Below are 57,671 nucleotides of genomic sequence, written 5' to 3'. Positions count from 1 at the left end.
TCCACGAGAAAGTAGGTCCGTTTCAAGCAGTTCGAATTATGACGGGAGCGCAAATTCCGAATGGGTGTGATGCGGTTGTTATGTTAGAGCTGACTCGTCAATATGAGGAAGCTGGCAACAATTATATGGAAGTGAAGCGATCATTCAAAATGGGTGACAATATTTCTTTTCAAGGTGAAGATGCTCGTAAAGGAACGGTTCTTGCAAAAAAAGGATCATACATTCATCCAGGGATTTCAGCTCTTCTTGCTACGTTCGGATATAGTGAGGTACCAGTTGCGAGAAAGCCCGTAATTGGATTGTTAGCGACTGGTAGTGAATTACTGGATGTAAATGATTCATTACAGCCAGGGAAAATCCGAAATAGTAATACGTATATGATATTGTCTCAAATTCGAAGAGCGGGCGGAAGAGTAAAATATTTTGGGAAGTTTAGCGATGATTTTCATACATGTTTCACAGCTGTAAAAGAAGCGTTAAGCCAAGTGGATATGCTCATTACAACAGGCGGTGTATCAGTAGGGGATTACGATTATTTACCAGCTATTTACGAAAAGTTAGGTGCATCGGTTCTTTTCAATAAAGTTGCAATGCGGCCAGGAAGTGTTACGACTGTAGCGCAATTAAATGGCAAGTTATTATTTGGTTTATCAGGAAATCCATCTGCTTGTTACGTAGGATTTGAATTATTTGTAAGACCGTGTATTCGGACGTATATGTTTAGTGAGAAAGCACATGTAAAAAGAGAAAAAGCGTTATTAGGAGAAGATTTTTTAAAACCAAATCCATTTACAAGATTTGTGCGAGCAAAACTGACATATAACGAAGGGCAATTAATTGCTTATCCGTCAGGGTTTGATAAATCTAGCTCGGTTTCTTCTCTAGCAGATACAAATATATTTATTGTACTTCCAGGTGGTACGAGAGGCTATAAAAAAGATATGTTCGTAGATGTTCTCTTGCTGGAAGATAACGAAGGTAGTGAATGGCCTTGGGCATTTTATAAAGTGAGAGGTGTTTCTAGTGGGACAAGCGCTATTTGAGATTGTAGATATACCGATTGTAGTTGAAGAAGTAACGAATAAAATCGCAAGAAGAGAAGCAGGTGCAATTACAACATTTATTGGTACGGTGAGAGAATTAACAAAAGGGAAACGAACGTTACATTTAGAGTATGAAGCATATAAACCGATGGCAGTAAAACAACTTACGAAAATTGGAGAAGAAATTAACGGAAAATGGCCGGACGCAAAAGTAGCAATTACGCACCGTGTAGGGCGGCTAGAAATCATGGATATTGCGGTCGTTATTGCAGTTTCATCACCGCATCGTAAAGTAGCGTATGAAGCGAATGAATACGCGATTGAACGTATAAAACAAATCGTTCCAATTTGGAAAAAAGAATTTTGGGAAGATGGGACGATGTGGATTGGAGATCAACTCGAAAATACGGCATATCCAGAAGGAAAACCGAAGAAGGAAGAATGAGAAGATGATTACAATTTTATTGTTCGCAAATTTACGTGAGGAAGTCGGATCGGATCGACTAGTAATTTTAGAAAAGCAAGAAATGACAGTTCAACAATTAAAAGAATGGCTCAAAGCAAGCTATTGCTTACAATCGCTTGATAGAGTGATGGTGGCTGTTAATGAAGAGTTTGTAACGGATGAAGAGATGATAAAAGCTGGAGATATAGTCGCATTAATCCCGCCCGTTAGTGGGGGATAATAAGCTTTTTCGCCAAGAAGATGTTGTATATAAATTCGAATACGAGAAGGGATGAGTTCTATGATTACTCAAGAACAAATAATGAACGCATTAAAACATGTAGAGGATCCGGAGTTACACAAAAATATTGTAGAATTGAATATGGTTAGAAATATACAAATGCATGGAACAGAGGTTAAACTTGAAGTAGTGCTAACGATTCAAGGTTGTCCATTAAAGGCAAAAATTAAACAAGATGTGGAAGAGTCTCTTCAGGCAATTGGTGCATCTAAAGTAGATTTGACATTTGGTTCTATGACACAAGAAGAACGAGCTGCGCTAACAGAGAAATTAAAGAAAAATAGTAGAACAGAAACTGGAATGCCGAGCATGCTTCGCCTTGATTCAGGGGTACGATTTATTACTGTAACGAGCGGTAAAGGTGGAGTTGGAAAATCAACGGTGACAATTAACCTTGCAACTGCTTTAGCTCGTATGGGCAAAAAAGTGGGGATATTAGATGCAGATATATATGGTTTTAGCATTCCAGCTATGATGGAAACGAATCAAAAACCGACGATGATTGATCAAACAGCAATTCCAGTTGTTAGTCACGGTGTTAAAATTATGTCGATGGGATTTTTTACGGAAGGAAATAACCCAGTTATGTGGCGCGGGCCGATGTTAAATAAATGGATTCAAAATTTCCTTGCGAATACGCACTGGGGAGAATTAGATTATTTACTTCTTGATTTACCACCTGGTACAGGAGATGTTGCTATTGATGTTGCAGCAATGATCCCGCAGGCGCAAGAAATTATCGTTACAACACCACACAACGTAGCTTCATTCGTAGCATCTAGAGTAGGTGTTATGGCAAAACATACGAAACACGAGATTTTAGGGATTGTAGAAAATATGGCTTATTATGAAGAACAAGATGGATCGAAAAATTATCTCTTCGGAAGAGGTGGCGGCGAAATGCTTGCAGAACAATTGCAAACAGAAGTGATTGCACAAATACCTTTTGCAAAACGAGAAGAAAATAACGGTTCATCTGTATATGATGAAGACTCTCTTGTAGGAGAAGTGTTTACATCGTTAGCGGAGGATATTATTTATAAAGGATAGAGGGGGAAGTTTAGTATGGCGTGTAATATCGATCATTCTATGGAAGATGTAATGAATAAGCTTGAAAGTCAGAAGAGTTTTTTACCGGAAGTGATTTTTAAAGAGTTAAAGGGATTTTTGCGAGGGAATCATTCACAGGAAATATTAAATGATGTCTTTCATCTTCTAAAGAAGTATGACTTAGTTAGTGAAGAAGAACGAGAGATCAGAAATACTCAATTATTGCTGATTATAAAATAAATACGCTTTGGCCTTTGTTTTTTTTGCAGAAGGGGTGAATGTAATGAATATGAAAAAGATGATTGAAATGGTAGAAGCAACTAAAGAGACCAACGAAGAATTATCGATTTCTACTTTACATCAAAAGCTTGTGAAGTTGTATAGTCAAAAAGATAGTGCAGAGTATACGGAGCTATTAAAATATATTTTATCATTATCCGTGCAGCTGAAGCTGAATCTTGTATTGAAATATTTTGGTGTGAGTCCGGTTGTTGCTGCAGATGAACGTATGCAATTTCAAGAGATATTTAAATGTTTAACTAAGAAAGATGATAATGGGGAATGGTTTCTAAATTTCGTTTCTTTATATGTAGGAATAATTGTAGTTCTTCATTTTGATGAAAAAGAGATTGAGAGAAGTTTTTTCGATGATATGGTAGTAGATGAAGGGAATGCAATATAAGATTCTGCTTATAACATCTTTCTATTTAATTGCTTTAACTGCGATTTTAGTTCGTTATTTAAATATAAAGGTAACTAATTAATAAAAAGTGTTCTTCAGTTGTTTCCATCGTTTTTTCATGTTACCATTAAGCGAATTTTTCATAGGGAGAGAAAGCGATGAAATGGATTTATTTTATTATTATTAACGTTATAGCTTTTAGCCTTATGGGGCTTGATAAACGAAAAGCGAAGAAGAAACAGTGGAGAACGCCAGAAAGTACGTTGTTTTTATCAGCGGCAGCTGGAGGCGCAGTTGGTGCTTGGATCGGTATGTACATGCTTCACCATAAAACACATAAAAAGAAATTTGTTTTCGGTATACCATTACTTGTCGTTATAACAGTATGTTTACTTTTTGTTGTATGAAAAATGTCGAAAGAATTGCAGATTGATTATTGGTAAAGTGAGCATGCGGGACCGTATAATGGAGAAAAATGAGAAGAGGAGAAAAGGGAAGATGGGGAGTCAATCAGCACAGCAAAAAAAAGGGATTATATATGCAGCTGGTGCTTATACGATGTGGGGAATCCTACCAATCTATTGGAAATGGGTTGAGGAAGTTCCAGCAGATGAAATATTAGCACACCGCATCGTTTGGGCGTTTGTTTTTATGTTACTTGTATTAGGTGTTACGAAGAGGTTTCGTCAGTTTATTGGGGAGTTCGTGAACCTTTTTAAACGACCTAAATTATTAATGTCATTAACAATAGCTTCAGTCTTGATTAGCGGAAACTGGTTTGTCTACATATGGGCCGTTAATCATAATCATGTCATTGAAGCAAGTCTTGGATATTATATTAATCCGCTTATTAGTATTTTACTTGGTACAGTCGTTTTAAAGGAAAAGTTAAACTTTTGGCAATATGTTGCAGTTGGTTTAGCTGGAATAGGGGTTATCATTTTAACAGTCCGTTTCGGATCTATTCCGTGGGTTTCTTTATCACTTGCCTTTTCATTTGGATTATACGGATTAACGAAAAAATTGTTAAACTATGATGCGACAATTGGTCTTACGATGGAAACAATGTTAGTGACGCCGTTTGCAATTATTTATCTCGTTATGACAGGAGCGCATGGATTCGGTTCATTTGGATCTATTTCCATGTCATCGACGTTACTATTAATAGGAGCAGGCATTGTTACAGCTTTACCACTTTTTTATTTTGCAAAAGGAGCACAACTTATTCCGCTTTATATGGTAGGATTTTTACAATATATTGCACCAACGATTAGTTTGATTTTAGGTGTATTCGTATTTGGTGAACATTTCACATCTACTCATATGATGGCATTTTTCTGTATATGGGTTGCATTATTTGTGTTTTCAATAGCGAAAACAAAGTTTTTAGTGCAGAAGCAACCGAAATTTATAAAAAATAAATCAGCAAAAGTATCATAATGCGTAGTATTTTCTACGCATTTTTCTTTATACTGATACTATATAGATTTCCATTATAGTCAGTAGGGAGCTGAGAACGTGGAAACAATTTTACATAATGATCCGCTTATGGCCGCTGTAATTTCATGGTTTCTAGCACAATTTACGAAAGTAGTCTTTAAATTATTCAAAACGGGTGAATTTGATTTTGCAAAGTTTTTCGCTTCAGGTGGGATGCCGAGTTCTCATGCTTCAACTGTTACAGCACTTGCGACAGGTGTTGGCGTTGTGGAAGGTGTGGAAAGTACCTTATTTGCTATTGCTGCTATCTTTGCAATAATTGTTATGTATGATGCTTCAGGAGTAAGACTTGCAGTTAGTAAACAAGCGAAAATATTGAATGAGTTCTTTCACGGTAGACAAACAGAATATAAGAAGTTAAATGAACTTGTCGGGCATACACCGTATGAAGTAGTAGTCGGTGCTTTAGTAGGGATTATTGTCGGAGTGGGATATTGCTTATGAGCAGAACATTTTATATGTTCTGTTTTTCTTTGTTTTCATACATATTTAGCTACCTTTTTGAATATCGTTATACGGATTTCGAAAGGGTGGGTGAGTAACTTGTTATTATATGAAAAAGTGCATGAAGAAATAGCGAGAAGAACAACTGCACTTCAAACGATGCAACGGCAAGATGGAACGTGGCAGTTTTGTTTTGAAGGAGCACCATTAACAGATTGCCATATGATTTTTTTATTAAAATTATTAGGTAGAGATAAAGAGATAGAACCGTTTGTAAAAAGATTAGCATCACTTCAAACAAATGAAGGAACATGGAAATTGTATGAAGATGAAGTGGGTGGCAATTTATCTGCTACAATTCAATCTTATGCTGCCTTGCTTGCATCGAAAAAATATACAAAAGAAGATGCGAATATGAAACGAGCGGAAATGTTTATAAATGAGCGTGGCGGGGTAGCGCGTGCTCATTTTATGACGAAGTTTTTATTAGCGATTCATGGAGAATATGAATATCCTTCACTCTTTCATTTACCAACACCAATCATGTTTCTGCAAAATGATTCTCCCCTCAGTATATTTGAATTGAGTAGCTCAGCACGTATTCATTTAATTCCGATGATGGTTTGTTTAAATAAAAGATTTCAAGTAGGGAAAAAGTTATTGCCAAATTTAAATCACATTGAGGGCGGGGGCGGAGAATGGTTTCGGGAGGATCGGTCTCCGATGTTTCAAACGTTATTAAGTGATGTAAAGCAAATTATATCGTATCCCCTTTCTTTACACCATAAAGGATATGAGGAAGTCGAACGTTTTATGAAAGAGCGTATTGATGAAAATGGAACGTTATATAGTTACGCAACTGCCTCATTTTATATGATTTATGCTTTACTCGCGTTAGGACATTCTCTTCAATCATCGATGATTCAAAAAGCTATAGCAGGGATAACATCTTATATATGGAAGATGGAAAAAGGGAATCATTTGCAAAACTCTCCTTCAACTGTATGGGATACGGCTTTACTCAGCTATACGTTACAAGAGGCCCACGCTTCGAAAGATAATAAGATGATTCAACATGCAGCAGCGTATGTATTAAAAAAACAGCATACAAAAAAAGCTGATTGGAGCGTACATGCACCGGCGCTGACTCCAGGCGGTTGGGGTTTTTCGGATGTGAATACGACAATTCCAGATGTCGATGATACAACAGCTGTGCTAAGAGCGTTGGCAAGAAGTAGAGGGAACGAAAATGTAGATAATGCTTGGAAGAAAGGGGTCAATTGGGTTAAAGGATTACAAAATAATGATGGTGGCTGGGGAGCATTTGAAAAAGGTGTGACGAGCAATTTATTAGCAAATTTACCAATTGAAAATGCAAGCGATATGATTACAGATCCTTCCACACCAGATATTACAGGAAGAGTGTTAGAACTTTTCGGGACATACGCGCAAAATGAATTGCCTGAGAAACAAAAACAAAGTGCGATAAATTGGTTAATGAATGTGCAAGAGGAAAATGGATCATGGTATGGGAAATGGGGGATTTGTTATATATATGGTACGTGGGCTGTTATGACTGGTTTACGGTCACTCGGAATTCCAACTAGCAATCCATCAATGAAAAGAGCAGCTTTATGGCTTGAACATATACAGCATGAAGATGGTGGGTGGGGGGAATCGTGCCAAAGTAGCGTGGAAAAAAGGTTCATTACTTTACCATTTAGTACACCATCCCAAACAGCATGGGCGTTAGATGCTCTCATTTCTTACCATGATGAAGAAACACCAGCTATTCGAAAAGGTATTTCATATTTGCTTGCGAATCCTGATGATAATGAACACTATCCTACCGGAACAGGTTTACCAGGTGGGTTTTATATTCATTATCATAGCTATGCATATATATATCCGCTACTTACTTTAGCACATTATATAAAAAAATATAGAAAATAAACCGAGAGGATATCTCTCGGTTTATTTTGTTGGGTAGTAGGTCCCTGTTGAAAAGAATAAGGTTGTGCGTTCCTTATTTTTCTGTTGACCGGCGTTTTTGACGTGCATCAGCGGCATTTGCACGTGCGTTTGCTTCTAAGTCATTGTGGTCAGCGAGTTCACGAGAGAACTCAACATCAATGCCATCAGCAGCTTTGTTTTGCTTGGAATTTTTTTTGTTCATTCGACACAATCTCCTTGTGTTTTATGCGACGTTGCAAAGTTAGTTTGACACAAATAGACTTTTTTATACAAAGAGGAATTGGGAAGCAAAGAGCCGAAATATACAGTATAAGTAATAGAAATGGGGGATAGGGATGGAGTTTTTAAATGGAAAAACAGCTGTAGTAACAGGAGCTGCACAGGGAATTGGAAAAGAGATTGCAAGGGTTTATGCAAAACTAGGGGCTAAAGTATTAATTAGCGATGTAAATGAAGAGAAGCTACAAAAAACGACACGTGAGTTATCAGATGAAGGATATGAAGTGAAGCAGTATCGTTGTGATGTGAGTAATCAAAATGATGCGAAGTCCTTAATTGAATACGCTGTCCAAACATTTGGTACATTGCACATTTTAGTAAATAATGCAGGAATTACGCGAGATGCTATGTTACATAAAATGGAGAAACCAGAATGGGAACAAGTACTGCAAGTAAATTTAACAGGTGTTTTTTATTGTATGCAACCAGCGCTTCTTTACATGAGACAACAAGGGTATGGACGCATTATTAATATATCTTCAATTAGTAGAGAAGGAAACATAGGTCAAGCGAATTATGCGGCTACGAAGGCAGGCGTTGTAGGTTTAACGAAAACGGCAGCAAAAGAAGTTGGAAGTTTCGGCATTACGTGCAATGCGATTTGTCCAGGGTTTATGGATACAGATATGACAAAAACGATACCAGATAAAGTGAAAGAAAAGATGGTTGGCGCGATTCCAGTTGGTAGAATTGGAACGCCAGAAGATATTGCGAACGCAGCTGCCTTTTTAGCGTCAGAATACGCATCCTATATTACAGGAGAAGTATTGAATGTGAGCGGAGGACTACAAGTTTAAAGGAATACATAATGAAAAGAACCTGACCGGATAGGCCAGGTTCTTTTTTCGTTAATTTAAGTTGAGCCAAACGCTCTTCACTTCTGTATAGTTATTTAATGCGTAAGATCCCATTTCACGGCCAAGACCAGATTGTTTAAATCCTCCGAATGGAGATGCTGCATCAAAGACGTTATAACAGTTTACCCATACAGTACCAGCACGTACTTTACTTGCAACATAGTGTGCTGTTTTAACATTTTCTGTCCACACACCAGCCGCTAAGCCGAACTGTGATTTATTTGCACGTTCAATTACTTCATCAATATCGTTAAAAGGTATTGCAGAAATAACTGGACCGAAAATTTCTTCTTTTGCGATCGTCATTTCGTCATTTACGTCAGCGAATACTGTAGGAGAAACGAAGTAGCCTTGATCGAATGGATTGCTTCCTCCGCAAAGTACTTCAGCGCCTTCTTCAATCCCTTTTTCAATGTAGCCCATTACACGTTTTTGTTGTTCTTCGGAAACGAGAGGACCGATTGTTGTTTCAGGGTTAAGACCGACACCTTGATTTAGTTTTTTAGAATAGAGGACGAGATCAGCCATGACATTATCATACATTTTCTTCGGAACAAATAAGCGTGATCCAGCAGAGCATACTTGTCCTTGGTTAAACATAACACCAGAAAGTGCACCAGGAATCGCGCGAGATAAATCAGCATCTGGCAAGATGATATTTGGTGATTTACCGCCTAACTCAAGTGTAACGCGTTTTAATGATTCAGATGCTTGTCGCATAATTTGTTTACCGACTGGAGTAGAACCAGTAAATGCAATTTTATCAACGAGTGGATGATTAACGAGAGCTTGTCCAGCTGATTCACCGAATCCAGGAACGATATTAATAACACCTTTCGGGAATCCAGCTTCTTCAATTAATTCAGCTAAGTATAGAGCAGATAGTGGAGTTTGCTCTGCAGGTTTTAAAACGATTGTACATCCTGTAGCAAGCGCTGCTCCCATTTTCCACATTGCCATAAGAAGTGGGAAGTTCCAAGGAATAATTTGACCGACGACACCAACAGCCTCATGGCGTGTATAGTTAAAGTAATTACCAGAAACAGGAATTGTTTGACCGACGATTTTCGTAGCCCAGCCAGCATAATAGCGCATATGTTCAATTGCAAGTGGTATGTCTGCTGCCATTGTTTCACGGATTGGCTTTCCGTTATCTAATGTTTCGAGCTGTGCAAGCTCTTCTTTATGTTCTTCCATTAAATCAGCTAACTTGTACATAAGACGGCTTCGCTCAGCAGTGCTCATGCGAGACCAAGGACCTTCGTCGAAAGCCATGCGAGCTGCAACGACAGCTTTATGAATATCTTCTCGACCAGCCTCGGAAACGACGGCAAGTGTTTCGCCGGTTGCTGGGTTAGGTGTTTTAAATGTTTTTCCGGAAGCGCTTTCGATGAAAGATCCATTCACATATAACTTTTTTGTACCTTGAAGAAACTTTTCTACCTTTTCATGAAGATTTACAGCTAGTTGACTCATTGTATAACCCCCTTGAAAATATAATGTAAACGCAGTACGAGACAGCGTTTATTCCGAAATCAAGGATGTGGGAACTAGATGGAAAGCCTCTAATTTTAATCATAATTAACAAATACTGAAAATTCAAATTTCATTTGTGTTACAATTGTAAAAAATATGTAATGTAAGAGAAACTTCTATATGATTATAAAAAATCCTGCTTGTTTTTGCTTTCTAGTAGGAAAAACTAGAAGAACAATGGTACAATAATACATCGTGAGAGGAGGGAGAAAATGAAGAATTATCATGATGATCCACGCTTTCGAATTGCCCATAGAGAAGCGTTAATTGGTCTTGGACTTGCTATTATCAATTTTATAATATGGTACGGATTTGCTTATGGGCTTGGTAGTAAAAATCCAAGTGAATATACATATGTATTCGGTTTTCCAGCATGGTTTTTTTATAGCTGTATCGTTGGATTTATCGTTATGGTTATTTTACTTAGTTTAGTTGTTCGTTTTGTATTTCAAGATATTTCACTCGATGAGGAAGAAAAAAGTGAGGAATAATAGATGAATTGGTATGTAATCATTCCAATGATAATTTCGTTTATCGTTGTATTTTTAATTGGTGTATATGCTTCAAGACGCGTACAAGCGACTGCTCATAATAAATTTTTACAAGAATATTTTCTTGGTGGGCGTGAACTTGGCGGTTTATTATTAGCGATGACAATGATTGCTACGTATGGTAGTGCTAGTAGCTTTATTGGTGGTCCAGGTATTGCGTACAATATGGGCCTCGGATGGGTATTATTATCTGCGATTCAAGTTGTAACAGGGTATATCGTTTTAACGGTTATCGGTAAAAAGTTTGCAATTATCGCTAGGAAGATGGAAGCCATTACTCTTATCGATTATTTAAAGGGAAGATACAATAATAAAGCAGTTGTTATACTTTCTGCGTTATGTATTATTATCTTCTTATTTTCAGCAACAGTAGCTCAATGGGTCGGCGGTGGCCGATTAATTGAATCACTAACGGGTCTATCTTATACAACAGCACTATTTTTATTTACTTTTTCTGTACTTGTGTACGTATTAATTGGTGGATTTCGTGCAGTTGCTTTATCAGATACGTTATTAGGTATCATTATGTTAGTTGGAACGACAATCATTTTAATTGCTACTGTCATTGCCGGTGGTGGAATTGAAAAAATTATGCAGGAACTTGTTCAAATCAATCCGAATTTAATTACACCATTCGGAGCGGATGGTAGTTTAACGAAATCATATGTGACATCATTTTGGATTTTAATTGGGATTGGCGTTGTTGGTTTACCGCAAATTAGTGTGCGTGCCATGTCTTATAAAAATTCAAAAGCTATGCATCAAGCGTTAATAATTGGAACGGTTGTTGTAGGTACAATTATGATTGGTATGCATTTAACAGGTGTATTTGCGCGAGTCGTACTTCCGGGTATAACGGTACCGGATAAAGTCATGCCGCTACTCGCGATGGAAGTGTTGCCACCTTGGCTAGCTGGAGTTTTCTTAGCTGCGCCAATGGCAGCAATTATGTCTACTGTAAACTCATTATTGTTACTTGTAAGTTCATCAATTATTAAAGACATATACGTAAATTACATAAATAAAGATGCAGCAGACAGTACGATTAGAAAAGGAAGTTTGTGGATTACTGGTATCGTAGGGCTACTCGTTTATGCAGCAGCAATTAAACCACCAGATTTTTTAATATGGTTAAATTTATTTTCTTTCGGTGGGTTAGAAGCAGCATTCATTTGGCCAATCGTATTAGGGTTATATTGGAGAAAAGGAAATGCAACAGGAGCGCTTGCCTCTATTTTAGTTGGGGTAGGGTCATATATGTGTATTCATCTTTTCTATCCAAATCCGTTCGGTATACATACAGTTGTCTTCCCAATTTGTTTTGCGTTTATAGCTTATATCATTGGAAGTATGGGTGCTGTGAAGAAAAACAGTATAGGTTAGAGGAAGAACGTAGTCCTTATAGGACTGCGTTTTTTCGTATAAATTTGTTCTTTTTTATTCTGTATACCTATTGTTATTCATAAATTAATAACAATTGAGGGGATGGAGTTGAGGTCGATGAAAAAAGTATTATTTTTGGGAGACCCAGGAATTGATGACTCTTTAGCCATCATGTACGGAATTATGCATCCTGATATTGATATTGTTGGTGTTGTAACCGGATATGGAAATGTAACACAAGAAAAGGCGACAAGTAATGCAGCATATTTGCTACAAATGGCAGGGCGGGAAGATATACCTGTTATTAATGGTGCGAAAATTCCTTTATCCGGAGATGTTACAACGTATTATCCAGAAATTCATGGGGCAGACGGTTTAGGACCAATTAAACCTCCAAAAGCTTTTTCGCCAAATATAAAACCTTTTTGTGCTTTTTTTGATATTCTTGAAAAGTATAAAGGAGAATTAATCATTGTTGATGCTGGTAGGTCAACGACACTAGCGACAGCATTTATTTTAGAAAAGCCGATGATGAAGTATGTGAAAGAATATTATATAATGGGTGGTGCTTTTTTAATGCCTGGCAATGTGACACCAGTCGCAGAGGCGAATTTCCATGGTGATCCGATTGCGTCCCAATTAGTTATGCAAAATGCCAAGAATGTGACATTAGTGCCACTTAACGTTACATCTGAAGCAATTATTACGCCAGAAATGGTGAAATATATTACGAAACACTCTAAAACGAGTTTTAATAAATTAATTGAACCGATATTTACGTATTATTATAAAGCGTATAAAAAGTTAAATCCGAAAATAACAGGTAGCCCAGTACATGACGTTGTTACAATGATGGTTGCGGCGAATCCGTCTATTTTGGATTATGTGTACCGTCGTGTTGATGTGGATACAGTAGGGATTGCAAAGGGAGAAAGTATTGCTGATTTCCGTCCACAACCTGATGCAAAATCCTTAAAGAATTGGGTGCGAATTGGTTGGTCATTACATTATAAAAAATTTCTCGAAGACTTCGTGAAAATTATGACGTAGACATAATAGGAGAATACAAGTTAAAATAATGGAGATGATTACTAAAATAATCATCTCCATTATTTTGTTTGAAAGAGATAGATAGAGAAGAGTTATACAATAGGAGAGGAATTTTACTTGAAAAAAACTATAGTATGCGCAGTGATTGTGGGTATTTTCGTTTTGCTAATATCGGGTAATTTTTTAGTGAAAAAAGTGTGGAGTTCAAATAATGATGATGCACAGTATATCGCATCCTTTATTGAAGAACATAAAGATGAAAAAAATAGTGCGCTTCTCGTGAAGAGAAATGATAAAGTTGTTTATTCTGTAAATCCAAATGTTGTATTGCCAGTTGCTAGTACGATGAAGTTAATTGTGGCGCTTGAATATACGAAACAAGTTACGGAAGGGAAAATTGATCCGTCTAGTTTCGTTTCCATTAATGATATAAATCGTTATTATGTGCCGAATACAGATGGCGGTGCACAAGATAGGTGGCAAAGGTATTTGCAAAAGACAGACAAGATAACAGAAGGGGCAGTTTCTTTAGAAGAAGTGGCAAAAGGAATGGTTAAGTTTAGTTCGAATGCGAATGCTGAATATTTGATGGAAGTGTTAGGATTAGATAATATTAATCGTAATTTACAAAGTTTATCGCTTCCAGCACATCAGCCGCTATTTCCGATTGTTTCATCTTTATACATCCCTGGGTATTTGCATAAAGAACTACATGTTCCGAAATATAAAATAGAGAAAAAGTTAAAAGAAATGTCTCAAGAGCAATATCGTGAATATGCGATGATTATTCATGAACGCTTAAAAAAGAAGGGGCCATTATTACAGAAGGAAATACCTCTTTATTTAGAGGAACGTTACGATAAAATTTGGTCAGATCGATTACCAGCAGCTTCTGCAAACGATTATATGGTACTGCTTCAAAAGGCAAATCATAAAGGTGGACTGACAGAAGCCGAAGAAAAAGTGTGGGCGAATATCGTTGAAACAGATATGAGTGCTAAGAAATATCGTAAAACATTTAGACATGCAGGGCAAAAAAATGGCTATACGCCATGGACTGTTACAAAAGCAGTTTATGCGATGGATAAACGCGGGAACTGTACAGAAATAGTGTTCTTAGCAAATGATTTAAATGAAGACGACAGTGCAGAAATACGGAAACATTTAGCAAACTTACATTTTCAAGTGTTGCAAAGTGATAAGTATGATGCGACTTTTATTAAATAAACTCGGTGCAGAGAGCACCGAGTTTATTTTTATGAACAAGCACTTTTTTCCGATCTCTGGGTATGATGGGGAGTAATACTTAGGTGAAAGGGGAAAAGGTGATGAAACAAAGTAAAGAAGAGTTTATAAAGAGTGAAGGCGCTGATTTCCCTGGGAAAACATATGTGGATTGTGTATTACAACATGTATTTAATTTTCAAAGAAATTACTTATTGAAAGATATGTTTCAAGTGCATAAAGCGCATATTACGATGCTGACGGAAGAAAATTTAATGAAAAAGGAAGAAGCTAAAGTTATACTACACGCATTAAAAAAGGTAGAGGGAATTCCAGAAGAGCAATTGCTCTATACAGAGCAGCATGAGGATCTCTTTTTTTTAGTGGAACATTTAATTTCTCAAGAAGCGAAAAGCGATTTTGTAAGTAATATGCATATTGGTAGAAGTAGAAATGATATGGGTGTAACGATGTATCGCATGAGTTTGAGACGATATGTATTACGATTAATGGAGCATCATTTGTTATTGCAAGAAAGTATATTACAACTTGCCGATGATCATAAGGAAACGATTATGCCAGCTTATACACATACACAACCAGCGCAGCCAACAACATTTGGTCATTATACGTTAGCGATTTATGATACGATGCAGAGAGATTTAGAACGAATGAAACGAACGTACAAACTTTTAAATCAGTCTCCAATGGGAGCAGCCGCTCTTTCTACAACAAGTTTCCCAATTAAACGAGAGCGAGTTGCCAATTTACTTGGGTTTACAAATGTAATTGAGAACTCATATGATGCTGTTGCTGGAGCGGATTATTTATTAGAAGTTAGCTCGTTACTTATGGTAATTATGACGAATACGAGCAGATGGATTCATGACTTTTTACTATTAGCGACGAAAGAATATGATGGTATTACTGTTGCAAAGCCATATGTACAAATAAGTAGCATTATGCCGCAAAAGCGAAATCCAGTTTCCATTGAACATGCCCGTGCGATTACGAGTAGCGCTTTAGGAGAAGCATTTACAGTATTTCAAATGATTCATAATACACCATTTGGTGATATTGTCGATACAGAAGATGATTTGCAGCCGTATTTATATAAAGGAATTGAAAAGACCATTCGTGTTTTTTGTATTATGAATGCAGTGATTCGAACGATGAAAGTAAAAGAAGAAACGTTGAAAAGTCGTTCTTATAAACATGCAATTACGATAACTGATTTCGCAGATGTTTTAACAAAAAACTATGACATTCCATTTCGGCATGCGCATCATGCAGCGAGTGTTATTGCGAATATGTCATTGGAGCAGAAAAAGGAGCTACATGAATTACATTTCAAAGATGTAAATATATACTTACAAGAAAAATTTAAAATAAAATTATTAGAAAAAGAGTGGGAAGAAATTGTATCACCAGAAGCTTTTATACAAAAAAGAAATGTATACGGTGGACCGAGTAAAAAAGAAATGGAGCGCATGATTAAAAATCGAAAAGAATCATTTCAGAAAGAAGAAGAGGTATTTGAAAAGGAAAAACAGAGAATTTTACAAGCGAAAAATGATTTGAATACGTTAGCTTCGAATATTATTGAATCGTAAAAGAGGGATTTAATGAATTAATCGCCAATACTTAATGAAACTATAAATAGAGAGAAGAGATTGTCGATGATTCAATTACATGTATATGAAGAGATTCTTAATTTTAAAGAAGAGGTTACACCATTTTTAGAAAAGAATGAGCAGGAAAATAATTTAATGTTAGGTATATTACAAGTAGCTCAAGAACCGACGTTTATGGGCGTAGCGAAACGAGGAGAAGAAATTGTAATTGTATTTCTTCAAACAGAAGAGAAGATACAAATGATTGTTGCAACTTCTGAAATTCCGGAAGTAGATATAGTGAAACTTGCAAAAGAGTTTTCGAAAGTATATCCAGACATTCCTGGATTGATCGGTAATAAGAAAACTGTACAGAGATTAGCGGAAGAGATTGCGGTGTTAGAAAATAAGAAAACGAATGTTGTAATGGAACAAGGTGTGTATGCATTACAACAAGTTAAGAAGAAGTGGACCGAGGATGGGGCTTTTCGAGAAATAGGTAGTGATGAGCTACCATTAATAGAACAGTGGATTTATCAATTTTGCGAAGATGTAAGGCTTCCTACTACGAAAGAAGAAGCGAAACAAACCGCTCATACATTAATTACGAACCGTCGGCTATTTGGTTTAGATGTAGATGGGAAGCTTGTTTCTGTAGCTGCAAAAACGAGACCGACTACAAACAATATAACAGTTAATTTCGTATATACACCGAAAGAAGCGCGGAAAAAAGGGTACGCATCTAGTTGTGTCGCTGCACTTAGTCAACGTATGTTAGATGAAGGATATAAGACGACTACGTTATATACTGATCTAGCGAACCCTACGTCTAATAAAATTTATCAAGAAATTGGTTATGAACAAATTGCGGAGTCTGTGCTCATATTTTTAGAGAAGTAGAATAAAAAGGCGTGCTATTTTAGCATGCCTTTTTATTATTCATCAATTCTAATAAACTCGCCTTGCGGGAAGTTCTCAGTTTCTAGTAAGCTACGAATAGCTTTTGCCACATATTCAGGTGATAATAGCTTTCCTTCTTCTTTTAGTGTGATGAATCGTTCTAAATTAGTGAAGTCTTCTTTATTTGTTTCACGAATTTGTGCTTGCATATTTGTATCCACAACACCAGGTGCAAAAGCGACGATTTTTACTGGATATTCTTTTTCCTCTTCTTCAGTCGCTACGCATTGTGTAAACATATTTACACCAGCTTTCGTTGTACAATAAGCGCCCCATCCAAAGTAAGGATTTTTTCCTGCACCAGATGAAATGTTAATAACACGTTTATCTACTTTCCAGCCTTTCGTATGTTTCATGAATGTAGATGTAAGAATCATAGGGGCAAGTAAATTAATGTGAACGTTCGTAATGAATTGTTCGCTTTCTGCTTTTTCAATCGGCTTCATAGGTGCAACTGTACCCGCATTATTAATTAAATGAATAGAAGATACATTGTCTTCTTTAATGGATGAAATGATTTCGTTAAAGTTAGTTTCTAAATGATGTACATCTTGAAGATCTAAGGAATGGAAAATGCAATTGCTGTTATATTGCTCTGCAAGTTTAGTAAGCTCTTTATTTTCTCTTCTAGAAATAGAGATGATGGTTGTGTTTTCCTCTAATAATTGCGCGGCGATTGCCTCACCTAAACCTTGTGAAGTTCCTGTTACGATAACATAGCGCATAGTGTAGTAAGCTCCTCTCGTATGTGCGGAATTTTGTTGGACAAAGTACATTGCATAGTTTGTCTACATTTTATAGTATAGAGCACTTTTTACTATAATTGAAATGAGATGATTGTGTGCCTTTTATAAATCGTTTTACAACAACAGTACCTGGTGCCGTCACGTTCACTGGGAATACGTTAGGGCTTAGCCCTACATCGCCTGCGCCAGGTAATATTTTTGGTACACTTGCTGTATTTACGACAGTAAATACAGCGTTGCAAGTACCAGGATTCCCAGCAGGGACAACAGATGAATGGCAGTTGAATTCTTCAAGTGCAATTTTAAATCTTCCAGCGGGAAGTAGTGTGTTATATGCAGAATTAGTTTGGGCTGGTACTTTCCGGACTGATACGGAAGATGTTTTACCGTTTTTAAATGATAATATTACATTTACAACACCGGCTGGAACTTTTTCTGTTACGCCAGATCCTGCTACTGCGCAGCAAGGTTCAGTAGGGAATCAGTTTTATTATGCGCGCTCTGCCAATGTAACGAATCTTGTTAGTGCAGGCGGGGCAGGAACTTATACTACAGGTGCAGTGCCAGCTGCAAGAACTTCATTTGATCCAACTATTAGTCGTTCGGCTGGTTGGACACTTGAGGTTGTGTATCAAAATGCAAGTTTGCCACTTCGGAATTTATCAGTTTATGCAGGTCAAGAAATTATCGATGCTTCATCACCACCAGTGGATGCTACTATTTCAGGATTTGCTACTCCAGCCACAGGAGCTGTAACAGGACGGGTGCTCGTAACTGCTCAAGAAGGTGATTCTAACATTGTTGGAGATCAACTTCGTTTTGGACCAAATGCAAATACTACAGTTGCATTATCCGGCCCGAGAAACCCCGCAAATAATTTTTTTCAGTCACAAATTTGTAACGATATTGGAGAGTTAGATACAACTGGAACGTTTGGAGATTTGAATCAGCCTTTAGGGATAGCTTTAGCCGTCCGAAGACAAGGGTGGGATATTACAAATGTAAATGCCTCTGCATCATTAGTAAATAATCAAACGTCAGCAACGGTTAGATTCGTTACTAATGGAGATGGATATGCTGCAGCTGGTTTTGGGGTTCAAATTGATGCAACGGGGCCAATTATTAATCCTGTTAAATCGGTCAATAGAACAGTTGCAGGAGTTGGAGATATTCTTACCTACACAATTACAGTTCCTAATACAGGTACGGGAAGTGCAGAAAATGTTATATTACAAGATAGTATTCCGAACGGAACGACGTTTGTTACAGGTAGTGTAACGGTAGGTGGAGTAACACAGCCGAATGCGAACCCTGCTAATGGAATTAATTTAGGCACAATCCCAACTAACGCGCAAAGAGTTGTTACATTTCAAGTACGAATAACATCGTTTCCGAACCCAAATCCTATTCCGAATCGCGCAATGGTGTCATATCAATTCCGTCCTTTCGTCGGTAGTCCACCAATTACAAGTATGTCTTCTTCAAATTCAGTACAAACGACAGTGAATCAAGCAACTATAAGTATGCAAAAATCTGTAGATTTACAGACAGCAACCCTTAATGATGTATTAACATACACAGTTAATGTGACGAATAATGGAAATGTCACTGCAAATAATGTTGTTTTTGTTGATAGTATTCCTGGTGGCACAACATTTGTTCCAAATAGTGTTACGGTAAATGGGGTAGCACGTCCAGGAGCAAATCCAGCAAGTAGTATTAATCTAGGAAGTATTAATGCTTCGCAAACGACGGTAGTGCGTTTTCAAGTTCGAGTAACATCTAATCCGCTTGTAAATCCAATTCCAAATCGTGCGAGTGTAACATTTAACTTTACTCCAGTACCTGGTCAACAACCAATTTCAGGACAGGCGACAAGTAACACTGTATTTACTACAATTAATGTAGCTGATATAAGAACGAGAAAAGCAGTGGATAGAGCTTTTGCGACAGTGAATGACGTTCTTACGTACACTATTACAATTGAGAATGCCGGAAATGTACTTGCGACAAATGTTATTTTTCAAGATCCAATTCCAATTGGAACAACTTTTATCGCAAATAGTGTGACTGTAGATGGGGTTTCACAACCAGGAGTAAATCCTTCGACTGGGTTTGCGGTAGCAAATATTTCTCCAGGTGGAAGTAGGACAGTGCGTTTTCAAGTCCGAGTGACATCTACGCCATCAGGAGGTACGATTGCGAATCGTGGAAATGTATCTGCTAATTTCGTTGTTATTCCGAATCAACCACCAGTGACGATTAATAGACAAACGAATACAGTTGTGACACAAGTTAATACAGGCGGTTTAAATGTAATAAAAGAAGTGAATACAACGCAAGCGGCAGTAGGGGATACTTTAACATACACAATTGCCGTCCAAAATACAGGAAACGTTCCGTTAACAAATGTATTTTTCCAAGACACTATTTCTTCAGCGGTTTCTTTCGTTGCAAATTCTGTAACCGTTAATGGAGTATCGCAAAGTGGATTGAATCCGAATACAGGATTCTCTCTTCCGAATATTCCTGCGGCTCAAACAGTTGTAGTCACATTTGACGTATTAATTGTACAGGATCCAGAAAATGAAGATATTTTAAATCAAGCAAATGTAACAGCGAGTTTTCAAGTGAATCCGAGTGAACCACCAGTAACAATCAATGTTCCGAGTAACATTGTGAATACAACAGTACAATCAGGGAACTTTGAAGTTGTGAAATCAGTGAATACGAATGTTGCAACGGTAGGGGATGTTTTAGTATATACAATTGAAATCATAAATGCAGGTAGTGTACCAGCTACAAATGTATTTTTTCAAGATTCAATTCCACAAGGGACATTATTTATTGAAAACAGTGTAGTTGTTAATGGTGTTTTACAAGAAGGGGCAGATCCAGAACTTGGATTCTTATTAAATAATTTGCCTACTGGCGCGAGTGTAATTGTTACGTTTGAAGTATTAATTGATGAAATTCCTCAAGGAAATAATGTTGTAAATAATGCGAATGTAACTGGAGATTTTCTTGTAAATCCAACAGAGCCACCAATTACTGTAACGGTGCCAAGTAATACTGTTAATACAGTGGTGAATTCTTCAGGGCTAAATGTAATAAAAAGTGTAAGTGCTACTGAAGCAGGTGTAGGAGATACGTTAACGTATACAATTCGTATACAAAATAGTGGAACAGTAGCAGCGACAAATGTATCATTCGTTGATCCAATTCCATCTGGAACAACGTTTGTAGCAAATAGTGTAACGATAAATGGAACGCCTCAACCAGGTTTAAACCCAACAACTGGATTTCCACTTGCTAATATTCCAGTAGGAGGGATGGTAACAGTTACTTTTCAAGTGACAATCACGAGTGAACCGCCAAATAGAGTTCTGCCGAATAATGCGAATGTAACTGCGGATTTCCAAGTAAGTCCTCTCCAGCCACCAATTACAATTGTAACAATTAGTAATATTGTTGTGACGCGAGTAAATGTAGGATCACTTAATGTAATGAAGAGTGTAAATACACCACAAGCAGGAGTAGGAGATACGTTAACGTATACGATTCTTATTCAAAATACAGGAACTGTTCCTGCAACGAATATTATTTTTCAAGATCCAATTCCGTCTGGTACTGCGTTTGTAGCAAATAGTGTGACGATAAATGGAGTTGTTCAGCAAGGCGCGAATCCTATGGTAGGTTTCCCAGTACCAAATATTCCGGTCGGGCAAACATCTACGATTACGTTTCAAGTTACAGTGACGAGTGTTCCGAGCGGTGGAAATATAAGAAACCAATCGAACGTTACTGCAAGTTTTCTTATAAATCCAGCAAACCCTCCAATAACGACTGTTACGAATAGTAATTTCGTTGTGACGCAAGTAAACACTGCTCGATTAAATATACAAAAATCTTCATCTGTACAACAAGCTGCACTTGGAGAGACTTACACGTATTCTGTAGTCATTCGAAATAACGGCACAGTAACAGCAACGAATGCTTCCTTTATTGATCCAATTGCTCCAGAAACAACATTTGTAGCAAATAGTGTAGCGATAAATGGAACGCCTCAACCTGGATTTGATCCAAATATAGGTTTTACGCTTCCTAATATCGCTGCTGGAACAGCATTGACTGTAACATTCCAAGTAACAGTAGTTGCGCCATCCACGCGCGGAGCTGTACTAAACACGGCATCTGCTACAGCCACTTTTTTATTAAATCCTTTACAGCCTCCTGTAACAACGACAAATTCAAGTAATACGACAGTAGTTACGATACCGTTACCTCCTCCTGGTGAAGTAACAGCAACAAAAACAGTTGATGTTGCTGCTGGAGCGGTTGGGGATGTATTAACGTATACAGTGCTAATAACGAATGTAGGAATTATCCCAGTTACAGATGTACTCTTTCAAGATGTCATTCCAGAAGGGACGACGTTTGTTGACAATAGCGTAACGATAGGTGGTATACAGCAACTTGGTTTGAATCCAGAAATAGGCTTTACAGTTAGTCCATTATTAAATGCTGGTGGAAGTATTACGGTAACATTCCAAGTGACGATTACAGAGGTTCCAGATAATGAAGTCATATTAAATGATGCCGACGTTACATTTACTTCACAACCGAATTCGCAGGAACCGCCGATTACGCAAACGATATTAACGAATTTAGTTGTTACGACAATTAATATTGCTTCGATTTTTCCATTAAAACTAGTAGATAAAGAAGCAGCGACGGTTGGAGAAATATTAACCTACGATGTACTAATTTTTAACTTTGGAACAGTGCCGGCAACGAATGTCCAATTTCTTGATTCTAGTACGAGTGGTGTAGCGTTTGTACCAGGAAGTGTGAGTATAAACGGAGTACCAGCACCGGGATTAAATCCGTTTATAGGTTTTACAGTTCCTGATATACCTGTAGATGATTTTGTGCTTGTCACATATCAAGAGATGGTAACGAGCGTGCCTCAAGGTGGAACAGTTGTTAACTTTGTAGACGTTACAGCGACATTTGCTGTAAGTGAAACAGAGCCGCCTATTACGGAGACGACGACAAGTAACACGACATTAACAGAAATAAATGAACCTGGTTTGAATGTTTTAAAATCAGTGAGTCAGCCGGTTGTTGCAGTAGGCGATACAATCACATATACAACAGTAGTTCAAAATATAGGAACAGTGGTAGCGACAAATGTTCAATATAGTGATGTATTACCGTCCTCGATCACATTTGTACCAGATAGTGTAACGATAGATGGTGTGCTACAACCTGGATTCAATCCTAATAATGGATTCCCACTTCCAGATATAAACCCAGGGGCTAGTGTAGAAGTTACATTTCAAGTAACGGTAGTCAGTGTTCCATCAAACGGAACAATTGCCAATACGGCAAATGTTACAGGAAGTTTTATATTAGTGCCAGGAGAACCACCAGTTGTAGTGAATCAGCCAAGTAACACGACGCTCACAACTGTAAATAGAGGACGATTTACTGTTATTAAACAAGTAAATAGAGCAGCTACTCTCGTTGGAGATGTATTAACGTATACAGTTCAAATAACGAATACGGGAACAGTAACAGCAAATGATGTTCAGTTTATTGATACGATCTCAGTAGGAGCGTCATTTGTCCTAAATAGTGTAACGATAAATGGAATTTCGCAACCGAATTTAAATCCAATTACTGGATTTGGAGTTGGGGATATACTCGTTGGGGAAACGGTTATCGTGACGTTTCAAGCGACAGTTACAAACATCCCGTCATCAGGAACCATTACGAACGTTGCAAATATAACGGGAAACTTTACTTTAGTACCAGGAGAGCCACCAGTTGTAGTAACAGAGCCGAGTAATACGACAATAACAAGGGTAAATAGAGGACGATTTAATGTTATAAAAACCGTAAATAAAGAAGCAACACGATTAGGGGATACGTTAACTTATAGTGTGCAAGTTACAAATACGGGAACGGTAACAGCGACGAATGTTCAGTTTATCGATGTTCCGTCACCTAGTTTAGAATTCGTTCCTGGAAGTGTGCAAATAAATGGAATTCCGCAAGTAGGTTTAGATCCATTTGTAGGCTTTTCATTACCAGATCTTGCAGTAGGGGATAGCTTATTAATTACATTTGAAGTAAATGTAATCGCGGTTCCACCTTCTAGTAGCATTATGAATACAGCGAGAGTAACTGGTGATTTCGAATTGATTCCAGGAGAACCACCGTTTACAATTACGAACTCAAGTAATACGACAGTCACACCAGTAAATAGAGGTAGTTTAGATATGTTGAAAGAAGTAGATCATCCGATTGTTGGAGTAGGAGAAACGGTAACGTATACTGTTCGTATATTAAATACAGGTACTGCTGATGCGATGGATGTTCAATTTATAGATGTGTTATCTCAGGAAGCTGATTTCGTCCCAAATAGTGTAACGATAAATGGAGTTCCGCAACCAGGGTTAAATCCACAGGTTGGATTTACGATACCAGATATCCCAGTCGGTGAGACGGCACTTGTAACATATGAAGCTACAATTACAAGTTTTCCAGATGGTGGTACAGTAGTAAACGTTGCTGGGGCGTTAGCAGAGTATATTTTAGTACCAGGAGAGCCACCGGTTATAGTAATGGACACGAGTAATACTGTTATTGTAACAGTAAATACTGCAATTTTATTTGTTGCAAAAGGAGCGGATTTTGAAGTAGCGATGGTAGGAGATGTTGTCACTTACGGAATTGCTGTTATAAATGATAGTACAGTTCCTGTGACGAATATTGTTTTAACGGATATCATTGATTCGAATACGCTATTTATAAATGGCACGGTAACGGTCAATGATGTACCTTTTCCATTTGCCAACCCGAATACTGGTATTCCGTTAGGTGATTTTCAACCAAATGATGCAGCTATTATTAATTTCCAAGTTGTAATAACAGGAGGACAAATAAATAACTTAGTTACAAATACAGCGACAGCGAGTGGGTTTGCAACTGTGAATCCAAATGAACCGCCTGTAGTAGTTGAAGGCGATAGCAATACAGTTGTTATCCCGTTTATTCCTCAAAATGTCTCAACGACAGTCGTAAAAACGGCGGATCATCAAACAGCAACAATTGGAGATGTTATTACGTTTACGACAGTTATTACAAATACGGGAGATACAGCGATACAAAATATTCGTTTTCAAGATATGTTAGATAGTAGTGTTCGATTTGTTCTTGGAAGTGTAAAGGTTGATAATACGCCAGTGCCAAATGTAAACCCAGTATCAGGATTTCTTATAGGAAGTTTAAATCCAGGTGAAGCACGCACAGTCTCGTTCCAAGTAGTAGTTCAGAGCGCGCCAAGTGGTTCAGGAAATTATATAAATCAAGCGAGTATTCGCTTCGAACATCAAGTAGGTACAGTGTTACCACCGGTTACACAAATAATAGAAAGTAATATTGTGGTCATACCGTTCGTCCCAACGATCGAACAAATTTGTGAAACGAACTTTAATTGCTTAAATAAAATTCCATTTCAATGTTCTCCGTGTAATCATTTGCACGAACATAAGAAATAAAAACAAAAAGAGCATTTTGTGAAGTGCCCCCTAAAAGTTAGACACGGTTATTTCATTAGGCAGCTTGATAAAAGTGAGTCCGGTATGTACCGGGCTCATTTTTAATTTTGCCTTAATCCGTAGTGCTTTTTCTATATCATTTAAAGCGATGGATCTATTGTTAAAAAAGTCAATTGATTTTTAAAGTTTAAAAATATTTTAATTTTTTAATAAAGGAACCTAAATCATAACCTGTTTTTATTATAGCTATAGCTGAAATCACAATTAATGGATATTTAATATATGGATTGTTGAGGAGTTCCATTATGTTTTTCATGTTGTAAACCTCCTTGGCATTATTTATATCATTATATTTACAATATAGAATATAATGTAAAGAAAGATACTTAATTGAAGGAGAACTAAACAAAATAATAGATAAAAAAACCTTTATTTTTATCATTTCTTCTACAAGTAATTAAGAGTCAGTATAGCATATAGAAACAGATCTTAGGAAAGAAGCTATTAGGCAATTGAAATAAGCCTCTACTTTTACCGTATTTAGTTTAAGAATTAGTTTGTCCAATTCTTTTGAAACATAACTATAATAATTTAATTTCAATATCATAAGCAACTCAATTATTATATAGAAATACAAATTCAATGACTTGAGTTCAATGTTTTGTTACGCTATAAATAGCTTGATTTGTTTTTAACTTAAACATATTAAGAGTACTTAATAATTTTGATGAAGGTGTACTTACGAGTATTTCAGGAAATAGTGCTCAAGATTTACAGCAACAGGGAGACTTAAATCAGTCTAGTACTCTATCAAAAGAGGATGCAAAGAACCAGATTTTTAATCTATACGGGAACGATCTTAAATTTGTTGAGGAACCTGAGATCAAAGAAGTAGTATATGTGAATACGTCCTATAAAGTAAAATTTATGCTCTGGATCTTTAGCTCAGCTGGTTAGAGCAAACGGCTCATAACCGTTCGGTCGTAGGTTCGATTCCTACAAGGTCCACTTATAAAAACAAGGAGAAAGCACTCAAATGGGGGCTTTCTCCTTGTTTTTAATAAATAAAATGTCTTTTTTCCTTTAGCAAGGTTTATAAAATTCTAAGAGTTCAACTGGAATATTATTTTTGTATGCTATACATGCTTTTGTATCACCAGGCTGAATGGTCTTTTTGTCAATTAACAAAAGCGCAGCAAACGTATTTGCTTCTATCTCTAATTTGTCAACGGAAAAGAATGTATTCTTACGCAGAAAAGGTGTATTTGCATGAGTATGTAGGACTGCATGTCCTAATTCATGAGCACAAACAGTTCTTTGCATAGATGGAGACAAATTAGTATTAATGACAATGAAACGATTTCTTTTTTCATATTTATAAAAACCATTTATTTCTTCATGTAAATCCCATGTTAATATATGTATTTTTAAGTAATCTGCAAGCTCATAGGGGTTTGTCGTGTTGTATTTGGTGCTAAGTTGTTGGACTAGATCTCTAATGACGAATTTCAATGTATTCCCTCCTAAGCTCGCATCAGTTATCGTCTGGATTACGATATTTCTTAGGCACGTATTTTTTATTAATTACTTTCGTTTGTTTTACAATGTAATCCATTGCATCTAATAGTGATTCTACAGCTTCTTGACTCATAGGTTCACCAGAGAACATTAAGCCATCTTCTCCTTGAAGGTCTTTCTTTATTTCTTCCATTCTTTTTGCTATGTCTTTCTCATCTTTTGGCGTTAATTGCTTCTTTGTTTCGTCCGTAACATCTCGTCCTAGTAAATAGTCAGCTGAAACCGAAAAGCAATCAGCTAATTTAGTTAGAACATCATGTGGAGGGAATCTTTCTTCTGATTCGTAGTAACCTATCATTCTTTGGGATACTCCAATTTTTTCAGCTAGTTGTTTTTGTGTTAAATTTTCTTTTTTTCGTAAGGATTTTATTCTAAGTCCTATCACATTGTTCACCTCTCTAATTGAACTAATTGTTCTCTTTTGAATTTATTTTAGCACAAATTGTTCTTTTTTGCATTGACACAGAACAATTAGTTCTGTAATCTGTATTTAGAACTAATTGTTCTTTCGGAGGTGTGATAATGGGAAATAAAATGTACGATCCGCAAAAGAATTTATATAAAGAAATTGCACATTATTGTGGAGTGACTGAACGGTATATTCGAATGATTGATCAAAAAGAAAGAACTCCATCAATGGGAACAGCTAAGAAGATTGCTAAGTATTTTGATATGAGTATAGATGCTCTTTTTTTTAGTAATAAATCGAACTTAAAGTTCTTTTTAATGTCGTGTTGGTTTGAAAGGAATAAAAAGTAGGTTTCATCATGGGGAAGTTATTGATAGTGAGTACAGAATCTCGAATGTAGGTATTTGATCTTAACAATAGTGGAGAGGTAGATATTATGGGGATTTTTAGAGTTAAAAAGGATAATAATTATTCCGTTATTAATAATACAGGTTTAAAAGATAAAAGGCTTTCTTGGAAGGCGAAGGGGATATTAGCATACATACTTACACTTCCAGATGATTGGGTGTTTTATAGGGAAGAATTATCGCAGCACGCAAAAGATGGTATTAATAGCTTAAGAGCTGGAATGCAAGAATTAAAAGAGTACGGATATATTAAGAGATTTCCTATTAAAGATGTAAAAAACAAAATTGTTAGGTGGGAGACTATTATTTACGAAATCCCATTGGAGGATTTTCCACCAGTGGAAAATCCACCTGTTGATAATCCTGTTGCTGGGAACCTAACGGTGGAAAACCGCAAGCTACTAAATACTGATATACAAAGTACTAAAGAACTAAATACGGATATACCAAATACAAATTATCATCATGATAATCAAGATAAATCACTATCACAAAGATTGATGGATGAAGATTTTAAAATAGCTTATAGCTATTTGCTGAAAAATGGTATTTCGTTAAGTAAAATAGCTATCGCAGAGCTTGGTGAATTTTGTGGAGTATTGGGAAGTGAATTGATTCTTGAAGCAGTAAATAGATCTCTTGATGAAAATGTACCGAAATGGAGATATGTACGTGGGATTCTCAAAAAGTGGGAAACAAAAAAAGTAAAAACACGAAATGACGTAGCTGTACTAGATGAACAGTTTGATCTTAGTAAAAATAAAAAACAATCTGGTTCAGGATACACAAAACGAAATGAAATGGTACCAGGATGGTTACATCAAAAGGAAGATGAAGACTCAGGAGAACAACATAGACATATTAATGAGGTAACGATTGAAGAAGAGCGTGAGAGGTTAAAAGCTTTATTAAGAAAATACAAATCACAATAAATATCCGTTTTTCCGATTAAATTGATTATTAAGGTTAGTTTATCTTTGGTTACATCAATAAAAGCAGAATTTAAATAAAGAAAAGTAGGGGGATTATTGTATGTTTGACTGGCTGAAAGATTATCAGAAACTAGAAGAAGAAATTACATATTTAGAATATAACTTAGACAAATCAAAAGCGGAATTAAAGCGCTGGATTAGTGGTGATTTGCAAAATGTACGATTAACCGCTGAATCGGAAGGGGCTAAAGTAGAAGACCGGATTGAAGCTATTGAATATGAATTAGGACATAAGATGAATGAAGTGTTCAATTTAAAGATTTTAATTAATAAGTTTACAGGACTAGATCATCAAATACTCAAAATGAAGTATGTTGATGGAATGACCTTAGAACAAATAGCGTTTGACTTGCATTATAGTACAGGATATATCCGACGAAAACACGCTGAAATAAGAAAGATTGTCAAGTTTTTAGATGGGTATTAATGTTACCTTTTTGTAGGCTACATGCGGTGTACAGAAAGTATTGAAAAATTGATTTATAGTAGTAATATAAGATTTCGACGAAAGAGCAACTATTTTTATGGTTGCTCTTTTTGTTGTGAAAGAAGCGAAGTACTATGGAGTAATTCAATAGGTTAATAGGTATTTAGAAGTTAAAAGTACTTAGTAAAATAGTAGTGTTTGGTCCAAAAATAATAGGGAAATAAGGAGATGTTTAGTAATGGGTATGTTAGCTGCGTTAGTTAAGACAAAGAATTTGCCGCAACGGGTCCTCCGATGGCAGACAATGGTAGAAAATGAATGTAATGCACAAGGGGTACCTGAGTTAGTACCTTATGTATTAGGAATTATTATGGTGGAAAGTGATGGTAATGCTGAACAGACGCCCGATATTATGCAGTCAAGTGAATCTCAAGGGAGACCGATGAATTCAATTGACAATCCTAAGGAGTCAATTCATTACGGGGTAATGCACTTAATAGGAGCTTTTGCAGATGCAAAAAAATATGGTATTACAGATTTAAGTGCAATTGTTCAAGCATATAATTTTGGGCGTTTTTACATCCGTTGGTTAGCCTCTAACAATAAACAGCATTCACTGCAGGTGGCAGAACAGTATTCTAAAACTGTTGTTGCGCCATCTCTTGGAAATAGCACTGGCGCAATGATTCGATATAGTCATCCTATCGCTGTGGCATACAATGGTGGCTATAAATATAAAAATGGTGGAAATTTCTTCTATGCTGAAATTGTTAAACAGTACGTAGATTTTGTCGGAGGAGTTGATCCTACTGATGTAGATACGCGTAAAAACGTGACGCTACCTTCTGATTGGTTAACTAATAACTTAGGTTGGTTACAATGTGTAGAGCGACAATCTTGGGTGTATAAAGAACCAAATGAACTTGCGGAAGTAGTAGGAAAGATTCCTCTTGGCAGTGGGCATGTGTATTTAGAGACTGCATGGGATGGGAAAAGATTTTGGTTTAAAATTGCCAATGATAACTGGGTTCCTGAAACAGTAATGCGTATTGAAAAAGATGGTAGAAGTAAAGGTGTCATTTGGAATGAATGGGATGGGCTAGAATGTTACCATCACGCAAATTACAACAGTGGTATACGCGATCGAGTAGGTGTAGGTCAATGGGTAATTGAGTTTAGGGATAACAACTGGATTTACATTACAGATAAAGGGTGGGTAGAGTTTGACGAAAAAATCATTCGTTGGATTCGCTAAAAAAGATAGTGCTCTTATTGAAGTACTTCACAAAAGTCACCTGAGAAAACTAAAGTATATCTGGATGTGTTAAACATACATTATATTTTGAAAACAATACATGGTTAAAGGAAATCTTGATGTAAGGTAACGACGGAGAACTTTTTTCTATCAATCTTATGGTATGAAAAATTAGTATATAGGCCAAAAATATATAAATAGTAAATCAAGGTGCTTATGTAAGTACCTTTTTTATATGGTGTGAAAAATAGAAAGGAAGATTAATATGGCAAAATTTATTTATCCAACAGATACAACAAGGGTAACAAGTGGTTTTAGAGGCAGCAGACCAGATCATCATGGGGTAGACCTTGCAGAACCAGGTTATCATCCGATTTATGCAGCGGCTAGTGGACAAGTTAGTCGCTCTTATTATTCATCTAGTTATGGTGAATGTATTATGATTGTGAATAATATTGATGGGGTCAAATGGGAAACTGTATATGCTCATATGCGTAGTGGTTCTCGAACGGTGAATGTAGGGGATTATGTTACACAAGGACAAACTATTGGAGTTATGGGGAACACTGGAGATTCTAGTGGCCAACACTTGCATTTTGAAATGCATAAAGGTGGCTGGGATATTAATAAGAGTAATGCTGTGAATCCGTTAGACTATCTGGGAAAAGGAGACGGTGGTAACACTGGAAATGGTTCTGATCCTACTGATGTAGATACACGTAAAAACGTGACGCTACCTTCTGATTGGTTAACTAATAACTTAGGTTGGTTACAATGTGTAGAGCGACAATCTTGGGTGTATAAAGAACCAAATGAACTTGCGGAAGTAGTAGGAAAGATTCCTCTTGGCAGTGGGCATGTGTATTTAGAGACTGCATGGGATGGGAAAAGATTTTGGTTTAAAATTGCCAATGATAACTGGGTTCCTGAAACAGTAATGCGTATAGAAAAAGATGGTAGAAGTAAAGGTGTCATTTGGAATGAATGGGATGGGCTAGAATGTTACCATCACGCAAATTACAACAGTGGTATACGCGATCGAGTAAGTGTAGGCCAATGGGTAATTGAGTTTAGAGATAACAACTGGATTTATATTACAGATAAAGGCTGGGTAGAGTTTGACGAAAAAATTATTCGTTGGATTCGATAGATTTGTTAAAAAGAAGAGTAGGTCCTTATGGAGCGACTCTTCTTTATTTTTTATTAATTAGAATCACAAGCTAAATAACAATGTAGCTAGAAAAAGGATTTCTATCAATGATTAACAAAGGAGCATATATAAATGAAGAAAATAGCAGATATATCTTATCATAATGGAAATATAAATTGGGCTGAAGCGAGTAATGATTTGGAGCTGGCTATTATTCGTGTACAATATGGATCTAATAAGGTTGATTCAAAATATAAAGAATATGTCCAAGGTTGTAAAGCATATGGAGTTCCATTTGGTCATTATGCTTATGGATGTTATATAAGTGTCCAAGACGCTATTGTAGAAGCAAGAGATTTTATGAATCGTGCAGACAAGGATGCAAAATTCCTTGTATTGGATGTAGAAGATGACACACTTGCTAGTTGTGGACCCACTAACTTAGCAAAAGCATCCCAGGCCTTCATTGATACATGTCGTGCAGCGGGCTGGAAAGTTGGATTATACGTGTCACATCACATGTATACAAGTTATGGACTAAATAGTGTGAGTGCAGATTTCTTATGGATTCCTCGTTATGGTGGCAGTAAACCTGCATATAGCTGTGATCTATGGCAATATACTGAAACTGGTAGCGTTGCAGGAATTACTGGTAATGTAGACTTAAATTACTTAGTAGGAAATAAAACTATTGAATGGTTTATAGGAAAGGGCTCTAATTCAAATAATCCTGATCCTACAGATGTAGACACCCGAAAGAATGTATCATTACCACCAGATTGGTTAACCAATAACTTAGGTTGGTTACAATGTGTAGAGCGACAGTATTGGGTATATAAAGAACCAAATGATCTTGCGGAAGTAGTAGGAAAGCTTCCTCTTGGCAGTGGCCATGTATATTTAGAGAGTGCATGGGATGGGAAAAGATTTTGGTTTAAAATCGCCAATGACAACTGGGTTCCTGAAACAGCAATGCGTATCGAAAAAGATGGTAGGAGTAAAGGTGTCATTTGGAATGAATGGGAAGGATTAGAGTGTTACCATCATGCGAATTACAACAGTGGTATACGTGATCGAGTAAGTGTAGGACAATGGGTAATTGAGTTTAGGGATAACAATTGGATTTACATTAAAGATAAAGGTTGGGTAGAATTTGATGAAAAAATCATTCGTTGGATTCGCTAATTAAAAAAATTATTTGTATTAAAGTAAAACTAAAAAAGATGAAACATATCGATAGGATAGTTTTAGAACAAGTAGTGTTTGAGTTGCATTATAGTACAGGGTACATCTGACGAAAACATGCTGAAATAAGAAAGATTGTCAAATTTTCAAATGGGTATTAATGTTACCTTTTTGTAGGCTACATGCAGTGTACAGAAAGTATTGAAAAAGTGATTTATAGTAGTAATATAAGATTTCGACGAAAGAGCAGCTATTTTATGGTTGCTCTTTTTGTTGTGAAAGAAGGTGAGCAACATGAAGTAATTTTATAGATTAATGGGTATTTGGCTGATAGTCATATTTAATATGGTAGTAGTTTTTTAGGCAAGCATAATGGGAAAATAAGGAGATGTTTAGTAATGAGTATATTAGCTACTTCAGTTAAAACAAAGAATTTGCCACAACAAGTGTTACGTTGGCAATCAATGGTAGAAAGTGAATGTTCTGCACAAGGAGTACCTGAGTTAATTCCTTACGTACTTGGAATCATTATGGTGGAAAGTGACGGGAATTCTGAAAAAACACCTGATATTATGCAATCAAGTGAATCACAAGGGTGGCCAATGAATACAATTAAAAATCCTAAAGATTCAATTTATTATGGAGTAAAGCATCTAAAAGGAGCTTTTGATGATGCGAAAAAAAATGGTATTACAGATTTAAGTGCCATTGTTCAATCATATAATTTTGGACGAGCTTACCTTCGCTGGTTAGCTTCAAACAAGAAACAACATTCATTACCGGTGGCGGATCTGTATTCTAAAACGGTTGTTGCACCATCACTTGGAAATACAACAGGTGCCATGGTTCGATATAGTAATCCAATTGCTGTGGCATACAATGGTGGCTACCGATATAAAAACGGAGGGAATTTCTTCTACGCTGAAATTGTTAAGCAATATGTTGATTTTGATGGGGGAACTAATCCTTCTGAAAATAAAGAACCATCAGAGTGGGCGAGAAGTGCATGGAAGTGGGGATTAGAAAAAGGAATTGTAGATGGGAATTCACATCCACATGGAACGGTAGTAGAAGAAATTTTGGTACACATGTTACAACGTGCATACAACAACAAAGTATTTTTAGGTACTGGAAGTGCAGTATCCTTCGCTATTGATACAAGTTACCGGAATGGAGAACCGTCAGAATGGGCGAGAGACGCATGGAAGTGGGGTCTAGAAAAAGGGATTGTAGATGGAAATGCACATCCACATGGAGAAGTGACAGAAGAAATTCTGGTACACATGTTGCAACGTGTATACAACAACAAAGTATTCTCAGGTACTGGAAGCTCAGGAGCATTTGTCACTAATGTAAGTTATCAAAATGGAGAGCCATCAGAATGGGCGAGAGATGCATGGAAATGGGGATTAGAAAAAGGAATTATAGATGGGAATTCACATCCACATGGAAAAGTAACAGAGGAAATTTTAGTACACATACTACAACGATGTACAAATAATGGGGTATTTAAGTAATTATAAGACTTTCATATTATAAAGATTCTTGTCAAATAAAAAAGTAAACGAAGGTACTCATTTAAGTACCTTGATTATACTGTGCAAAAAAGAAAGGAAGATTAGTATGGCAAAGTTTATTTATCCAACAGATACAACGAGAGTAACAAGTGGTTTTAGAGGCAGCAGACCAAATCACCATGGGATAGACCTTGCTGAAGCAGGGTATCATCCGATTTATGCAGCGGCTAATGGAAAAGTTAGTCGCTCGTATTTTTCATCTAGTTACGGTGAATGTATTATGATCGTGCATACTATTGATGGAGTTACATGGGAGACTGTATACGCTCATATGCGTAGTGGTTCTCGAACGGTGAACGTAGGAGATTATGTTACCCAAGGACAAACTATTGGAGTTATGGGGAACACTGGGGATTCTAGTGGCCAACACTTACATTTTGAACTGCATAAAGGCGGCTGGAATATTAATAAGAGTAATGCTGTGAACCCATTAGACCATTTAGGAAAAGGACCTGATCCTTCTGAAAATAAAGAGCCATCGGATTGGGCAAAAGATGCATGGAAATGGGGATTAGAAAAAGGAATTGTAGATGGAAATTCTCATCCGCATGGAACAGTTTTAGAAGAAATTTTAGTACACATGTTACAGCGTGTATACAATAACAAAGTATTCTTAGGTACTGGAAGCGTAGTATCGGTTTCTATTGATACAAGTTATAGAAATGGGCAACCATCGGAATGGGCGAGAGATGCATGGAAATGGGGACTAGAAAAAGGAATTGTAGATGGAAATTCTCATCCACATGGAGAAGTGACGGAAGAAATCCTGGTACACATGCTGCAACGTATATACAATAACAAAGTATTCTCAGATACTAGAAGTACAGTGTCAATCGCCTCTAATGTGAGCTACCAAAATGGAGAGCCATCAGAATGGGCGAGAGATGCATGGAAATGGGGATTAGAAAGAGGAACTATTGATGAGAACTCACATCCACATGGAAAAGTGACAGAGGAAATTTTAGTGCACATTCTACAACGATGTGCGAATAATGGAGTATTTAATTAAATAAAAAGCCGGATTCTTATTCTACTAATCCCTGTCTAATAGACAGGGATTAAAATTTATAATTAGAAGATTTAAATTCACAAATTGTTTGTTTTTAGTGTAGCTGAACTAAGTGTATACAATCTACGTTGTGTTTTAGAAATAGTATATGTTTACTAGAAACATATTTTTGATATTAGGTTACGACGTAAGTGATCCGAATTGGTAGTTTTTCTGTTAAATACTGCACTCATTAAATATCTGAATATTCTTTCGGATCGGAGAGTAAATATTACTCCTTTAATTAAATTAAGATATTATTTTTCAAACTACATAGCAAAATTTACGTACTAAATGAGATTGTTAGAAAATCAATAAACAAAATTAAAACGGGAGAGGAAGATATGACAAATACACATCCAGAGGAAAATCAATTTCAGAACCAAATTCTAAATCAAATCATGCCAAGTGATGACAATAAATTTATGGAAATTGATGACGTTGTGGATAATTTAGTGAATGCTGGGATTATTACCGCTAGCAATTTTAACGTCAACGTGGAGCTGTTTAGAGGAAGTCCAATTACTGTTTCCATTGTAAAAACGGGAAACCCAGCAACAGAGGCTCCTACAAAAGTAATTACCGAGGATATTATTGAGGGACAAATTGAGGTGGACGTTAAACCAGAAGGGATTAAATAATGAGATGAAAAGACAAGTATATGCATATTAAGATTTTTAATTTTTTAATTAAATACGAAGTAGGAGAGAGGTGGAAATAATGGATGGTTTGCAAGAGATGAAAGGTGATGTTCAGGAAATAAGACAAGATATTAAAGATATACGACTAGAGATTAGAGGTCTAGAAATGAGGACAGCAGGTAATGAAAAAGACATTATTAATATTAATAAGCAATTAGATAAGATTAGTGCAAATACAACATGGATATTACGCCTTATTATTGGTGGAATAATTGGAGCAGCTCTGACCTTCCTCTTGAAAGGTGGCGGTATGTAATGATTGAAATTACGGCAATGATTGGGGCTGTTATAGGGTTATCGCAAATTGCTAAAACAAATGGATTGCAAACAAAATATATTCCGATATTTAATTTGACGCTTGGCATTATACTGGGTGTTTTATTTTTGTCTCAAGATATCAAAATGAATATATTTCAAGGAATGATTATCGGATTGTCAGCAAGTGGATTGTTTGACCATACGAAAATTATAAAAAAGGATAACAATAGGAAATGAAAAAGAAATCCAAATTAACCCATGGAATGATCGTATCATGGAAGAAGAACACAAGTGGTTATTAGAACCAAACGCGAAAATTTGGCCCGAAAAGGAATAGACGAAAATAAAAACGAGCACTCCTATTTATAGTGATGAAGTGACCCCTAAAAGTTAGACACGGTTATTTTATCAAGCTGCCTTAATCCGTTTTGTATTATAATAATCTCTATATTTTTCTAATTCTATTTTAAAATGCTCTACACTTTCAAATTCTTTTATGTAGAGGAACTCCGACTTCATAATTCTGAAGAAATTCTCTATTACTGCGTTGTCGTAACAGTTACCTTTTCGAGACATGCTCTGTACAATAGCTCTTGATTCAAGTGTACGGACGTATTGTCTCATTTGATAATGTCATTCTTGATCAGAGTCCATCAGTAGTTGGTGATTTTCAGGCAAATGTTCTAATGCATTCTCTAACATCTTTGAAACAAGTGAATACGTCGGTCTAGAACCAATTGTATAGGTAATAATTTCACCATTATACAAGTCTAATACAGGTGATACATACAGTTTCTCTCCAAACAATGTAAACTCTGTGATGTCCGTTACCTATTTTTGATTCGGTGCATCTGTATAAAAATTACGCTCTAAAATATTAGGTGCAATTCTACCGACTTTTCCTTTATAGGATTTATATTTCTTCATATGCACAACACACTTTAATCCAAGCTCTTTCATAATGCGTTGAACCTTTTTGTGATTCACTTTCTGACCACGATTCGTTAATTCATCACGAATGCGACGGTAACCATAACGACCTTCATTTTCCTCATAAATCGCTTTCATCTCAGCTTTCAAATCGGCATCTACATCTGGACGATTCATTTTCTTTACTAAATTATAATACGTGCTTCGTGGAATATTAGCTAGCTCCACGAGTGCCTTCACCGAATATTTATGCCTTAATTCATAGACTACTTGCGCTTTGTCTGGTCTCGTGATTTTCCAAACAGAAATCGTTGAAGGGGCAGGAATGTTAAAAATAGCTGCCGTCTCAAATAAGGACATACCGTTTTCAATCATAAAGTTTAGTACGTCTAGTTTAAATTGTCGTGTGTAATTTGTACAACGTTTTAGAAAAGCTTCCACACCATTCTGTTTATACTGATTTACCCAATTCAAAATAATTGTGTTACTTATACCGATCGCTCTACCTATTTTTCGATAACTTTCATTTCCGTTCCAATACCGTAGAACGATTTGTATTTTTTCATCAGCTGTAAATTTAGCCATAGAAAAACTGCACCTCCAATTGTTAGACTGTGTCTAACAATTGGGGTGCAGTTCAGAATAAGATGCTCTTTTTGTATTAATCACATAGATTCATTTTCGGGTGAGGTAAAAAACTCGTTGATTTTGTTGGAAAGTAGAAATGGAATGGCTCCTTTTATAACAGAAATATCCCAATCCCACCATGCGAGATTTTCTAGCTTGTCAATCGTTTCTTGCGGGAAACGATATCGAACAAATTTTGCAGGATTACCAGCTACAATTGCATATGGAGGTACGTCTTTTGTAACAACACTCTTTGCCCCAATAATGGCTCCGTTACCAATTGTAACACCAGATAAAATGCAGGATTGATAACCAATCCATACATCGTTGCCGACTACGATGTCACCTTTTGAAGAAGGATGACCAGTAATATGTGCTCCTTCATTAAAAAATGCATTAAATGGGTATGTTGTTATCCAGTCTGCGCGATGTTCACCGCCAAGTATAAAAACGACTTCTTCTCCTAATGAACAAAACTTACCTATTTTTAATTTTGTTTCATCATTCCAAGAAAAAATGGTTGGACCTACTTTACTATAAGTATAATCACCAATATCATATTTATTATATTCAGGTTTTTGATTTAAAAATAACATAACAAATTTAGCATCCTCTCTAAAGCAAGTAATGGATATGCAACATTATATGCAACTTAGAATAAGTCGAACTGTGTTGTATGAATTGGTAATGCACAAAAATAGTAGTAGGCGCAATGCATAAAAAGGAGTGGAATGAATGATATACGAAATGGGATTATATAATAAACCTTTTCAATCAATTCAATTAGGAAAAAAAGTATATGAAGTACGTTTATACGATGCAAAACGTCAACTTATAAAACAAGGCGATCATATTGTATTTACGAACCTTACGACAGAGGAAATGATGACTGTAAAAGTAACGGAAATAAAACGATACGAAAGCTTTAAAGCGATGTACGAACAAATTGATAAAAAATTATTGGATTGTGAAAATGATAGTTTAGAGGAAATGCTAGAAAGTACATACAAAATATATACGAAAGAACAAGAAAAAAAGTGGGGAACAGTTGCGATTCGTATTGAGGTAATAAAATGATAAGAAATCGGGGCGGGGCTATCATTGTACAGGAAGGGAAAATTGCTCTTATAAAACGTATTCGAGAAGGGGAAACATATTATGTTTTACCAGGCGGAGGAATTGAAGAAGGAGAAACAGCTGAAGAAGCAACGAAGCGAGAAATTTATGAAGAATTAGGGGTACATATAAAAGTGGAGCATCTGATTGCAAAGGTGGAGTATAAAGGTACGGAGTATTATTTTAATGCCCATATTATAGATGGAGTTTTCGGAAGTGGTAAAGCTGAAGAATTCAAACTGAAAGATAGAGGGAGTTATATTCCGTTATGGTTGCCGATGCACGAGTTGGAAAAAGTGAATATAAAACCGTATGAAGTGGTCGGAAGTATATTCAATCATTATAAAAAGTAAGGTCTGACAACATACAAAAAAAACCATTGACATAGTCTTCTGATTTAAGTATTGTATTCGAGTATGTTTATAATCAGGAGGTTTATATGAGCAATCAAACTACTACACATCATGTGAAAATGACAACAGCAGATCCATCTGGAATTGGTCTATTTGGATTAGCGATGGTAACACTTGTAGCATCATCTCAAAAGTTAGGCTTAACAGATGGCGTTTCACTTGTATTACCGTGGGCAATCTTTTTAGGAGGATTTGCACAAATCTTTGCGTGCATTCACGATGCAAAGCATAACAATACGTTCGGTACAACAGCATTCGGTGCCTACGGCCTATTTTGGTTAGGTGTTGGAATGACTTGGTTAATTCAACTTGGAGTATTTGGCGAAAAATTAGCACAAGCTGCAGATTCAAAACAGCTGGGTGTAGCCTTTATTGGATATTTGATTTTCACAATCTTTATGACAATTGGTGCAATGGAAACACATAAAGTATTATTTATGATTTTCGTCCTTATTGATTTCTTATTTATTGGTCTTTCATTAAGTACTTTAGGTGTTATGCCGCATGCAATGCATAATTTAGCAGCGTATTCTGAACTATGTATTTCATTATTATCTTTCTATGGTTCAGCAGCAGCAGTGTTAAATACACACTTCGGTAAAGTTGTATTACCAGTTGGAAAGCCATTTGGTATTTTTAAAAAGTAATAAAAAGCACAGGTGATTGTATAGTCATCTGTGCTTTTTTGTATGGAATAAATAAAAATGAAAAAATATAATTGAAATTGATTCTCATTATTAATATAATGAGAATGAGAATCATTTAATGTAAGAGGGGGATGCCGAAGTGGCAAAAATTTTAATAGCTTATGCAAGTATGTCAGGAAATACAGAGAGTATTGCTGATTTAATCAAAGTTAGTTTAGATGCTTTTGATCATGAAGTAGTATTGCAAGAAATGGAAGGCATGGATGCTGAAGAATTATTAGCCTATGATGGAATCATTTTAGGATCTTATACGTGGGGCGATGGTGAATTACCGTTTGAGGCGGAAGATTTCCATGAGGACTTAGAAAATATAGATTTATCAGGGAAGAAAGTAGCGGTATTCGGATCAGGTGATACGGCGTATGAACTATTTTGTGAAGCGGTAACGATATTTGAAGAAAGACTTGTAGAACGCGGTGCAGAGCTTGTACAAGAAGGATTGAAAATCGAACTAGCTCCAGAAGATGAAGAGGATGTTGAAAAATGCAGTAATTTTGCAATTGCATTTGCTGAGAAGTTCTAAGAATGGGAGTGTCAACGTGGAGACAATGTTAAGTGCGACCGCTATTACAAAGTTAAGAGATGGAAAACTTATGTTAGCTACTACATATAATGGCTTATTTATTGAACGAGACGGAGAATGGAAACAAATATTAAATGGTTTTCAAAAACGAATTAGGGATTTACATAGCGAAGATAATGTAGTGTATGGTGTAGGTGACGAAGGGATTTTTATTCGTAGTATGAATGGTGGAGAGAATTGGACGGTTCAGCGTTTTCCAACAAAAGCAACGAGTTGGAATGTGTGTAGTAATGTACAAGGAACAGTCATTGCTCATGGAGATAAAACGTTGTATCATTCTAATGATTTTGGTTCGACATGGGAAACCATTCATCCATTTCTTGAGTATGGTGGCGGGGCACCATCTATTCGATCGTTATTTTTATATAAACATTACTTATTTATCGGTACGAAAATACATGCTAAATGTGGTGGTGTTTGGCTCTTTAATTTGGAGACACGTAAATTAAAGCGGATTAAAATCGTGATGAATCAGATGATCTCAGCGTTGACTGTACACAATTCTTATATAGTAGCAGCGAGTGGATCGTGCAAGGGGATTAGCGGGAATATTTCTTTTTGTAAAATAGATGAAAGTATTGAGAGTGAAAAAACATATTGGCACACATGTCAAAGTGAGCAGAAAGCAAGTAGCTATTTAGCCTTGAGTGTAGATCAACATGTGCTATATACAACGTCAACGCAAAATAAGGCGGGGATTAGTACGGTTTGTCGTGTACTTCTAGAAGAAGGACTTGTTACAGTATGTGACTTAGTTAAAGGACATGGCTGGCGCATCGTTAACCAAAAAGAGGGTTATGTTGTAGCTGGATCAGGTGAATCAAAAGCGATGCAGTGGAAGAAAAAAATTATATAGCAAAAAAAACTTTACTTTTATTATAATGATATGATATAGTTACTTTAAACCATTTTACTTTTAATAATATAGAGATTTAAATGAGCTGTAACTTCCGAGGAGGATAGCAATGTTAAATCTCCTCTGGGGTTGCAGTTTTTTAATGTTTGAAGTATTATTGTAAAGTGGTTGAAATTTAATATGTACATATAGGTACATTGTAGGAGGATTTTTTAAATGCAAAACGGTAAAGTAAAATGGTTTAACGCAGAAAAAGGTTTCGGTTTCATCGAAGTTGAAGGCGGAGAAGACGTATTCGTTCATTTCTCAGCTATCCAAGGCGACGGCTTCAAATCTTTAGAAGAAGGTCAAGAAGTTACTTTCGAAGTAGAACAAGGTAACCGTGGACCTCAAGCTACAAACGTTAACAAGAAGTAATTATGGAAAAAAGAAGGGCTTGCCCTTCTTTTTTTTGCATTTTTATTGAATAACCTCCTATGTACATATAATAATGAGATTAAATTTTCGTTGATTAGACGAAGTATTTCATGCATAAAGTGCATGAATGAATAAATAAATACTGAAAATAGAGTATGTGTGTGAAAAGGAATTTAGAAAGAGGTAAATAAATTGGAAAACGCTACACATTTTATTGTGTTCGATATAGAGAGAAATTTCAGGCCGTATAAATCAGAAGATCCGTCAGAGATAGTTGATATCGGAGCTGTAAAAATAGAAGCAAGTACAATGAAGGTAATTGGAGAATTTTCGGAGTTAGTAAAGCCGAGTGCACAACTCACTCGTCATACGACAAAATTAACGGGAATTACAAAGAAAGATTTAATTGGTGTGGAGAAATTCCCGCAAATTATAGAGAAATTTATTCAATTTATCGGAGAAGACTCTGTATTTGTTTCATGGGGAAGAGAAGATTATCGTTTTCTATCTCATGATTGTACGTTATACGGTGTAGAATGCCCATGTATGGAAAAAGAGAGCAAATTTGATTTGCAGAAGTTTGTTTTCCAAGCGTATGAAGAGTTATTTGAGCATACACCAAGTTTACAATTTGCAGTAGAACAGCTCGGTTTAACGTGGGAAGGGAAGCAGCACCGAGCTTTAGCGGATGCTGAGAATACAGCGAATATACTTCTTAAAGTATATAGCGAGAGAGACATTTATAAACGGTACAAAAGACATGGTGAGCTTGAACTTGTAGAGAACGGAAAACTAACAGAAAAAGCGAAAAAAAAGATGCGAAAATGGGTATTTAAAGAAATGAGAAAAAATACAGAGCGTCCTTTCGTTTGGAGTGCATTTGAAAATAGTGACACGTGGGAAAGTATAACGGAAAGATATTATATAAGTGAAGCTACAATAGCACTTCTGAAAAAGCATTTTCCTACGGCGGTGAGAAAAGCGGAAAGGCAGATTAGGTATTTGGCTGAGATGGAGGAGAATGTAGAGGTTAAATGACATTCTCCTCTATTTCTAGCTACATAAATTTAACGTCATTGTACTGATGGATGAATAAAGTATTCATATTAAATAGGAATTGATTTGTTGTGATTGGGCCATTATAATTGCTTTGAAAATTAAGGTGTGGTAAGAATTTTTAAATACATTCATAAAATTAGAGCCCATAGAAATGAAAGAGGGTAGAGTTAAATGGAAGTAATCTTTAACATTGTAACAGTTCTAGTTTTTGGGATAATATTTACCACGCTATTAGCAGTAGTTACACTTCCTTTCATAGCAAAGAAGAAAAATTGGAAAAAGCTTAATATATCTTTAAAGCGTGGTGTATTAAAGATTAAAATCGAAGAGTACATATGAGTTTTATACAAGGGAGGTGTGATAGTGATAGACTTGGATATTAAAGACGTCACCGTACAGATGGAATTAAACGGTGTCTTTTGGAATGAGGATGGGCTTGCTGAAATGACGGTGACTACAAAAGCTGAGCATTCTCTTATTCTTCGTCTAGTAGTTGACTTAGAAAGTAAAACTATTAGGGCGACGAGTGCCGAAATAGTGAATGGATTCTGCCCTCTGTGCAAACAGAAAAGGGACGAATGTAGTGAACTTAATGACTTGCAAAACAAAATGGATATTTTAGAAGAAGCCTATGATTGGGTAAGAGAGCATCCAGAATATCGTTTTCAATTATCTTTTTACGAGTACAATAAATTTGAGGTAGTGAAGTGAAATTTTCATTTTACCAACATACATAGTGACTACTCTAATGGAAATACGCTTGTACAACAAGGAAGGAATCTACTGGATTCTGCAACAATTGTTATCTTGGATTAAAAATAAACATATTTTGTTATAAAGCAGAAAAACCGATTCTACTAAGAATCGGTTTTTAATATAAAGGTCAACTAAGTTCAAAATAAAAGAGCGCTTATTAACAGCGCTCAGTAAAAATAGATATATGGAAGGATTTATTCAATCCCGTTCGGATCATAAGAATACTGCTGCTTATTCTCAATCCGCTCAATTACGTCTTGCAATTCATCAGGCTTCAGAAACTCAATCGGAGAGAAGCCTTTCTCAAACGTAAGTGTATCAGCCTCAATCATTAATACGTATCGATCATTTACTTTTGCGATATGTATTTGATCCCCGAAATCAGCAAGCAGGGCCTTCACAGAGATATGATCTGCTTTTAGCTTTAATTCCACTTCAGGAGCATGCTCGACGATTTGAGCGGTAGCTTCCATTACTTCTTCAGTTGAAAATTGTTCCATAATTTCGCGTTTCGGACTGGCAGCCCATACTTCCATTGCTTGGTCGAATTGTTCGCGTTCTTCCGTACCTTCTTCAAATACATCTTCAATTTGGTCGTATACCATGTCCATTACTTGTGTTTTCATAATTTCAGGCATAGAGCGTTCGTACTCGACGAATTTTAAGAAGTCTTCAAAGTAGCGGGCGTGTGATGCTTGGTGAATTTTTAGCTCACCCACTTCGACCATACCTTCTTCAGGCATGTACGGATACTGGATAGATTTCATATTTTTTGTTGTGATGGCCATTTCAACGTTACGAATCAGTGTGGATTCATCTGAAATAGAAGCGACTTTCGGTTCGAAGTCACATTTCATAACGAAAACGAATGGATCATCAAAGTATTTGCGTAGTTTTGCTTGCGCAATTAAAAATACACCACCGCGTACAGCACTTGTGTCCAGATATGTATAAACGAGAGGTTCACTCATATCTTTGAAGTTTTCTTTTGTTTCCGCAAAGCGAATGCGATTAAAGAGGTTGTAATGAGGGTTTGAATCAAGTTCGTGCCCTTCTTCTACAATGAAGCGACCAATCTTTGTCGGAGCTTGTTCTGTTTTCGCATGACGTTCTACTTTTCGCTTTGAAATTTTTAATAATTCACCATTCAAAAATTCTTTTAAGGAGCTATCTTCATACTCTTCAGCGTCTAACGTTTGAAAATGTTTGTAGCGTTTATCAACAGCTTCACCTTTTCCTTCTACTTGTACAACATAAAAGGAAAGATAATTTATTTCAAAATCCATATTTATCACCTTGTTTCATTTCATTAACTCTTATCAGTATAGAGATGGAAAAAACTTTCGTCAATTTATATAAAGGAAGGGGGAGCCCCTTCCTTTATATATTTTTTACTTTCGAAATTAAAATCCGTCTTCTAATGCTGAAAATGGAATGTTTAGTCTGTTTTCTATTGTACGTAAACGCTGGTTTAAGCGGTTTAATCTACGTGTATGACGCTCAACCGTGTTTTCTAATTGACGTACTCTTTGTTCAAGCTCATTTACTCGTCTTTCTAGTTGACGGTTTCCAGTACCAGGAAAAGAGATTGGAAGTTGGAATTGTCGATTTTGATCATATGGATTAACTTGTTCTGCTGGATCTATATATTGTTGGTATTGTGCTTGTAAATCATATTGAGGTTGATAACCATTTTGGTTATATGGATCGTATGGATTGTAGGGGTACATAAAAATATCCTCCATTTCTTTAAAATAGGTTAATTCACCATAATGTATGTGTAAAAGCGGAGTGTGGCACGGCAAATACCTATTTATGTTCACAAGGTGTTTCTTTATAAATAAGAATATGGAGTTTTACATTTGTATTTCTTTCGTTTTATGGTATATACTGGATAAAAAGGTGAGGTTACATAAAGGTTACAATTCTATCGAACTCCAACTTTTATGTAAATATGTATAGACATTTAGAAAAGAAAAGAGTAATTTATATAGAGTAAAAAATAACTTGTAACATTTTATAAATATATTGTAAAATGATTGTAACAAAACATACATAAAAATGAAATAATACATAAAAGTAATATTGGGAAAAAGGGGAGAGTATATTGTTCCGTAAAGTAAAGGGTATATTAGTTGGGGTGTTATGTGTAGCTATAGTGAGTGGTTGTGGTGCAAAAGTAAGTGATGTTGCATTAGTAAGTGACATTGGTGGCCACACGGTAGAGGCTAAAGCAGAGGTGCAGGATTCTATTAGTTTAGTAGATGGTCGTACTGGTACGGAAGTGAAAAAGCTAGATTTATCGAGTCTAGGTTATTTTGAAGATGAAGCAAAATTTAAAAAATCGGTAACGAAGGTTGCTAGCGAAGTTGGAAAAAGCGTTGACAAAAAGATGGTCCCTTCACGTGTAGCACCTGATGGAAGTTGGCAAGAAGGAAAACCTTCTTATGAATTAATGGAAAAAGAATTAGTAGATAAATTATTAAACGTTGGTATGTGGGATTCTTCATATCAATTACCTATTGTTGAGAAAAAGCCTATCGCAACATTAAGTGATGCGCAAGGAAGTGGTACGGTAATTGGTAGATATGAAACGAATTTAGGTGGCTCAACAGGTGGCCGTATTGAGAATATTCGCTTGTCAGCAGCGAGCATAAATGGAGTTGTATTAGCAAAAGGAGACAGTTTCTCTTTCAATGCATTAATTGGTGATACAACGCCAGATAAAGGATATCAACTAGGAAAAGAAATTGTAGATGGTAAATTAGTAGATGGATACGGCGGTGGTGTTTGTCAAACATCATCAACTTTATACAATGCAGCAGATCAAGCTGGTTTGAAAATGGTAGAGAGAACGACACATTCTAAAACGGTAGGTTATGTTCCACAAGGAAGAGATGCTACAATTGCATATCCATACTTAGACTTAGTGTTTGAAAACACGAATGATGCACCTGTGAAACTTTATATGGGCATTCAGGGTGGAAAGTTAGTTGCCGAAGTACATAAAATGAGATAAGAATAATTAATCTTATAAAAAAGCCATTATTTCTATTAAGAATAGAAATAATGGCTTTTTCTGTGCGATTTATCCAGTGTAAATTATACACCTTAAGACTGGGTGAATGTGAGGGATAAGCTATTCGAAAAAGTGTTGAATTTAATTCTTAGTTTTCCTATTGACATTATATATAATTAACTGTATTCTTCATATTAACAACTAAATAAATGGAAATATTTATTAGTTTTCTTATCAAGAGAGATGGAGGGACTGGCCCGATGAAATCTCAGCAACAGGCTACAAAAGTACTGTGCTAATTCCAGCAAACGTATGAAGCGTTTGGAAGATGAGGGGAAATGGATTAACATTCAACTCTTCTTATATGTGTAAGAAGAGTTTTTTGTTTAGAGAGGGGGGATAAAGTGAAGTTTGATGTAACGTATTTTTTAGAAAGTTTTCCGCAATTATTTAAGTATGTATACATAACTTTAGGGATTACTGTAGTTTCAATGATTATTTCTTTTGTTATAGGGATTGGCTTGGCGATCATAACGAAAAACAAAACGAAATTTTTATATTCTATTGCAAGAGTATATATATCTTTCTTTAGAGGAACACCTTTATTAGTTCAATTGTTTGTGTTGTATTTCGGATTGCCGCAAATATTTCCAACCTTTACAGTACTTACAGCGATGCAAGCGACTTTAATCGGTCTCAGTTTAAATAATGCAGCATATTTGTCAGAGATTATTCGGGGCTCATTAAATGCTGTGGAATCAGGACAAATGGATGCTTGTTTATCAGTTGGAATGACAAAGGCGCAAGCGATGCGACAGATTATCTTTCCACAAGCTATTCGTGTCGCAGTACCGTCACTTGGAAATAATTTTGTCGGATTGTTAAAAGAATCTTCGTTATCTTTTGCACTTGGGGTGGCTGAAATTTTAGCGCAGGCGAAGATGCTAGCGGCACAATCGTATCGTTATATGGAAAGTTACTTAGCGGTAGCGATTGTATATTGGATTATTACAATTGCAATTAGTTGGGGACAGAAAAAGTTAGAAAAGAAACTTGATGCACCGTATTTGTAATAGAAATGAGGTGATATGTGTGATTGAGATAAGTGATTTGTATAAATCTTACAAAAGCAATGAAGTATTAAAAGGAATCTCACTTACTGTAAATAAAGGAGAAGTGGTAGTCATTATTGGACCTTCTGGTTCAGGTAAATCGACATTATTAAGATGTTTAAATTTATTAGAACAACCAGAGGATGGAAGTATTAGAATTGAAGATTTAGAGATTCATGCAAAGAAGCTTTATAAAAAAGAAATAATACAATTACGTCAAAAAACAGCTATGGTTTTTCAAAACTATAATTTATTTAAAAATAAAACAGCATTACAAAATATTACAACACCATTAACAGTTGTACAGAAAAAAAGTGAAGAAGAAGCGAAAAGAATAGCAAGAGAAATATTAAAACAAGTAGGTTTAGCTGAAAAAGAAGATTTCTACCCAATGATGTTATCAGGTGGGCAACAACAAAGGATTGGAATTGCGAGAGCGATGGCATTAAATCCAGCTATATTATTGTTTGATGAACCGACTTCAGCACTTGATCCAGAATTAGTGAATGAAGTATTACAAGTAATTAAAGATTTGGCAAGACAGCATATAACGATGGTTATTGTTACACATGAAATGAATTTCGCAAAAGAGGTAGCGGACCGCATTATATTTATGGCTGATGGCATTATTGTAGAGCAGGGAACGCCGGAGGAGATTTTTAGGAACCCACAAAATGAACGTACGAAAAAGTTTTTACGACAATTGAATGCTTCAGAAGAAGGCAATCATTTCGTTATTTAGGAGGAAGAATTATGAGGAAATCATCATTATTACTAACATTGGCATTAACAGTATCGGTTGGGCTTTTATCTGCTTGTGGTTCAGATACAGCGAGCAAAAAGGCAGATGAAAAAGTAGTGAAAGTTGGGACGTCTGCAGGTCGTAGCCCATTTATTTTTAAAGAGGGTGAGAAAGTAAAAGGTTTTGATGCTGAAATTATTGAAGCTGCTGCTAAAAAGGCTGGATATAAAGTTGAATGGAATGTTTCTGATTTTGAAGGGTTATTTGGTCTATTAGATTCAGGTCGTATTGATACGATTGCAAATGAATTATCGGTTTCTCCGGAAAGAAAAAAGAAATATGATTTTTCAATTCCATATGTATATTCAGGATCTGTTTTCGCGGTGAAGAAAGATAATAATACAATTAAATCGTTAGAAGATCTAAAAGGAAAGACTGTAGGTGTTGGGCTTGGTACAGCTGGGGAACAAGAATTAAAAGCTTTAAATAAAAATAATGCTTTTACAATTAAAACGTTCTCAGAGGATCCAACAGCGGAATTAAATGAAGTAGGACTTGGCCGTGTAGATGCTTACTATAATGATAAAGTGCAAGTAGAAACAACAATTAAAAAAGCGGATTTAGATAATGTGAAAGTAGGATTTGGTCCACTTAAATGGGGAGAGATTGCATTTCCATTTGCCAAAAAGAGCGAAAAGTTAGAAGATATAAACAAGGCGTTAAAAGAATTAGAACAAGATGGGACATTAAGCGAAATATCAAAAAAATGGCTGAAAGTTGATGCTACAAAAAAACAAAATTAAAATATGTTCGTTGAATGTGGCTATTGTCCATCAACTTATATAAAAATAAAAGGGAACTGGAGAGGAAGTTATTCATGGTACAAATTCATCCGAAAACACGTATTGGTCATGTTGAATTTAAAGTGCAAGATTTAGAGCGCCAAATTGATTTTTATGAGAATGTAGTAGGCTTAGAAGTAATTCAGCGTGAGGAGAATAAAGCATATTTATCAGGAAAAGGTGGAAAGAACACGTTACTTGTTCTTGAAAAATTAGAGGATGGGGTGCCGCAAGAACCGCGTACGACTGGTATATATCATGTAGCCCTTTTAGTTCCAACTCGTGAGGCTTTTGCTTCGGCATTATTTGGTGTGATTCGTAATAAGAATGTAATTGATAGTCCGGCTGAGCAAGAAGGACGTTATACATATTCAAATGAAATTTTACCGATCTCAAGGTTTAATAGTGCAAGTGATCATACGTATAGCGAAGCATTTTATTTACAAGATTTAGAGGGAAATGGTATAGAAATTTATGCAGACCGCCCGCGTGATCAATGGGGAGAAGGACCAGGAGGAAGTACGCCGCTAGATTTAAAAGAACTGGCAACGCTCGTTGATTATGAGGTTGATGGATTACCTGCTAATACTGTCGTTGGGCACGTACATTTACGAATAGCAGATGTAGAGAAGTCACACGAGTTTTATGTAGAGACAGTAGGATTTGAAGTACAACAGCGTGAAGATGACTGCTTATTTATTTCTGCAGGAGGATATCATCACCATATCGGTGCAAATACGTGGAACGGAGTAAATAATCCGCACCCACCAGCTCATGCAACTGGACTTAAAGTATATACAATTGTATTACCGCATAAAGAAGCGTTAGATGAAGTGAAAGAAAGATTAATAGAAAAACAACATAAAGTAAACGAAAGTACAAAAGGATTTACAGTAGTAGATCCTAGTGGTATTACAGTGCAGTTTGAAATAGAGACAGCATAAAAGAAGTCGGAAGGTGTATAATCACTTTCCGACTTCTTTTTGATACGTAATCCAAGTAGCACAAGGGTTAAAAGGAAAGGATTTTAATAATTCCATTGCATATATACTCGTTGAATCGAATTCACCTTGAATGAAAGAATAACCGTGTTTACTTGCATACATAGCTTGTTTGAAAACGAGTAGTTTCAGTAAAGGTAAATTTTCTGTAGTGTGAGTCCCGCACCATCCTAGTTCTAACGTAGTATCCTTTTTTGATGTATGGAGGAAAGAGTACGCAATAATTTTATTCTCTTCATCTATCATTACAAAGCTCCCATCTAGTAATACATCATCAGTTAAGATCTGTTCTTTCCAAGTTTCGAGCGGGTATGAGGCAACGGGATTTGCTAAGTGAGTATCCTCATAATTCGTTTTTACTAAGTGAGCTAGCTTTTCAAAGAAGCTATTATTAGACAAGATGTTTGATAAGATTTGTACATGATAATTTGAATGAAGCATTGTATCAATAGCTATGATTTTTCGTACGTCTAATATCGGCATATATGTTCTTCGGATTTCCGAAAAATTATGTTCTTCATAATAGGCTTTTAAATGAGCCGATGTTTCCCATATAGAGGTTTGTAATGGTAGTTTGAAGTTTTCTCGTTTTTGAATCTCGTTTAATAAAAATTGTTCAATGTGTAGCTCTGAATAGAAAGGATTTGTATATATTCGAAAGTATGTGCAGTATGGATGGAAGTTACTGTTCCACGTGAAAAAGACGCCTACTACATCTTTTTTATAGTAGGCAACATACGCACATTTTGTTTTATTATCTCGTAATAAGTTAAATAGATAAGATTCTTCATTGTATAAATCAATAAGTTGTTTTACTTTTAGCTCGTCACTTTTACTATATTTCTCTATAATAAGGTTATTTTCATTGGATGACTTCTTCATAGCTCAATCCAAAACCTTCTTACAACGTTACCATCTTCCTCAGTGAAATCATCATCGCGAAGCCCACCGTTATGTAAAATTGTTTTTTCAGAAGCTGTATTCACTTCGTCGCAAACGACAAGTACTTTCTCGATGTTTAATTCCTTCGTTTTTTCTAGGGATAATTTTAATAACTTCGTAGCATAACCCTTTTTTCTTTCGGAAGGGCGAATGCCATAACCGATATGACCGCCAGCGTTAAATAAATGCTCGGTTAAACTATGACGTATATTAACAGCACCTACAATTTTATTTTCATCTGTAACGAGCCAATACGTAGAGTCTGGTACCCAAGATTCAGGGAGGTTTATTCCGTTATGCGCATCGTGAAGTTCTTGAATCATTGCCGTGAAATTAGAGGGATCTTTTGAGATAACCCACGGAATCATTGTTTCACCGCTATCTTTCCATTCGTTATAAAAATCTAAGTATTCTTCTTGTAAATCGATAGTAGGTGTAAGTAAAGAGATGTTCATTGTTAGTAAGCTCCTTTATTTATGTAGTATGTATAAAAAAATACGGTGTAAAATGTAAGCGTTTTCTAAACTTTCTCAACCTCATTTCATGTAATCCACCTTTGTTTTTTAAGGAAATTAGAAGTTATTTATTTCATGTTAATATTTAAAATATTAACATGAAATGGTCGGGGTATTAAGTGTATTTTAGCAAAATTCCTTCATATCGATAAAAGGATGTGAGTGATAATTTTTGTTTTATCTATCTATAATGAATGAAAGGGGGAAGGGCTCGTGAGTGTAAATTTTGATTTGATTATACGAATCGGTGTTGCAGGTTTGTTAGGAGCAATAATCGGTATTGAAAGGGAAATTCGATCAAAAGAAGCGGGATTAAAAACACATTTCCTAGTAGCGGTAGGAAGTGCATTAATAATGGTCGTTTCGAAATGTGCTTTTTCAGATATTATGAATGAGGAACATATGGCTCTTGATCCGAGCCGTATTGCAGCACAAGTTGTAAGTGGAGTAGGGTTTTTAGGTGCAGGTACAATTATTATTCAAAAACAGGCAGTGAAAGGATTAACGACAGCGGCTGGTTTATGGGCTACAGCAGGAATTGGATTAGCAATTGGGGCTGGCATGTATGTAGTAGGCATTGGAGCGACGATTCTAGTTTTAATTGGTTTAGAGATTGTGAGTCGTATTTTTAAGGTGCAATTTTTATTTCCACAAAATATAACAGTGCAAATGTGTATAAATAAACGTGAGGCGGTACAACAAATATTAGAAACACTACAAGTGAAAGGCATTCCAATACTTTCATATGAAGTAGAAGCTTTACAGCAAGAAGCAGAAATAGTTTATAAGGTAGGGATGCAGCTGAAAAATATATCGTCAGAAGAAAAGAATGAGTTTATTCAGCATATGCAAACATTACCGGAAGTTACGTTTATAAAGTTAAAATCATAGCATTGAAAACGAAGATAGATGTAGCAGGAATTTCGCTATTATCTATCTTTTTTTTGATATGAATTGCACGAAAAGTCAAGTGTTAATTTTGCACGACATGGATACATATGTGAACGTTCCCTTATTCTTTCTCAATACAGAATAAAAAGTAAGAATAGTAAAATAATGGTGCGGGACACTAAAAAATGTAAGGTAGGGGAGAGCATGAAAGGCTATTCAAAAAAAGTGTTAGTAGGGGTAAGTTTTGCTAGTTTAATGTTAGGAAGTTTTCAAGGGAGCACATTGGCAGAAAGTAAAAAGGGAGAGCAAGTTTCTTATCGGAATGTGCTCAAAATGGAGCCAATTGGTGTACAACTGCCAGTGCAAGAATTAGCTCATTCATCAAAAGTGCTTGAAAATAAGTCTTTTGAGAAAAGGCTACAATTTGCTGATTTGTCGCAAAGACCACCTGAAGTAAAAAAAGAAAGTAAGCAATTAGCTGCAGCGAAAACTTATACAATTGCTGAACTAAATCAATTAAGCAATCAGCAGTTAGTAGATTTACTTGTAACAATTGATTGGGAGCAAATTACGGGTCTATTTCAATTTAATAAGGATAGCCTTGCATTCTATCAAAATGATAGTAGGATGCAGGCAATTATTGATAAATTGAAGCAGCAAGGACAAGCTTATACGAAAGATGACTCCAAAGGGATTGAGACTTTAGTAGAGGTATTACGTTCAGGATTTTATTTAGGATTTTATCATACAGAATTAAGTAAACTAAATGAGCGGAGCTATCATGATAAATGCTTACCTGCATTAAAAACGATTGCGAATAACCCGAATTTCAAACTGGGTACGTTAGAACAAAATAGAGTTGTATCATCATACGGAAAATTAATAGGAAATGCTTCGAGTGATGTGGAAACGATAACATCAGCTGCAAAGATTTTCAAACAATATAACGATAATTTTTCTACATTGGTAGACAATCTTTCAGCTGGAAATGCGATTTACGATATTATGCAAGGTGTTGATTACGACATTCAATCGTATTTGTACGATACGAGAAAAGCACCGAAAGATACAGTATGGTACCAAAAAATTGATAGCTATATTAATGAATTAAGTCGTTTTGCTTTAATCGGAACGGTGACAGAGAAGAATGGTTGGTTAATTAATAATGGTATTTATTATACAGGTAGACTTGGTACGTTCCATAGTACAGGAACGAAAGGATTGCAAGTTGTAACAGACGCGATGAAAATATATCCGTATTTAGGAGAGCAATATTTCGTAGCGGCTGAGCAAATCGCGACGAATTATGGCGGGAAAGATGCAAATGGAAATGTTGTTAATTTAGATCAAATACGAGAAGACGGGAAGAAAAAGTATTTGCCGAAAACGTATACGTTTGATGATGGGGCAATTGTTTTAAAGGCCGGAGATAAAGTGACAGAAGAAAAAGTAAAACGTCTATATTGGGCGGCAAAAGAAGTAAAGGCACAATTCCATCGTACAGTTGAAAGTGATCAACCTTTAGAAAAAGGAAATCCTGATGATGTATTAACGATGGTTATTTATAATAGTCCAGCTGAATATCAATTTAATCGTCAATTGTACGGATATGAAACGAATAACGGTGGCCTTTATATAGAAGGAACAGGTACGTTCTTTACTTATGAACGTACGCCAGAAGAAAGTATTTATAGTTTAGAAGAATTGTTCCGACATGAGTTTACTCATTACTTACAAGGTAGATATGAAGTACCAGGGCTTTGGGGACAAGGTAAGATGTATGAGAATGAGAGATTATCTTGGTTTGAAGAAGGGAATGCGGAGTTTTTTGCGGGGGCAACGAGAACGGATAATGTTGTACCGAGAAAGAGCATTATAGGAGGAATATCTTCAAATCCATCAGAACGTTATACGGCAGAGCGAACGTTAAATGCAAAGTATGGAACGTGGGATTTCTATAATTATTCCTTCGCTTTACAATCGTATATGTACAATAAGAGATATGATATGTTTGACAAAGTTCATGATCTTATTAGAAAAAATGATGTAACAGCATATGATGCATACCGTTCTACTTTAAGTAAAGATGCGAATTTAAATAAAGAGTATCAAGATTATATGCAAATGTTAGTCGATAACCGTGAGAAATTTAATGTTCCATTAGTATCAGATGATTATTTAGCAACTCACGCACCAAAACCAGTTTCAGATATTGCGGCAGAAATTACAGCAGAAGCAAAATTAAGTAATGTATCAGTTAAGAAAAATAAATCACAGTTCTTTAATACATTTACACTGCAAGGAACGTATACAGGTACTACTGCAAAAGGGGAATATGAAGACTGGAAAACAATTACACAAAACGTAAATGATACGTTAAAACGTTTAAGTGCAAAAGAATGGACAGGCTACAAAACAGTAACAGCTTACTTTGTGAATTACCGTGTGAATGCATCAGGACAATTTGAATATGATATTGTGTTCCATGGTATGAATACAGAAGAAGGTGCTGTGAATAAAGCGCCAGTTGTGGTTATAAATGGTCCATATAACGGAAATGTAAATGAAACAATTTCGTTTAAAAGCGATGGATCAAAAGATGAAGATGGAAAAATTGTTACTTATAAATGGGAGTTTGGTGATGGTACTGTAAGCAATGAACAAAATCCAACTCACGTGTATACAACAGAAGGAACGTACACGGCAAAATTGACAGTAACAGACGACAAAGGATTAACGAATACTGTTACAACGAATGTAACGGTTCAAAAGAAAGAAGATAACAGTGTAGAAAAAGAGCCAAATAATTCATTCCAAACAGCAAATAAACTGCAATTAAATCAAGTTTTACGTGCTAGTTTAGGAAATGGTGATACGAGTGATTACTTTGAAATAAATGTGGAAACTGCGAAAAACCTACAAATTAATGTAACGAAGGAAAATAATATCGGAGTAAACTGGGTTCTTTATTCAGAAGCGGATTTAAATAATTATGTTACGTATGCCCAGCAAGAAGGGAATAAGTTAATAGGAAGTTACTACACATATCCAGGAAAATATTATTTACATGTGTATCAGTATGGCGGGGGAACAGGGAATTATACGGTAGAAGTAAATTAGAAAAAAGGCAATTGTTTTTTAAAACTGGAAATCAATATTAGTTTATATTTAGTAATGCAGGTAATGATATCAGTTATAAAGATAGATACTGGAGTATCGTTATGAATCTCAAAAAAATTATACTTTAAATGAAAAAATAACTGTAAGTAATGTATCTAATGACATTAAGAAATCAAGTATCACGAGACTTTATCTTGAAGTTAAGTAGACCTAATTAGTAAATGAGATACAATAGTTGATGAATTATGATTTCATAGAGAAGTGAGCAAAGTAAAAAGGACTAGAGTTTATCGGTAAAAACGGATATACTCTGGTCCTTATTACTTTTAATTTATTCACGAAATCAAGATAATTAATGAATCAAGTAGTGGTATTTTTGAAATTTATTTAATAAGTTAAGTAGAAAGAATTTATCATTCAAATAATTCCGTTATATTAGCAGGGGATACTAATAGAAAAGCGTGTCCCCTTACCTAATTCACTCTCTATCTCTATATCACCATTTAACTCTTTAATAACACTATAAGCAATCATAGTACCAAGGCCAGTCCCTTTTTCAGTTGTTGAATAGAATGGCAAAGCAATCCGCTTTATTTGCTGAGAAGACATTCCAATCCCTGAATCAATAATATCAATTATAATATTTCCTTTTATTTTCTGTATATTTATTTGTAATACTCCACCATTTATCATGGCCTCAATTCCGTTTTGTATGATGTTGTTTAGACAGATTCTGAATTTTTCGGGGTCTCCATTTATATAAAAGGAATCTGTATTATTTTGTTTTATTTCAACTTTGTATGATAGAGCTAGTGGTGAAATAGTGTCTTTCACTTGATTTAAAATATGATTAATATCTATTTTCTCTTTTAGGATGTTCTGTGGTTTTGTTAAAGATAAATAGTTATTAATAGTAGATTGTATTTGCTCCATTTCAATTAACATGATTTCTAAGTACTGATCCTGAGGTAGCTTAGAGGCATGTTTTTCATTTAACAACTGAGTGAATCCATGTACTGTAGTTAGTGGATTGTGGATTTCGTGTGCAATGGACGCCGCTAGTTCGCTAGCTATATAAAATTTTTCAGCCCGTTGCAGCTTTTCTTTCATTTTATATTTCTCAATCATTCCCTCTATTAAATACACTGATAATAATACTGTGAAAATATTAATGATTATATAATTTAATAAAAATTCTATGAGAGTAGAGTCTATTTTACTACCTGTATGTATTTGAGTTACAATACCGCAGATAGAAAGTGAAGTTGTACATACTAAAATAAGAAGAAAGCTCAATAATATCTTTTTTTCTTTAACATATAGAGGTAATAAGTAATGGAAGAGCATTGTTATAACAGCAATGATAGTAAAGATAATAAATGATGGAAGAACGCCATTTCCACCTAAGTAAAATCGATAAGAAAGATATAAAATTCCTATAAAAATAATATTTTTTGTATTTCCATATAGAAAAACTAATATGATAGGAATAAAACGTAAATCATAAATAAATCCAGTATGTAACTGAAAAGGAAAAGTCATACAAAAAATAGTAGCAATAGAGGAAAGGATAGAAATCAATATATTATTACATGTTTTTTTTTCTTTAAATTCTAGCCAAAATACGTGGTAGCTAAGGATACAAATTATTATTATAAAGGTATTTAATAAAAGAGTAGATATTCCCATAGGTTTGCATCTCCGATAGTTTGTATATTGGATTATGTATGAGTTGAACTTAGATGTTTAATTAGCAGTAGACTTTCTATTTAAAAAAGGAAGAGCGCTTGAAAAAGTACTATAATATTACTTTTATCCCGCATTAACGGG

Annotated in this window: 56 protein-coding genes, 1 tRNA gene, 3 pseudogenes and 1 riboswitch (1 of these 61 running past the window's edge); of the genes and pseudogenes, 47 read left to right on the top strand and 13 right to left on the bottom strand. The window is 35.7% G+C overall.

Annotation, left to right across the window (positions count from 1 at the left end; all coding sequences use genetic code 11):
• The 10 genes from moeA to DN394_RS07820 form a co-directional block, all read left to right on the top strand.
• Positions 1-1,043, top strand: partial view of a molybdopterin molybdotransferase MoeA gene (moeA, locus tag DN394_RS07865; RefSeq protein WP_097917343.1) — the 3' portion only. It extends 265 nt beyond the left edge of the window; the window shows 1,043 of its 1,308 coding nt (coding positions 266-1,308); its start codon lies off the left edge, out of view; it ends in the stop codon at positions 1,041-1,043.
• Complete coding sequence (gene moaE / locus DN394_RS07860) at positions 1,024-1,488, top strand: molybdopterin synthase catalytic subunit MoaE (protein WP_097917342.1); 465 nt, start codon at positions 1,024-1,026, stop codon at positions 1,486-1,488. The genes moeA and moaE overlap by 20 nt, the downstream gene beginning before the upstream one ends.
• 4 nt (positions 1,489-1,492) lie before the next feature.
• Positions 1,493-1,729, top strand: coding sequence for a molybdopterin converting factor subunit 1 (moaD, locus tag DN394_RS07855; RefSeq protein ID WP_000628496.1), 237 nt, complete (start codon positions 1,493-1,495; stop codon positions 1,727-1,729).
• 60 nt (positions 1,730-1,789) lie between these two features.
• The gene (locus DN394_RS07850) at positions 1,790-2,839 is read left to right on the top strand and encodes a P-loop NTPase (protein WP_097917341.1); all 1,050 of its coding nucleotides are present in this window, start codon (positions 1,790-1,792) and stop codon (positions 2,837-2,839) included.
• 15 nt (positions 2,840-2,854) lie between these two features.
• Positions 2,855-3,079, top strand: coding sequence for a group-specific protein (locus DN394_RS07845; protein WP_097917340.1), 225 nt, complete (start codon positions 2,855-2,857; stop codon positions 3,077-3,079).
• A 43-nt stretch (positions 3,080-3,122) separates the two neighbouring features.
• Positions 3,123-3,521 (top strand): nucleoside triphosphate pyrophosphohydrolase family protein, encoded by a 399-nt coding sequence (locus tag DN394_RS07840; RefSeq protein ID WP_149293706.1) that lies wholly within the window; start codon positions 3,123-3,125, stop codon positions 3,519-3,521.
• Between the two features lie 158 nt (positions 3,522-3,679).
• Entirely contained in the window at positions 3,680-3,928 is a 249-nt protein-coding gene (locus tag DN394_RS07835) for a DUF1294 domain-containing protein (protein ID WP_149293705.1), read from the top strand.
• A gap of 91 nt (positions 3,929-4,019) precedes the next feature.
• Entirely contained in the window at positions 4,020-4,961 is a 942-nt protein-coding gene (rarD, locus tag DN394_RS07830) for an EamA family transporter RarD (RefSeq protein ID WP_000535553.1), read from the top strand.
• Between the two features lie 78 nt (positions 4,962-5,039).
• Positions 5,040-5,465, top strand: coding sequence for a divergent PAP2 family protein (locus DN394_RS07825; protein WP_000447813.1), 426 nt, complete (start codon positions 5,040-5,042; stop codon positions 5,463-5,465).
• A 99-nt stretch (positions 5,466-5,564) separates the two neighbouring features.
• The gene (locus DN394_RS07820; RefSeq protein ID WP_097994607.1) at positions 5,565-7,418 is read left to right on the top strand and encodes a terpene cyclase/mutase family protein; all 1,854 of its coding nucleotides are present in this window, start codon (positions 5,565-5,567) and stop codon (positions 7,416-7,418) included.
• Between the two features lie 73 nt (positions 7,419-7,491).
• Here DN394_RS07820 and DN394_RS07815 read toward each other — a convergent pair whose 3' ends face one another.
• On the bottom strand, positions 7,492-7,641 hold the full coding sequence (locus tag DN394_RS07815; RefSeq protein WP_046957774.1) for a YfhD family protein: 150 nt from the start codon (positions 7,639-7,641) through the stop codon (positions 7,492-7,494).
• A 133-nt stretch (positions 7,642-7,774) separates the two neighbouring features.
• Here DN394_RS07815 and fabG point away from each other — a divergent pair, with 133 nt between their 5' ends.
• On the top strand, positions 7,775-8,515 hold the full coding sequence (gene fabG / locus DN394_RS07810) for a 3-oxoacyl-ACP reductase FabG (RefSeq protein WP_000395032.1): 741 nt from the start codon (positions 7,775-7,777) through the stop codon (positions 8,513-8,515).
• Between the two features lie 51 nt (positions 8,516-8,566).
• Here the strand turns inward: fabG and dhaS are convergent, their stop codons facing one another.
• A complete protein-coding gene (dhaS, locus tag DN394_RS07805) occupies positions 8,567-10,051 on the bottom strand; it encodes an aldehyde dehydrogenase DhaS (protein WP_000080285.1) in 1,485 nt (494 codons plus the stop codon).
• A 272-nt stretch (positions 10,052-10,323) separates the two neighbouring features.
• Between dhaS and DN394_RS07800 the strand changes: the two genes are divergently transcribed.
• From DN394_RS07800 to DN394_RS07775, 6 genes are all read left to right on the top strand, one after another.
• Positions 10,324-10,602 carry a YhdT family protein gene (locus DN394_RS07800; RefSeq protein WP_000800722.1) on the top strand — a complete coding sequence of 93 codons (279 nt, stop codon included), beginning with the start codon at positions 10,324-10,326 and terminating at the stop codon, positions 10,600-10,602.
• A 3-nt stretch (positions 10,603-10,605) separates the two neighbouring features.
• On the top strand, positions 10,606-12,045 hold the full coding sequence (gene panF, locus DN394_RS07795; RefSeq protein WP_097917337.1) for a sodium/pantothenate symporter: 1,440 nt from the start codon (positions 10,606-10,608) through the stop codon (positions 12,043-12,045).
• A 117-nt stretch (positions 12,046-12,162) separates the two neighbouring features.
• Positions 12,163-13,095 carry a nucleoside hydrolase gene (locus tag DN394_RS07790; RefSeq protein WP_000756435.1) on the top strand — a complete coding sequence of 311 codons (933 nt, stop codon included), beginning with the start codon at positions 12,163-12,165 and terminating at the stop codon, positions 13,093-13,095.
• 117 nt (positions 13,096-13,212) lie between these two features.
• The gene (locus tag DN394_RS07785; RefSeq protein ID WP_000751363.1) at positions 13,213-14,322 is read left to right on the top strand and encodes a serine hydrolase; all 1,110 of its coding nucleotides are present in this window, start codon (positions 13,213-13,215) and stop codon (positions 14,320-14,322) included.
• Between the two features lie 83 nt (positions 14,323-14,405).
• Complete coding sequence (argH, locus tag DN394_RS07780; RefSeq protein ID WP_098092229.1) at positions 14,406-15,932, top strand: argininosuccinate lyase; 1,527 nt, start codon at positions 14,406-14,408, stop codon at positions 15,930-15,932.
• Between the two features lie 60 nt (positions 15,933-15,992).
• Positions 15,993-16,832, top strand: a complete 840-nt coding sequence (locus tag DN394_RS07775) for a GNAT family N-acetyltransferase (RefSeq protein ID WP_141545411.1) — start codon at positions 15,993-15,995, stop codon at positions 16,830-16,832.
• 35 nt (positions 16,833-16,867) lie between these two features.
• Here the strand turns inward: DN394_RS07775 and DN394_RS07770 are convergent, their stop codons facing one another.
• On the bottom strand, positions 16,868-17,617 hold the full coding sequence (locus tag DN394_RS07770; RefSeq protein ID WP_046957779.1) for a (S)-benzoin forming benzil reductase: 750 nt from the start codon (positions 17,615-17,617) through the stop codon (positions 16,868-16,870).
• A gap of 116 nt (positions 17,618-17,733) precedes the next feature.
• Between DN394_RS07770 and DN394_RS07765 the strand changes: the two genes are divergently transcribed.
• Positions 17,734-25,206: a DUF7507 domain-containing protein gene (locus DN394_RS07765; protein ID WP_149293704.1), complete on the top strand. Its 7,473-nt coding sequence runs from the start codon at positions 17,734-17,736 to the stop codon at positions 25,204-25,206.
• Positions 25,207-25,393: 187 nt separating this feature from the next.
• Here the strand turns inward: DN394_RS07765 and DN394_RS29350 are convergent, their stop codons facing one another.
• A complete protein-coding gene (locus tag DN394_RS29350; RefSeq protein WP_000789922.1) occupies positions 25,394-25,522 on the bottom strand; it encodes a hypothetical protein in 129 nt (42 codons plus the stop codon).
• 410 nt (positions 25,523-25,932) lie between these two features.
• On the opposite strand from DN394_RS29350, the pseudogene DN394_RS29345 reads away from it, so the two are divergent.
• Together DN394_RS29345 and DN394_RS07755 are read left to right on the top strand one after the other, a co-directional pair.
• A pseudogene (locus DN394_RS29345) lies at positions 25,933-26,112 on the top strand (M4 family metallopeptidase); the annotation flags it as partial.
• A gap of 28 nt (positions 26,113-26,140) precedes the next feature.
• Positions 26,141-26,214: transfer RNA gene (locus DN394_RS07755), tRNA-Ile, on the top strand.
• A gap of 75 nt (positions 26,215-26,289) precedes the next feature.
• Here DN394_RS07755 and DN394_RS07750 read toward each other — a convergent pair.
• Positions 26,290-26,718: an ImmA/IrrE family metallo-endopeptidase gene (locus DN394_RS07750; protein WP_046957781.1), complete on the bottom strand. Its 429-nt coding sequence runs from the start codon at positions 26,716-26,718 to the stop codon at positions 26,290-26,292.
• Positions 26,719-26,740: 22 nt separating this feature from the next.
• Positions 26,741-27,169: a helix-turn-helix domain-containing protein gene (locus DN394_RS07745; RefSeq protein ID WP_000579786.1), complete on the bottom strand. Its 429-nt coding sequence runs from the start codon at positions 27,167-27,169 to the stop codon at positions 26,741-26,743.
• Positions 27,170-27,306: 137 nt separating this feature from the next.
• Between DN394_RS07745 and DN394_RS07740 the strand changes: the two genes are divergently transcribed.
• From DN394_RS07740 to DN394_RS07685, 12 genes and pseudogenes are all read left to right on the top strand, one after another.
• Positions 27,307-27,543: a helix-turn-helix transcriptional regulator gene (locus DN394_RS07740; protein ID WP_000527104.1), complete on the top strand. Its 237-nt coding sequence runs from the start codon at positions 27,307-27,309 to the stop codon at positions 27,541-27,543.
• Between the two features lie 86 nt (positions 27,544-27,629).
• Complete coding sequence (locus tag DN394_RS07735) at positions 27,630-28,532, top strand: DnaD domain-containing protein (RefSeq protein WP_046957782.1); 903 nt, start codon at positions 27,630-27,632, stop codon at positions 28,530-28,532.
• Between the two features lie 100 nt (positions 28,533-28,632).
• Positions 28,633-29,019 carry a hypothetical protein gene (locus tag DN394_RS07730; RefSeq protein WP_000460739.1) on the top strand — a complete coding sequence of 129 codons (387 nt, stop codon included), beginning with the start codon at positions 28,633-28,635 and terminating at the stop codon, positions 29,017-29,019.
• A 238-nt stretch (positions 29,020-29,257) separates the two neighbouring features.
• Complete coding sequence (locus tag DN394_RS07725) at positions 29,258-30,274, top strand: lysozyme family protein (protein WP_149293703.1); 1,017 nt, start codon at positions 29,258-29,260, stop codon at positions 30,272-30,274.
• 265 nt (positions 30,275-30,539) lie between these two features.
• The gene (locus DN394_RS07720; protein ID WP_001051382.1) at positions 30,540-31,424 is read left to right on the top strand and encodes a M23 family metallopeptidase; all 885 of its coding nucleotides are present in this window, start codon (positions 30,540-30,542) and stop codon (positions 31,422-31,424) included.
• Positions 31,425-31,556: 132 nt separating this feature from the next.
• Positions 31,557-32,609: a glycoside hydrolase family 25 protein gene (locus DN394_RS07715; protein WP_046957784.1), complete on the top strand. Its 1,053-nt coding sequence runs from the start codon at positions 31,557-31,559 to the stop codon at positions 32,607-32,609.
• A 398-nt stretch (positions 32,610-33,007) separates the two neighbouring features.
• On the top strand, positions 33,008-34,126 hold the full coding sequence (locus tag DN394_RS07710; RefSeq protein ID WP_149293702.1) for a lysozyme family protein: 1,119 nt from the start codon (positions 33,008-33,010) through the stop codon (positions 34,124-34,126).
• Positions 34,127-34,232: 106 nt separating this feature from the next.
• Positions 34,233-35,195 (top strand): M23 family metallopeptidase, encoded by a 963-nt coding sequence (locus DN394_RS07705; protein WP_149293701.1) that lies wholly within the window; start codon positions 34,233-34,235, stop codon positions 35,193-35,195.
• Positions 35,196-35,578: 383 nt separating this feature from the next.
• Positions 35,579-35,875, top strand: coding sequence for a hypothetical protein (locus DN394_RS07700; protein ID WP_149293700.1), 297 nt, complete (start codon positions 35,579-35,581; stop codon positions 35,873-35,875).
• 79 nt (positions 35,876-35,954) lie between these two features.
• Positions 35,955-36,191 (top strand): hemolysin XhlA family protein, encoded by a 237-nt coding sequence (locus DN394_RS07695; protein WP_000348873.1) that lies wholly within the window; start codon positions 35,955-35,957, stop codon positions 36,189-36,191.
• On the top strand, positions 36,191-36,430 hold the full coding sequence (locus DN394_RS07690) for a hypothetical protein (RefSeq protein WP_046957787.1): 240 nt from the start codon (positions 36,191-36,193) through the stop codon (positions 36,428-36,430). Before DN394_RS07695 ends, DN394_RS07690 begins: the two co-directional genes overlap by 1 nt.
• A 13-nt stretch (positions 36,431-36,443) precedes the next feature.
• Positions 36,444-36,530: pseudogene (locus DN394_RS07685) on the top strand (5-deoxy-glucuronate isomerase); the annotation flags it as partial.
• 71 nt (positions 36,531-36,601) lie between these two features.
• On the opposite strand, the pseudogene DN394_RS07680 reads toward DN394_RS07685, so the two are convergent.
• Positions 36,602-37,708, bottom strand: a pseudogene (locus tag DN394_RS07680) (IS3 family transposase).
• An 80-nt stretch (positions 37,709-37,788) separates the two neighbouring features.
• Positions 37,789-38,346: a CatB-related O-acetyltransferase gene (locus DN394_RS07675; protein WP_000898179.1), complete on the bottom strand. Its 558-nt coding sequence runs from the start codon at positions 38,344-38,346 to the stop codon at positions 37,789-37,791.
• Between the two features lie 139 nt (positions 38,347-38,485).
• On the opposite strand from DN394_RS07675, the gene DN394_RS07670 reads away from it, so the two are divergent.
• From DN394_RS07670 to DN394_RS07635, 8 genes are all read left to right on the top strand, one after another.
• On the top strand, positions 38,486-38,827 hold the full coding sequence (locus DN394_RS07670; RefSeq protein ID WP_088097247.1) for an ASCH domain-containing protein: 342 nt from the start codon (positions 38,486-38,488) through the stop codon (positions 38,825-38,827).
• Complete coding sequence (locus tag DN394_RS07665; protein ID WP_149293699.1) at positions 38,824-39,219, top strand: NUDIX hydrolase; 396 nt, start codon at positions 38,824-38,826, stop codon at positions 39,217-39,219. The genes DN394_RS07670 and DN394_RS07665 overlap by 4 nt, the downstream gene beginning before the upstream one ends.
• A gap of 86 nt (positions 39,220-39,305) precedes the next feature.
• Positions 39,306-39,926, top strand: coding sequence for an acetate uptake transporter (locus tag DN394_RS07660; RefSeq protein WP_000070936.1), 621 nt, complete (start codon positions 39,306-39,308; stop codon positions 39,924-39,926).
• A 139-nt stretch (positions 39,927-40,065) separates the two neighbouring features.
• Positions 40,066-40,509, top strand: coding sequence for a flavodoxin (locus tag DN394_RS07655; protein WP_001062763.1), 444 nt, complete (start codon positions 40,066-40,068; stop codon positions 40,507-40,509).
• Between the two features lie 16 nt (positions 40,510-40,525).
• Positions 40,526-41,425: a WD40/YVTN/BNR-like repeat-containing protein gene (locus tag DN394_RS07650; protein ID WP_097917329.1), complete on the top strand. Its 900-nt coding sequence runs from the start codon at positions 40,526-40,528 to the stop codon at positions 41,423-41,425.
• Positions 41,426-41,641: 216 nt separating this feature from the next.
• Entirely contained in the window at positions 41,642-41,842 is a 201-nt protein-coding gene (cspB, locus tag DN394_RS07645) for a cold shock-like protein CspB (RefSeq protein WP_001179147.1), read from the top strand.
• 192 nt (positions 41,843-42,034) lie between these two features.
• Positions 42,035-42,880, top strand: a complete 846-nt coding sequence (locus DN394_RS07640; RefSeq protein ID WP_098092241.1) for an exonuclease — start codon at positions 42,035-42,037, stop codon at positions 42,878-42,880.
• A gap of 384 nt (positions 42,881-43,264) precedes the next feature.
• Positions 43,265-43,612, top strand: coding sequence for a hypothetical protein (locus tag DN394_RS07635; protein WP_000566109.1), 348 nt, complete (start codon positions 43,265-43,267; stop codon positions 43,610-43,612).
• A 239-nt stretch (positions 43,613-43,851) separates the two neighbouring features.
• Here the strand turns inward: DN394_RS07635 and DN394_RS07630 are convergent, their stop codons facing one another.
• Both DN394_RS07630 and DN394_RS07625 read right to left on the bottom strand, forming a co-directional pair.
• The gene (locus DN394_RS07630; RefSeq protein WP_000345047.1) at positions 43,852-44,943 is read right to left on the bottom strand and encodes a DUF3900 domain-containing protein; all 1,092 of its coding nucleotides are present in this window, start codon (positions 44,941-44,943) and stop codon (positions 43,852-43,854) included.
• A 117-nt stretch (positions 44,944-45,060) separates the two neighbouring features.
• Positions 45,061-45,402 carry a hypothetical protein gene (locus tag DN394_RS07625; RefSeq protein ID WP_116300170.1) on the bottom strand — a complete coding sequence of 114 codons (342 nt, stop codon included), beginning with the start codon at positions 45,400-45,402 and terminating at the stop codon, positions 45,061-45,063.
• A 362-nt stretch (positions 45,403-45,764) separates the two neighbouring features.
• Here DN394_RS07625 and DN394_RS07620 point away from each other — a divergent pair, with 362 nt between their 5' ends.
• The 5 genes from DN394_RS07620 (at position 45,765) to DN394_RS07600 (ending at position 50,316) form a co-directional block, all read left to right on the top strand.
• Positions 45,765-46,676, top strand: a complete 912-nt coding sequence (locus DN394_RS07620; protein ID WP_097917324.1) for a VanW family protein — start codon at positions 45,765-45,767, stop codon at positions 46,674-46,676.
• A 228-nt stretch (positions 46,677-46,904) separates the two neighbouring features.
• Positions 46,905-47,011, top strand: a riboswitch (SAM riboswitch).
• Between the two features lie 69 nt (positions 47,012-47,080).
• Entirely contained in the window at positions 47,081-47,749 is a 669-nt protein-coding gene (locus DN394_RS07615) for an amino acid ABC transporter permease (RefSeq protein ID WP_097917323.1), read from the top strand.
• A 19-nt stretch (positions 47,750-47,768) separates the two neighbouring features.
• The gene (locus tag DN394_RS07610) at positions 47,769-48,530 is read left to right on the top strand and encodes an amino acid ABC transporter ATP-binding protein (RefSeq protein WP_176522710.1); all 762 of its coding nucleotides are present in this window, start codon (positions 47,769-47,771) and stop codon (positions 48,528-48,530) included.
• 11 nt (positions 48,531-48,541) lie between these two features.
• A complete protein-coding gene (locus DN394_RS07605) occupies positions 48,542-49,333 on the top strand; it encodes an amino acid ABC transporter substrate-binding protein (protein WP_046954613.1) in 792 nt (263 codons plus the stop codon).
• Between the two features lie 74 nt (positions 49,334-49,407).
• Positions 49,408-50,316, top strand: a complete 909-nt coding sequence (locus DN394_RS07600) for a VOC family protein (RefSeq protein ID WP_149293698.1) — start codon at positions 49,408-49,410, stop codon at positions 50,314-50,316.
• Between the two features lie 21 nt (positions 50,317-50,337).
• On the opposite strand, the gene DN394_RS07595 is transcribed toward DN394_RS07600, so the two are convergent.
• Together DN394_RS07595 and DN394_RS07590 are read right to left on the bottom strand one after the other, a co-directional pair.
• The gene (locus tag DN394_RS07595; RefSeq protein ID WP_098092248.1) at positions 50,338-51,255 is read right to left on the bottom strand and encodes a GNAT family acetyltransferase; all 918 of its coding nucleotides are present in this window, start codon (positions 51,253-51,255) and stop codon (positions 50,338-50,340) included.
• Positions 51,252-51,770, bottom strand: coding sequence for a GNAT family N-acetyltransferase (locus DN394_RS07590; RefSeq protein WP_097917319.1), 519 nt, complete (start codon positions 51,768-51,770; stop codon positions 51,252-51,254). The genes DN394_RS07595 and DN394_RS07590 overlap by 4 nt, the downstream gene beginning before the upstream one ends.
• Positions 51,771-52,043: 273 nt before the next feature.
• Here DN394_RS07590 and DN394_RS07585 point away from each other — a divergent pair, with 273 nt between their 5' ends.
• A complete protein-coding gene (locus DN394_RS07585; RefSeq protein ID WP_149293697.1) occupies positions 52,044-52,721 on the top strand; it encodes an MgtC/SapB family protein in 678 nt (225 codons plus the stop codon).
• A 204-nt stretch (positions 52,722-52,925) separates the two neighbouring features.
• A complete protein-coding gene (colA, locus tag DN394_RS07580) occupies positions 52,926-55,841 on the top strand; it encodes a collagenase ColA (RefSeq protein ID WP_149293696.1) in 2,916 nt (971 codons plus the stop codon).
• A gap of 435 nt (positions 55,842-56,276) precedes the next feature.
• Here colA and DN394_RS07575 read toward each other — a convergent pair whose 3' ends face one another.
• Positions 56,277-57,530, bottom strand: coding sequence for an ATP-binding protein (locus DN394_RS07575; protein ID WP_097917317.1), 1,254 nt, complete (start codon positions 57,528-57,530; stop codon positions 56,277-56,279).
• Positions 57,531-57,671 lie beyond the last annotated feature (141 nt).

Source organism: Bacillus sp. BB081 (assembly GCF_008368895.1).
Classification (GTDB): Bacteria; Bacillota; Bacilli; order Bacillales; family Bacillaceae_G; genus Bacillus_A; species Bacillus_A wiedmannii.
This window is presented reverse-complemented; position numbering and strand designations above follow the sequence as displayed.

Bases quoted from the DNA above. Each gene is read 5' to 3' on its own strand.
- moaD (WP_000628496.1), top strand. From the start codon at position 1,493: ATGATTACAATTTTATTGTTCGCAAATTTACGTGAGGAAGTCGGATCG.
- DN394_RS07850 (WP_097917341.1), top strand. From the start codon at position 1,790: ATGATTACTCAAGAACAAATAATGAACGCATTAAAACATGTAGAGGAT.
- DN394_RS07845 (WP_097917340.1), top strand. From the start codon at position 2,855: ATGGCGTGTAATATCGATCATTCTATGGAAGATGTAATGAATAAGCTT.
- DN394_RS07840 (WP_149293706.1), top strand. From the start codon at position 3,123: ATGAATATGAAAAAGATGATTGAAATGGTAGAAGCAACTAAAGAGACC.
- DN394_RS07835 (WP_149293705.1), top strand. From the start codon at position 3,680: ATGAAATGGATTTATTTTATTATTATTAACGTTATAGCTTTTAGCCTT.
- rarD (WP_000535553.1), top strand. From the start codon at position 4,020: ATGGGGAGTCAATCAGCACAGCAAAAAAAAGGGATTATATATGCAGCT.
- DN394_RS07815 (WP_046957774.1), bottom strand. From the start codon at position 7,641: ATGAACAAAAAAAATTCCAAGCAAAACAAAGCTGCTGATGGCATTGAT.
- fabG (WP_000395032.1), top strand. From the start codon at position 7,775: ATGGAGTTTTTAAATGGAAAAACAGCTGTAGTAACAGGAGCTGCACAG.
- dhaS (WP_000080285.1), bottom strand. From the start codon at position 10,051: ATGAGTCAACTAGCTGTAAATCTTCATGAAAAGGTAGAAAAGTTTCTT.
- DN394_RS07800 (WP_000800722.1), top strand. From the start codon at position 10,324: ATGAAGAATTATCATGATGATCCACGCTTTCGAATTGCCCATAGAGAA.
- panF (WP_097917337.1), top strand. From the start codon at position 10,606: ATGAATTGGTATGTAATCATTCCAATGATAATTTCGTTTATCGTTGTA.
- DN394_RS07790 (WP_000756435.1), top strand. From the start codon at position 12,163: ATGAAAAAAGTATTATTTTTGGGAGACCCAGGAATTGATGACTCTTTA.
- DN394_RS07770 (WP_046957779.1), bottom strand. From the start codon at position 17,617: ATGCGCTATGTTATCGTAACAGGAACTTCACAAGGTTTAGGTGAGGCA.
- DN394_RS29350 (WP_000789922.1), bottom strand. From the start codon at position 25,522: ATGAAAAACATAATGGAACTCCTCAACAATCCATATATTAAATATCCA.
- DN394_RS07740 (WP_000527104.1), top strand. From the start codon at position 27,307: ATGGGAAATAAAATGTACGATCCGCAAAAGAATTTATATAAAGAAATT.
- DN394_RS07735 (WP_046957782.1), top strand. From the start codon at position 27,630: ATGGGGATTTTTAGAGTTAAAAAGGATAATAATTATTCCGTTATTAAT.
- DN394_RS07730 (WP_000460739.1), top strand. From the start codon at position 28,633: ATGTTTGACTGGCTGAAAGATTATCAGAAACTAGAAGAAGAAATTACA.
- DN394_RS07725 (WP_149293703.1), top strand. From the start codon at position 29,258: ATGGGTATGTTAGCTGCGTTAGTTAAGACAAAGAATTTGCCGCAACGG.
- DN394_RS07720 (WP_001051382.1), top strand. From the start codon at position 30,540: ATGGCAAAATTTATTTATCCAACAGATACAACAAGGGTAACAAGTGGT.
- DN394_RS07715 (WP_046957784.1), top strand. From the start codon at position 31,557: ATGAAGAAAATAGCAGATATATCTTATCATAATGGAAATATAAATTGG.
- DN394_RS07710 (WP_149293702.1), top strand. From the start codon at position 33,008: ATGAGTATATTAGCTACTTCAGTTAAAACAAAGAATTTGCCACAACAA.
- DN394_RS07705 (WP_149293701.1), top strand. From the start codon at position 34,233: ATGGCAAAGTTTATTTATCCAACAGATACAACGAGAGTAACAAGTGGT.
- DN394_RS07700 (WP_149293700.1), top strand. From the start codon at position 35,579: ATGACAAATACACATCCAGAGGAAAATCAATTTCAGAACCAAATTCTA.
- DN394_RS07695 (WP_000348873.1), top strand. From the start codon at position 35,955: ATGGATGGTTTGCAAGAGATGAAAGGTGATGTTCAGGAAATAAGACAA.
- DN394_RS07690 (WP_046957787.1), top strand. From the start codon at position 36,191: ATGATTGAAATTACGGCAATGATTGGGGCTGTTATAGGGTTATCGCAA.
- DN394_RS07675 (WP_000898179.1), bottom strand. From the start codon at position 38,346: ATGTTATTTTTAAATCAAAAACCTGAATATAATAAATATGATATTGGT.
- DN394_RS07670 (WP_088097247.1), top strand. From the start codon at position 38,486: ATGATATACGAAATGGGATTATATAATAAACCTTTTCAATCAATTCAA.
- DN394_RS07665 (WP_149293699.1), top strand. From the start codon at position 38,824: ATGATAAGAAATCGGGGCGGGGCTATCATTGTACAGGAAGGGAAAATT.
- DN394_RS07660 (WP_000070936.1), top strand. From the start codon at position 39,306: ATGAGCAATCAAACTACTACACATCATGTGAAAATGACAACAGCAGAT.
- cspB (WP_001179147.1), top strand. From the start codon at position 41,642: ATGCAAAACGGTAAAGTAAAATGGTTTAACGCAGAAAAAGGTTTCGGT.
- DN394_RS07630 (WP_000345047.1), bottom strand. From the start codon at position 44,943: ATGGATTTTGAAATAAATTATCTTTCCTTTTATGTTGTACAAGTAGAA.
- DN394_RS07625 (WP_116300170.1), bottom strand. From the start codon at position 45,402: ATGGAGGATATTTTTATGTACCCCTACAATCCATACGATCCATATAAC.
- DN394_RS07605 (WP_046954613.1), top strand. From the start codon at position 48,542: ATGAGGAAATCATCATTATTACTAACATTGGCATTAACAGTATCGGTT.
- DN394_RS07600 (WP_149293698.1), top strand. From the start codon at position 49,408: ATGGTACAAATTCATCCGAAAACACGTATTGGTCATGTTGAATTTAAA.
- DN394_RS07595 (WP_098092248.1), bottom strand. From the start codon at position 51,255: ATGAAGAAGTCATCCAATGAAAATAACCTTATTATAGAGAAATATAGT.
- DN394_RS07590 (WP_097917319.1), bottom strand. From the start codon at position 51,770: ATGAACATCTCTTTACTTACACCTACTATCGATTTACAAGAAGAATAC.
- colA (WP_149293696.1), top strand. From the start codon at position 52,926: ATGAAAGGCTATTCAAAAAAAGTGTTAGTAGGGGTAAGTTTTGCTAGT.
- DN394_RS07575 (WP_097917317.1), bottom strand. From the start codon at position 57,530: ATGGGAATATCTACTCTTTTATTAAATACCTTTATAATAATAATTTGT.